Raw genomic sequence first — 57,671 nt, forward strand, 5'->3', positions numbered from 1 at the left:
GTCCGGGGACAGCGGCGAGGAGGCCCGGCGGTCCGCCGACATCGCCTGGTTCACCCCGCAGGGCGAAGTCATGGGCCCGCACGACTGGCACGAGGAGGACTCCCACTCGCTGGCGGTGCTGCTCAACGGCGGCGCCATCTCCGAGACCGGTACCCGCGGCGAGCCCGTCACCGACGACTCGTTCCTGCTGCTGTTCAACGCGCGGAACATCCCTGTGGACTTCACCGTCCCGGACGGCCCCGAAGGGTGGGACTCCGGGGGACAGTGGCAGCTCGTCCTGGACACGGCCGACGAACTGCCGCCGTCGGCCCAGGAGATCCGCAAGGCCGGGACGGGCGACCGGATCACGCTGGCGGACCGCAGCCTCGTCGTGCTGCGGTGCGTCAGGCCCGGGGCGGCGGCTCCAGGGAGGGCGGCTGCGCCACGGCGAGCCTGAAGCCGGTCTGCCCGAACCTCACCACGTCACCGGGGCGCACCCTCACCGAACCCGTCACCCTGCTGCCGTTGACCCACGTGCCGTTGCTGGAGCCCAGGTCGCGCAGCTTCCAGCCGTCGTCGGTCGCCCGCAGCTGCGCGTGCGTGCGGGAGACGGTGAAGTGGTTGAGCCGCAGCATCGAACCCGGCGCGCGGCCTATCGAATACGCCGCCGAGCCGGGCCCCGGCAGCAGCAGCTCCGGCAGGCGTTCGGACTGCCACGCATGCCGCAGCGCACGGTGGAAGGAGTGGAAACGGGCGATGCCTTCGGCGAACCACCGCTTGCGCGCCCGCCGCGTCGGCAGGTCGTGCAGCACCTCCTGCAACTCACCGTGCCACTGCGCCTTGAGGATCACGTCCATGCGCCGTTCGAACGTGTTCTGCGAGATGCGTCCGTCCGCCGCACCCTCACGCAGCACCTCGAGAGCCCGCTCCCTGTCCGCGTCGGAAAGCCGCGGGGGGTAGGCACCGAACTCCAGTGAGGTCATGCACTGCATTCTGAGTACACGCAAACCCCCTGTCCAGGCCTGCCGTTGAGCAGTAGCCGAACCAATACATCCGCTTCCTGGCAGCCGTCCGGAAGCGCGCCGGCGGAAACCCGGTGGACGGGCGCGGGGACGGCCCGCTACGTTGCGCTCACCCCGCCGGCCCACTGCCGGCGGGCCTGACGGCACAGGCACGGCACAGGAGAGGAGGCGAGAGGCGATGTGCGGCACATCCACACCCGCGCGCTCCTCCCCCTGGGCCTTGCGGCCCGGGTGGTACCCCCACCCCCTGGATCCGGGCCCTGCCCGGGCGGGGGTCCTCCCGCCCTCCGCGGTGCCTCGCCCATGAGGAGGCACCGGCACAGGTAGGTGGTGTGCCCCGGGGAGCGCAACGCTCCTTCCGGAAGGACCACTTGACCATGACCGGCATGACCGGAGACCTCGTCGTCCGCACCCTCGCGAAGTCCGAGGCGCGTGACGTCTTCACCTCCCTGCACGACCCCGGCCTTGTGGGCAAGCCCCTGCTCGGCCGTCCGTACACCACCGTCGGCGAGGGCGGCGAGTACCGCCCCGAGTGGACGTGGGTCGCCGAGCGCGACGGGCGCGTCGTCGCCCGGGCGGCCTGCTGGGCAGGGCCGGGCGCCCAACAGCCCGCGCTGATCGACTGGTTCGACTTCGAACCCGCTGAGGACGAGGCGGCAGTGCGACTGCTGCGCGCCCTCTCCCCGAAGGTCGAGTTCGAACTCGTGCTGCCGCCGGGCTGGCGGACCGACCCCGCCGTACTGGCGGCGGCCGAGGCACGCATCGGCAATGCAACGGCGGCAGGCTGGAGCCCGCTCGTCGAACGCTTCCGCTACGACTGGACTCCGCCAGGGGTGCAGGGCCCCGAGGGGCTGCCCGAGCCCTCCGGCCGTCTCAACTTCCGTCCCGAGCCGGACGACGAGGTGATCCTCGACGCGCTGCGCCAGGTGCAGCACGGCACACTCGACGCGCACGCCCGGCACGCCCTCGCCGCCGAGGACACGGCCGCCGCCGGCATCGAACGGGCCGCCCGCGAGGACCTGGAACACCTTCGGTGGATGGCGTCGTACGGCGGGCGCGAGTGGTGGCGACTCGCGTACACGCCGGACGGCGAGCTGGCCGGTCTGCACGTGCCGGGGCTCATCCCGAGCGGCTACGCGGTCGGGTTCATCGGCGTGGTGCCCGGGCAGCGCGGCAACGGCTACGCCTACGACCTGCTCGTCGCGTGCACGCGCCTGCTCGCCGCCGAGGGCGCCCGTTCGATCGCCGCCGCCACGGATATGGGCAACGCGCCGATGGCCGCCGCGTTCGCGAAGGCGGGATACCGCGTCATCCAGCACCGCTTCTGCATGACGCCGCCGCACGGCCCGGAGGACGCATAGAAAAGGGCCGGGTGCCCGGGCTCCCGCTGCGGGAGCCCGGGCACCCGGCCCGGGTCGTCCGGACCGGCGCTGCGGCCCGGACGGTCGTGCTCAGACGATCACGCGATGTCGAACCGGTCGAGGTTCATGACCTTGTCCCACGCCGCGACGAAGTCGCGCACGAGCTTGTCCTCGGCGTCGTCGCACGCGTAGACCTCGGCGAGAGCGCGCAGTTCGGAGTTCGAACCGAAGAGCAGGTCGACGCGGCTGCCCGTCCACCTGACCTTGCCCGTGGCGGTGTCGCGGCCCTCGAAGGTCTCGGAGGTCTCCGAAGGCTGGGACGTCGGCTCCCACTTCGTGCCCATGTCGAGCAGGTTCACGAAGAAGTCGTTGGTCAGCGCGCCCGGGTTGTCGGTGAGCACGCCGTGCGACGACTTGTCGAAGTTCGTGTCCAGCACGCGGAGACCGCCGATGAGCACCGTCATCTCGGGCGCGCTCAGCGTGAGCAGGTTCGCCCGGTCGATGAGCAGGTACTCCGCCGGAAGCCGGTTGCCCTTCCCGAGGTAGTTGCGGAAGCCGTCCGCGGTCGGCTCCAGCGCCTCGAAGGACTCCACGTCGGTCTGCTCGGCCGACGCGTCCGTGCGTCCGGGTGTGAAGGGGACCTCGACCTGGTGGCCGGCGTTCCGGGCCGCCTTCTCGACTCCCGCGCAGCCTCCGAGGACGATCAGGTCGGCCAGCGAGATCTTCTTGTTCCTGGTCTGGGCGGAGTTGAAGCTCTCCTGGATCTCCTCCAGCTTGCGCAGGACCGCGGAGAGCTGGTCGGGGTTGTTGACCTCCCAGCGGTTCTGCGGCTCCAGGCGGATGCGCGCGCCGTTGGCGCCGCCCCGCTTGTCGCTGCCGCGGAACGACGCGGCCGACGCCCACGCGGTGGAGACCAGCTCGGAGACCGTCAGACCCGAGTCGAGGATCTGGGTCTTGAGGGCGGCGATGTCGTCCGCCCCGACGAGCTCGTGGTCCACGGCGGGAACCGGGTCCTGCCAGATCAGCCGCTCGCTCGGAACCTCGGGACCGAGGTAGCGCTCGATCGGGCCCATGTCGCGGTGGGTCAGCTTGAACCAGGCCCGCGCGAAGGCGTCCGCGAACTCCTCGGGGTGCTCGAGGAAGCGGCGCGAGATCGGCTCGTAGACCGGGTCCATGCGCAGCGAGAGGTCCGTCGTCAGCATCGTCGGGGCGTGGCTCTTCGAGGAGTCGTGGGCGTCGGGGACGGTACCCGCGCCGGCGCCGCCCTTCGGCTGCCACTGGTGCGCACCGGCGGGGCTCTGCGTCAGCTCCCACTCGTAGCCGAAGAGGATCTCGAAGAAGCTGTTGTCCCACGTGATCGGGGTGTTCGTCCAGGTGCCCTCGAGTCCGCTGGTGATCGCGTCACCGCCGACGCCGGTGCCGTGGTTGCCCTTCCAGCCCAGGCCCTGCAACTCCAGCGGGGCGCCCTCGGGTTCGGGGCCCAGGTGGGAGTCGGGAGCCGCTCCGTGAGTCTTGCCGAAGGTGTGGCCACCGGCGATCAGCGCGACGGTCTCCTCGTCGTTCATCGCCATGCGGCGGAAGGTCTCGCGGATGTCGCGGGCGGCGGCGATCGGGTCCGGATTGCCGTTGGGGCCCTCCGGGTTGACGTAGATGAGGCCCATCTGGACGGCACCGAGGGGGTTCTCCAGCTCCCGGTCGCCGCTGTAGCGCTCGTCGCCGAGCCAGGTGGTCTCGGGGCCCCAGTAGACGTCCTCCTCGGGCTCCCAGACGTCCTCTCGGCCACCGGCGAAGCCGAAGGTCTCGAAGCCCATCGTCTCCAGGGCGACGTTGCCCGTGAGGACCATCAGGTCGGCCCAGGACAGCTTGTTGCCGTACTTCTTCTTCACCGGCCACAGCAGCCGGCGGGCCTTGTCGAGGTTCCCGTTGTCCGGCCAGCTGTTGAGGGGCGCGAAGCGCTGCTGGCCCGCGCCGGCGCCGCCGCGGCCGTCGCTGATGCGGTAGGTGCCCGCGCTGTGCCAGGCCATACGGATCATGAACGGCCCGTAGTGGCCGAAGTCGGCCGGCCACCAGTCCTTCGAGTCCGTGAGCACCTGCTCGATGTCGCGCTTCACGTCCGCGAGGTCAAGGGACTTGAAGGCTTCGGCGTAGTCGAAGTCCTTGCCCATGGGGTTGGCCTCGGCGGGGTTCTTGGCGAGGACCTTCAGGTTGAGGCGGTTCGGCCACCAGCCGCGGTTCCCGCCGCCCTGGGTCGGGTGGGGGGCGCGGCCGTGCGCGACCGGGCAGCCTCCACTCTCCGTGTTCGCCTCGTCGACGACTGCTTCATGGTTCTCAGACACGGAATTCCTTCCACATGGATCAGGATGATCAGGAACTTGGTACGGCGGAACAGCCGGGGCACAGGCCCCAGTAGATGACCTCGGCCTCGTCGATCGCGAAGCCGTGGTCGTCGGATGCGGTCAGGCAGGGCGCCTCACCCGTGGCGCAGTCGACGTCGGCGACGGTGCCGCACGACCGGCACACCACGTGGTGGTGGTTGTCCCCGACCCGCGCCTCGTAGCGCGCCAAGGAGCCCGGCGGCTGGATGCGCCGCACCAGACCCGCGGCGGTCAGCGCGCGCAGCACGTCGTATACGGCCTGATGGGAGACCGCGCCGAGATTCTCACGCACGACACCGGTGATCGATTCGGTCTCGGCGTGCGGATGCTCGTGCACTGCGCGCAGCACTGCCACACGGGGCCGCGTGACTCGCAGTGCGGCCTCGCGCAGCATGCGCTCGACGTCCGAGGTTGTAGGCACGGTCCGAAGCCTGCCGCAAAAACTGGAATCAATCAAGAAAGACATCTGCATCGGCTGCCCGCCCGAAGGGAGAGCCGCCCGGCACAGGCGCAGACGAGCTGTCCCGACACGCCCCGCCCCGACTCACCCTGGGCCGCCCTGGCCCGCCCGGGGCCCGCCACCCCTAACTTTCCAGCGCCAGCCGGACACCGAGCACCAGCAGCACACCGCCCGAGATCTGCTCCAGCCTGCGCCGTACTCCCGCCCGCGAGAGCACACGCCGCATCCGCCCGACGAACCACACGTACATGCCGTAGTAGCCCACCTCGAAGACCGCCCAGACCGCGGCCAGCGTCACCATCAGCGGCAGCTGGGGCGCACCATCCGGGACAAACTGGGGCAGGAAGGACATCGCGAAGACGGCCGCCTTCGGGTTCGCGAGATTCAGCAGCAGCCCTGCGCGGTAGCAGCGCCAGCCGCCCTCCTGTGCCGGCCCGGAGGCCGCGGCCACCTCGAAGCCGCCGCCCCGGCGCGCCGCGCGGATCGCCTGCACACCGAAGACGATCAGGACGGCCGCTCCCCCGAACCGCAGTACGCCGTAGGCCAGTTCGGACGCCGCGAGCAGCGCGGTAAGCCCGAACGCGGCGACGAGGCCCCAGACGAAGACCCCCGTCTCGTTCCCGAGCACCGTCATGAACCCCGAGCGGCGGCTGCGCAGCGAGTTGCGGATGATCAGCACGGTGCTGGGGCCGGGCGACATGGCGATCAGGAGACATGCGCCCAGAAACGGCAGAAGAGTCGTATGCACGCGAGTCATCCTGGCCGCACGTCCGGGTGTTGGCGAACGGATTTACGCCGGCACTGCCGAGGTCCGCGGGGTCAGACGTGCGCGTCGCGCCCGGGCTTCCCCGGCAGGAACGAGGCGATGAGCAAACCGGTCAGGGCGGCACCCGCCGCGATGAGGAACGACACACGGAACCCCTCCTGGCTGGGCACTGCGGTGCCGCCGGCCGGGATGCTCATGCGTGCCAGCACCACGCCCACGACGGCGCTCGAGGTGGACGTGCCGATCGAACGCATCAGCGTGTTCAGCCCGTTCGCCGCCCCCGACTCCGACTGCGGGACGACGCCGATGATCAGCGCGGGCATCGCCGAGTAGGCGATGCCGATGCCCACACCGATCAGGACGGCGGTCAGCACGACCTGCCACACGGCACCCATCAGTGCCGTACCGGCCAGATAGGCGACGGCGAGCACCACCAGGCCCGTCATCAGCGAGACCTTCGGGCCGCGCGTCTCGGAGATGCGCGCCGAGAGCGAGGAGACGAGCATCATGGCGAGGCCCATCGGCGCCACGCACACGCCCGCCACGACCATCGTCTGCCCGAGGCCGTACCCCGTCGAGCGCGGCAGCTGGAGCAGCTGCGGCAGCACAAGCGTCGCGGCGTAGAAGGCCAGGCCGACAGTGATGGAGGCGAGGTTGGTCAGCAGCACCTGGCGGCGGGCCGTGCTGCGCAGGTCGACCAGCGGCTCGCGCACACGCAGCTCCATCAGCCCCCACAGGACGAAGACCACCGGCGCGGCGGCGAAGAGGCCCAGCGTGGTCCCGCTGCTCCAGCCCCAGTCGCCGCCCTTGGATATCGCGAGCAGCAGCACGACGAGCCCGGCGGTCAGACCCAGCGCTCCGGGGACGTCGAACCGGCCTCCCGTGCGCTGCTCGGATTCCGGAACGACGGCGGCCACCAACAGCATGGCCAGCACGCCGAGACCGGCCGAGCCGAAGAACAGCACGTGCCAGTCGGCGTGCTGGGCGATGTACGCGGCCGCGGGCATGGCGAGCGCTCCGCCGACGCCGAGCGAGGAACTCATGAACGCCATGGCCGAACCGAGCCTGTCGGCCGGCAGTTCGTCCCGCATGATGCTGATGCCGAGCGGGATGGCGCCCATTGCGAACCCCTGCACGGCGCGTCCCGCGATCATCGGTACGAGCGACGAGGTCAGCGCGCACATCAGCGAACCGGCCACCATGGCCATGAGGCTGGCGAGGATGAGCCGGCGCTTGCCGTACAGGTCGCCGAGCCGCCCCATGATGGGCGTCGCGACGGCGCCGGAGAGCAGCGTCGCCGTGACGACCCACGCGGCGTCGGACGAGGTGGCGCCCAGCAGCTGCGGCAGCCGGGCCACGACGGGGACGAGCAGCGTCTGCATGACCGCGACCGAGATACCGGCGAAGGCCAGTACCGGCACGACTCCCCTGCCGGCGCCCTCAGTTGCCTCTCCGAGCGGGCCGCTGGCCGCTGTCCCCGCGCCGGTGCCGGCCCCGCCGCCGGCGCCGTCCGTCCGGGGGCTCCGCGGACGCGGTTCGGCGGAGGGGGACGAGGCGGCGCTGCGGGCATGGGTCATGCGGACTCCGTTGCGTGACGGACGGCTGTTCGGATCGTTTGTAACGTACAAGCGAACCGCCGCACTCCGCCCGGCTATTCCACCCCGGGCCACGGGAGGAGCGAGCAGGCCGGCAAGGCGGTGTTTCCCGGCGGCCAGCGGGGGAAGTGCACGCATGACGGTGTGGTCCGTCCACCGTCCACCGTCCACCGTCCAGAGCCTGCGGCCGTCTCCCCGTCCGCCCGGACCGCCGGAGCGCCTCGCGGGGCACGGCAGCGGCTCCCGTCTTCTCCGCTTCAGCAGGCGAGGACGTACGTACGTATTCCCCGTCCGGAAGGCCCCCTGTGAAGAACGACACCACCGAAACGTCCGCGCACCCAGGCGCCGAACAGGGCCGGAAGTCCAAGGGGGACGGCCGTCGTGGTCGTCGGGGTCGTGATCGGGATCGTCGTGGGCGTCGTGGTGGGCGTGAGGATGCCGAGCCGCAGATCGCCGAGGATGATGTGCTGATTCCGGTGGCCGGGATTCTGGACATTCTCGACAACTATGCGTTCGTGCGGACGTCGGGGTATCTGCCGGGTCCGAATGATGTGTATGTGTCGCTGGCGCAGGTCCGTAAGAACGGGCTGCGCAAGGGGGATCACGTCACGGGTGCGGTGCGGCAGCCGCGTGAGGGGGAGCGGCGGGAGAAGTTCAACGCTCTGGTGCGGCTGGATTCGGTCAACGGTGCGTCGCCGGAGGGTGGCAGGTCGCGGGCGGAGTTCAACAAGCTGACGCCGTTGTATCCGCAGGAGCGGCTGCGGCTGGAGACGGAGCCGAATCAGCTCACCTCGCGGATCATCGATCTGGTCTCGCCGATCGGCAAGGGGCAGCGCGGTTTGATCGTGGCGCCGCCGAAGGCGGGCAAGACGATGGTGCTGCAGTCGATCGCGAATTCGATCACGGTGAACAATCCGGAGTGCCATCTGATGGTGGTGCTGGTCGATGAGCGGCCGGAAGAGGTCACCGACATGCAGCGGTCGGTGAAGGGTGAGGTGATCTCCTCGACCTTCGACCGTCCCGCGGAGGATCACACCACGATCGCGGAGCTGGCGATCGAGCGGGCCAAGCGGCTGGTGGAGCTGGGTCACGATGTGGTGGTGCTGCTGGACAACATCACGCGTCTGGGCCGGGCCTACAACCTCTCCGCTCCCGCCTCGGGCCGGATCCTGTCCGGTGGTGTGGATTCCACGGCGCTGTATCCGCCGAAGAAGTTCTTCGGTGCGGCGCGCAACATCGAGGACGGCGGGTCGCTGACGATCCTGGCCGCCGCTTTGGTGGAGACCGGTTCGCGCATGGACGAGGTGATCTTCGAGGAGTTCAAGGGCACCGGCAACATGGAGCTGAAGCTGGACCGGAAGCTCTCGGAGAAGCGGATCTTCCCCGCCGTGGACGTGGACGCCTCCGGCACCCGCAAGGAGGAGATCCTCATGGCGGGCGACGAGCTCCAGATCATCTGGAAGCTGCGCCGGGTACTGCACGCCCTGGACCAGCAGCAGGCCATCGAACTCCTCCTGGACAAGATGAAGCAGACCAAGTCCAACACCGAGTTCCTGCTCCAGATCCAGAAGACCACCCCCACCCCCGGCAACGGCGGCAACGGCGGCAACGGCGGCAACGGCGGCAACGGCACAGCCTGACCTGCCGCTCCTGGACCGGCGGCGACCAGGGGTCCACCTCGGTCACCGGCGGCGAGGCGAGGCTGCCCGCACGCGACGGTCGCCGCACCGCTGTTCGTCCACGGGTGCAACGAGGACGGAATGGAGGACCAGATCGGCGCCCTGGACTGGTCCTCAACGCCCTGGTGCTGTTCAACGCCGTCCCGTTCGGCGCGGTCCCCGCGGTCGGGCGGCGGCTCGGGGACTGGACGGGCCGAGTGGTGGTCGACATGACCAACCAGTTCGCCCGGTCCGACCCCTACCGCGGCTTCGCCGACGTCTCGCCGCTGACCGGCAGCGGTGCGGACCAGATGCAGAGCCCGGTGCCGTGCGGGCCCCGCCGTATCGGCGACGGACAGCACGGCCGGCGGAGTTCAGCGGCGGGCGTCACCAGGTGCGAGGAGGCCGGTCACCTCCGCGATGACCTCCGGCGGGGGCTCGAAGAGGCGGCGGAGGTTCCCGGCCTTCCATGTGCCGGGACCTGGCCATGAGCGTCAGCTCGGAGGCACCCTCTCCGAGGGGCGCGCCGGGCACCGGCCCGCGGCCGGCGCCCGGCGAACAGCCCGCCTCAGGACTCCGAGGGCACCAGGCGTACGGAGATGCTGTTGATGCAGTAACGCTGATCCGTCGGGGTCGGGTAGCCCTCGCCCTCGAAGACATGGCCGAGGTGCGACCCGCAGCGGGCACACCTGACCTCCGTGCGGAGCATGCCCATCGAGTGGTCCTCGATCAGCTCGACGGCCTCGGCCTGCGCCGGGTCGTAGAAGCTGGGCCAGCCGCAGTGCGACTCGAACTTCGTGTCGGAGCGGAAGAGTTCCGCTCCGCAGGCCCGGCAGTTGTAGACGCCGGTCGTCTTGGTGTCGGTGTATTCACCCGTGAAGGCGGGCTCGGTGCCGGCCTGGCGCAGCACCCGGTACTCCTCAGGGCTGAGCTCGGCCCGCCACTGATCTTCCGGCTTCTCGATCTCGTACGTCACGGCCGGTAGGCCTCCTTCGTCTGTTCCCGGGCTTCACGTGGTCAGTGCGGCAGCCGGGCGAGGATCTCGGGACCCAGCTCCGTCACGTCACCGGCTCCCATAGTGAGAACGAGATCACCGGGCTCCGCCATTCCCGCCACCAGCTCGGCGCCCGCCGTGCCGGTCGCCGCGTGCCGCACATCGGCGTCCGCGGCGCGTGCCGCATCGATGATCAACTCGCTGGTGACGCCCGGAATGGGGTCCTCGCGGGCCGGATAGATGTCGAGGACGACGGAGGCGTCGGCCAGGGCCAGCGACTCCCCCATCTCGGTGGCGAGCTCCTGCGTGCGGCTGAAGAGGTGCGGCTGGAAGAGCACGATGATGCGTCCGTCGCCCGCGCCGCCGCGGATGGCCTCCAGGTCGGCGGTCATCTCCGTCGGGTGGTGGGCGTAGGAGTCGATGACCTGGACGCTGTTCGCCTCGCCCTTGAGCTGGAGGCGGCGCCGCACGCCGGTGTACGTGCCCAGAGCCTTCGCCAGCTCGTCCGCCGGTACGCCCAACTCGGAGCCCGCGACGAGCGCGGCGACGGCGTTCAGCGCGTAGTGCCTGCCGGGCACGAAGACCGCGAAGGTCACCTCCTGCCCGTCGAGCCGCACGGTGGTCTCGCTGGTCAGGCCGTGCGGGGTGATGTCGAGGACGTGCACGTCCGCGTCCTCCGCCTCGCCGTAGGTGCGGACCCGCACGTGCCCGCGCTCGCGCACCCGGCGCGTCAGCTCGCGGGCGCCCTCGTGGTCGGCGGAGACGACGAGCACACCGCCGGGGCGGATGCGGTCGGCGAAGGTCACGAAGGACTCGTAGATCTCCTCCATGGAGGAGTAGTTGGCGTGGTGGTCGAGCTCCACGTTGAGCACGATGGCCACCTCGGGCGCGTACTTGTGGAAGCTGCGGTCCGACTCGTCGGCCTCGGCGACGAAGATCTCACCGCGTCCGTTGTGCGCGTTGGAGCCCGGCTCGTTCAGGTCGCCGCCGATCGCGTACGACGGGTCGAGGCCGAGGGCGCCCAGGGCGACGGCGAGCATCGAGGTGGTGGTGGTCTTGCCGTGGGTGCCGGCGACGGCCAGGGGCCGGCAGGCGTCCATCAGCGCGGCGAGCGCGTCCGAGCGGTGCACGACGGGAACGCCGCGCGACGCCGCCGCGGCCAGCTCTGGATTGTCGGGGCGGATGGCGCTGGAGACGACGACGCTGGTGGCGTCCTGTGCGAGATGCGCGGCGTCGTGGCCGATGTGCACGGTCGCACCGAGTCCGCGCAGCGCTGCCGCCGTCACCGACTCCCTGGCGTCGCTGCCCTGCACCCGCGCTCCGCGCTGGGTGAGGATCTTCGCGATGCCTGACATCCCCGCACCGCCGATGCCGATGAAGTGCGGACGTGCGAGGTCCGCCGGGACGGTCGGGCTGGGCAGGTCGGCTGCCATGCGGGCGCCTCCATGACTCGTACTCTCGCGAACGGGCGCGCTGCGCGGCTCCGGGGAAGCCCCGGAGCGTCCACGACGCGCCCGCCCAGCCTATTCGCTGCGGGGCGGCGGCCCCGCCTCAGGCTCCGCGTCATCCCTGTCCGGCATTCCGGGGGGGGCCACTCGGCAGGACTCCGGCAGACATGCGGCAGAGGGACGGGCCGAGAGGCGGCAGACAACCGACAGGTCTCTGCCGGGGCCGCCGGGAAGGTCAGGGGGTGTGGGCGAACAGCTTCAGCACCGGGACACCCACCTTGTGCCGGGCCCGTGTCGCCCAGTCGCGGTGGAAGAACTCCTCGACCAGGTGCGGGGCCGTCAGCACGATGACCTCGTCCGCCTTGTGCCGCTCCACCGTCCCGGTCAGCACGTCGAGCGGATGCTTCTCGATGATCTGGCCCTCGGCCTCCGCACCCGCCTCGCGCAGCAAGGTCAGTGAGTGCTCGAGGGCGGTGACGGCCGGACTGTGGGTGTCGCGGTCCTCCGGTTCGCTGCCCTCGCGGACGGCCTGGTCGAACTCTCCGAGTGCGACGTCGTCCAGGGCCCGCAGCAGGCGGTCCTGGTCACCTCGCGGCTGCATCAGTACGACGAAGGAGACGTCCTCGTCACCGTGCAGCGTCGTGACGAGTTCCACATCGTCGGACACCAGCGGCTTCTCGATCATCAGTACGGTCGTGAACACTGCGGCGCCCTTCTTCCCACGTGGAGCCCTGGGCTCCATGACGATCATCCGGCCAACGGCTGCCCGCCCAGACGGCACTCACGCACACCGGCCCCCGGCGAATGTATCCGGAGCGCTCTGCTCCGCCGCCGGGCCTGGCCGCTGGTACCGCGTGAACAGGAACCCGTCCTCTTCCAGTACCCCGGCGAGCCGGAAGTCCACCGGCACCTGCATCCCGGGGCCGTTCACGATCCGTACGGCCCCTCCCGAGGTGACGCGCGGCGCGACCGTCAGGCACAGCTCGTCCAGGACCTCGCCGGAGACCAGCTCCCCCAGCAGCCGCGGACCCCCCTCGGTCAGCAGCCGCCGCAGGCCCCGCTCCGCAAGGGCGGCGACCAGCCGGGCGGGTTCGGCGGCGGTCCCCTCGCCCGCGAAGACGACCTCGGCGCCCGCGTGCCGTGCGGCATCGATCCGGTCCGAGGGCGCCGCCGCACCCGTCACCAGCAGTGTGGGCACCACGGGACGCGAGAAGAGCGGCCCGGAGAAGTCCAGGTCGAGGCCCGCGCTGACGACGGCGATCGCCGGAGCCGGGCCCTGCCCGGCGGCGGCCCGGCGGCGGGCGAAGACATCCCGCTCGCGCGCGGGACCGTAGCCCTCCTGGCGCACGGTCTGCGCTCCCACCACGACCGCGTCCGCGAGGCCCCGCAGCACGCCGAAGATCCGCATGTCGGCCGAGGAGGAGAGGGGCTGCGAGCGCCCCTCGTGATGGGCGGCACCGTCCAGCGAGGAGACCATGTTGGCGCGCAGCCACACTCCCCTCCCCGAGGCCGCCGGCTCCGGGTAGGCGTAGGCGTCGGCCAGGTCGTCGATGCTCCACTCGCCGCCCTCGGGGGCGGCAGGGGCTTCGGGACGCTCGTCGGCGGGGAGTGGGAACAGACGTCGCATGGGATGGCAGTGTGGCACGACCCCGCCGGCCGGCCGTTTGGCGTCCGGGGCCCGCGGAACCGCGATTCCACGCCCGGCCGGCGGCCCCTTTAGCATGAACGGCGTGTCCAGCTCCCTCGACTCGCACGGTTCCGCCCGCGGTTCCGGCCCCGCCGCCGGCGCGGCCCACTCTGCCGGTGTCTCCGGCGAGGGGAGCGCACCGCTCTCCCTGACCGCGCGCGAGCCGCAGGCACCCGCCGAGCGTCTCGTCGCCGAGATGGTGCCGCCGCCGCGCTTCGACTCCGTCCGCTTCTCGACGTACGTGCCGGACCCGGAGCGGCCCAGCCAGCCCGAGGCGGTACGGGCTCTGGAGTCGTTTGCCGGGAGCATCGGCGAGGCTCCGGGCTCCCGGAGCGCGGGCAGCGGCCTGACCCGGTGGTTCCGGCGCGGCGGCGGTGCCGCCGCCCGCCCCGGCGCCCCCCGGGGCGTCTACCTCGACGGCGGCTACGGCGTCGGCAAGACGCACCTGCTCGCCTCGCTCTGGCACGCCACCGAAGCTCCCGCCGAGCGCAAGGCGTTCGGCACGTTCGTCGAGCTGACCAACCTCGTCGGAGCCCTCGGCTTCCAGCAGACCGTACGCACCCTCGGGGAGCACCGGCTGCTGTGCATCGACGAGTTCGAGCTGGACGACCCTGGAGACACCGTCCTCGTCTCCAGCCTCCTGAGCCGACTCGTCGAACAGGGTGTGGCGCTGGCCGCCACCTCCAACACGCTGCCCGGCAGGCTCGGAGAGGGCCGCTTCGCCGCGGCGGACTTCCTGCGCGAGATCCAGGGGCTCTCGGCGCACTTCCGTACGCTGCGCATCGACGGCGAGGACTACCGGCACCGGGGCCTTCCCGCCGCTCCCCCGCCGCTCGAGGAGGACGAGGTCACGCGGGTCGCGAACCTCACCCCCCGAGCCTCGCTCGACCACTTCCCCGGCCTCCTCTCGCACTTGGCCGCGGTCCACCCGAGCCGCTACGGGGCGCTCGTCGACGGTCTCGGCGCCGTGTGCCTGACCGGGGTCGGGCCGGTTCCCGACCAGTCCACGGCGCTGCGGCTGGTGGTGCTCGCGGACCGCCTGTACGACCGCGAACTGCCGGTGGTGGCCTCGGGCGCGCCCTTCGACGAACTGTTCGGGAAGGAGATGCTCGAGGGCGGCTACCGGAAGAAGTACTTCCGCGCGATCTCCCGCCTCACTTCCCTCGCGCGTGACGGCGCACGGCTCGCCGCCGGCTGAGGGCACATCCCGCACCAGGCGGGCTCCCCCGCTCTCACTCCGTCACCGCACGCGCGTAGACGACAGTTGTCGTGGCTAGTGCCCGTACATCCGTCCGCGTGATAAACACACGAGGTATCTGCCCGCCGACTGGGAGTTCCGTATGACGACACGACGTCAAGTGCTGGCAAGATCGGGCGCCTTGGGAGCAGGCATCGCCTTCTCGGGTGCCCTCTCGGAGTTGTTCACGGGAACCGCCGCCGCCCAGGGCACCGGGGGTCGTTCCGGCTACGGGCCGCTCGTGCCCGACCCGGAGGGCGTGCTCGATCTGCCCAAGGGCTTCAAGTACAAGATCCTTTCCCGCGAGGCCGACGAACTGCGCTCCGGCGAGGGCAAGGTCCCCAGCAACTTCGACGGGATGGCCGCCTTCGCCGCCGCGAACGGGCACGGCGACCGCCACGGCTCGACCTGGCTCGTCCGCAACCACGAGAACAGGATGGACGCCGAGCACGGCGTGCCCACCGTCGACGGCCTCACCTACGACCCGGAGGCGCTGGGCGGCTGCACGGTCCTCGAAGTCGACCGTCGCAACGAGGTCCTTCAGGAGCGCGTCGGCATCGCCGGTACCTCCACCAACTGCGCGGGAGGCCCCAGCCCCTGGGACACCTGGCTGACCTGCGAGGAGACCGAGTTCAAGGCGGGCGAGGAGGGCTACGCCAAGGACCACGGCTTCATCTTCGAGGTCGGCTTCCGGCACGACCGGCCCACCTCCACCGAGCCGCTGGCCGCGATGGGCCGCTTCCAGCACGAGGCCATCGCCTTCGATCCGCGCAACGGCGTCGTCTACGAGACGGAGGACGCCTTCGAGAAGCCGTTCGGCCTCTTCTACCGGTTCCTGCCGGAGAAGCCGCTGGGCGGATACGGCTCCCTCCACGCGGGCGGCACACTCCAGGCCATGCGCGTGCCGGGCGTGCCCGACCTGTCGGTCGTGCAGGAACCGGGCACGAGCTTCGAGGGCGTCGAATGGGTCGACGTCCCCGACCCGCTCGCCAAGGAGACGGCGATCCGCTTCCAGGACTTCGGCAAGGACGGCATCACGCATGCCCAGAAGCTGGAGGGCTGCTACTGGGGCGGCAAGTCCGTCTACTTCGTCTCCAGCTTCGCCAAGACCGCCGACGGCTCGAAGGCCGACCACTACGGACAGGTCTGGCGCTACGACCCGAAGCACAAGAAGCTCACACTCGTGGTGATCTTCGGGCCCGACTCGGATCTGGACATGCCGGGCGAGGAGCCGGACAACATCTGCCTGGCGCCGAGCGGCGGCCTCATGGTGTGCGAGGACGGGGAAGGCGCGCAGCACGTCTACGGGCTGACCAAGCACGGCTCGGTCTACCCGATGGCCAGGAACCGGCAGAACACCGGCACGGACGACGAGCCCGCGTGGGGCGAGTTCGCGGGTGTCGCCTTCTCGCCGGACAGCCGCACGATGTACGTCAACTGCTACGACCCCGGCACCACGTTCGCGGTGACGGGCCCCTGGAAGCACTGAGGAGCCACGCCTCAGGCCTCAGGCCTCAGAACCCACCGGGAGGGTCCGGTGTCCTTGCGGGGACACCGGGCCCTCCCGGCCTCTCACGGGTGACCGGTCACGGCAGCCGGTCCGGGGAACAGAGCCTGGCCGTTGCCGCCTGCGGCTCCGCCGACGACGGACGCCGCGGTCGCTTCCGGCGACGATGTCGGCCCGCACGGCCGCTTCCGCCTCCCCGCACGGAGGCCGACTCCGTCCGCTCCCGGGCCGGTTGAGGGTCTGCGGCGGCTGGCAGACTGGCCGGGTGAACGACGCACAGGAGTACGCGCTGCCGCTGGTCGTCCGGGTGGAGCGGGACGCGCCGCCGGAGCGCACCGACGCGCTGGAGACGGCGGCGCGCGCGGTGCTCACCTTCCTGTCCGACGAGCGGGTGGCGGAGGACGGCGAGTGGGGCGAGCGTGTGCGGGCGTGGGAGGACAGTGCGATCCGCAAGGTGGTGCGGCGGGCACGCGGCGCGGACTGGCGGCGTGCGGAGGCGCTGCCCGGCGTGACGGTGACGGGGCGGACGGCGGCGGTGAGGGTCTGTCCGCCGGTGCCCGTCGGCGACTGGCCGAGGGACCTGGCGCGGTTGCAGGTCTCCGGCACCGAACTCACCGATCCGGAGCCGCCCGCGGCGCCGCCTCCCGGGGTGCCGGTGATGTGGCTGGCGCCGGATCTGGAGATGTCGGCGGGCAAGGCCATGGCGCAGGCCGGACACGGCGCGCAATCGGCATGGTGGGAGCTTTCCGCCGCCGCGCGCAGGGACTGGCGCGAGGCGGAATTCGCCCTCGCCGTGCGCAGGGCCGCCGGTCCGGGGCAGTGGGCCCGCCTGGTCCGCGGCGGACTCCCGCTCGTACGGGACGCCGGCTTCACCGAGGTCGCGGCGGGTTCGGTCACCGTGGTGGCCGGCCATCCCGCGCTGCGGACCTGACGCAGCGCCGCGGCCCGGAACCCGTGCACACGTGCACACGTGCACACACGCGCCGAACCTCAATTCCCGCTCCGAACACGGCACACGGTGGATTCGGCGGACCGTTCCGTGGCAGGAGCGAGGAAGACAGGGGAGGTGCACATGGGATCGGCGCACACGGGCGGAGCAGACCGGTCGACGGCCGGCACAGCAGTACGGCTGGGCATGGGCATCGGCTGGCGGCCCGAGATCGCGGACGGGATCGAGGCGCTGCCCGGCATCGACTGGGTCGAGGCCGTCGTGGAGAACCTCTGCCCGGACCATCTTCCGGACGCCCTCCGGCGGCTGGGGGACCGCGGCACGACAGTCGTACCCCACGGGGTCTCTCTCGGGCTCGGCGGCGCCGAACCGCCCGACCCGGCACGGCTGTCGGCGCTCGCCGAGATCGCCGAGGCCCTCGGGTCGCCACTCGTCACCGAGCACATCGCGTTCGTACGGGCAGGCGGCCCGGGGACCGGCCGGCCGCAGATGGAGGCGGGCCACCTGCTGCCGGTGCCGCGCACCCGGGACGCCCTGGACGTGCTGTGCGAGAACGTACGGACCGCGCAGGAGGCCCTGCCCGTTCCGCTCGCGCTGGAGAACATCGCCGCGCTCGTCGAATGGCCGGGCGAGGAACTCACTGAGGGCGCTTTCCTCGCCGAGCTCGTGGAGCGTACCGGTGTGGGCCTGCTGATCGACGTCGCCAACCTGCACACCAACCACGTCAACCGCGGCGAGGAGCCGGCCGCCGCGCTGGACGAACTCCCCCTGGACGCACTGGCGTACGTGCATGTGGCGGGCGGCTTCGAACGGCACGGCGTCTGGCACGACAGCCACGCGCATCCCGTTCCGCAGCCCGTGCTGGATGTTCTCGCCCAGCTCTGCGCACGCACGGACCCACCGGGCGTGCTGCTGGAGCGGGACGAGAACTTTCCGCCCGTGAGCGAACTCGCGGGCGAGCTCGACGGCATCCGCAGCGTGGTCGAACGAAGCGTGCACCCACATGCGCCCAAGGGAGTTGAGCGCCCCAGGGCGGCTGAGGAGACCGCCGGCACCGCCGCCGCGCGCGAACGGCTCGCACGGGCGCAGGCGGGGCTGCTGGCCGCCCTCGTCGCGGGCGCGCCGCCGCCGGAGGGCTTCGACCGCGATCGGCTGGCCGTGCAGAGCCGCGCACTCGTCGCGAAGCGCACCGGCGTCGTCGCGAAGGTCGCGCCCCAACTGCCGGAGATCATGGGCGAGTCGGCCTTCCGCACGGCCTTCGCCTCGTACGCGCGGACCAGGCCCCTCACGGAAGGACACCGGCGCGACGCACTGGACTTCGCGGCCCACGCGCTGGACGAGGACCTCGCCGGCGACCGACGCGCCCGCAGGAGGCTGCGGACGTGGTGGCTGGAGCGCTCCGGCCCGGAACCGCTGCCCGGGGGACGGCTCGCCCGCGCGCTGCACCTGATGCGCACCCGCTGACGAGGACGGGCCCGTCCGGCTCCCCGCCTCCTTCGCACGCGGCGCCGACGACGTCTTGGCCGGGAACTCTCCCGCGTGCGGGCGGACTTCGCACGGCGTTCGCCCGCGGTCGCTGCTTCGGGCGCACCGCCGCCGACACCTGCCGCCGGTCCTTTACTTCGTCAACTCCCGTGCCGACCATGCGTGTTGTCACGCAACGCATACACACGATCACTTTCAGCGCAGAACCCCCGTCGGCTGCCGCCCCGCTCCGGTCGCCGCACAACAGGAACGAGGCACCCCGTGCGCCCAGTCGCGATCCATGCCGCGCTCGGGGCTCTGGTCCTCACGGCCGCCGCCGTCCTGCCGGGCGGCACCGCCCCGGGCGGCCTGCCCCTGCCCCTGCCGCTCCGCGACGTACGGGAGGCGGTCGGCGCGGCCGAGGCGGCCGAGGCGGCGTGGGCCGCCGGCGTCGGCTGGGGCAAGTGCCCCGCCACGGAGGGGCTTCCGTCATCCGCCGAGTGCGGCAGCGTCACCGTCCCCGTCGACTACGCCGACCCGCACGGGGAGAAGATCCGGCTGGCGGTCAGCCGCGGACGTGCGACCGGGCCCGCGTCTCTGAGACGCGGGCCTCTGCTGCACAACCCCGGCGGGCCCGGCGCCGACGGCTTGGACTTCCCGCTCTACGCCACGGTCCCCGGAGGCGTGTGGAAGAAGCTCAACCGCTCCTACGACCTGGTCGGTTACGCACCGCGCGGTGTCGGCCGCTCCGGGCCGCTGCTGTGCAGGGACCCTCACAGGGTGCACGAGGCGGAAAGCGGCCCGTCACGCTCGCCGCGAGTGCCGTCCGAGCAGTTCAAGCGGAGGATGCGCCGTCAGGCAGCCGCGTTCGCCGCGGAATGCGCACACCGGCACGGGTCGCGGCTCGCCCACTTCACCACCGCCGACAACGCCCGGGACCTCGACGTCCTGCGTGCCGCCCTGCACCGCCGGAAGACCGACTTCGTCGGAACCTCGTACGGCAGCTACCTCGGCGCCGTGTACGCCACGCTCTTCCCGGACCGCGTGGGCCGTCTCGTGCTCGACAGCGTCGTCGATCCGCGCCCGGAGCGGATCTGGTACCGCAACGCCCTCGAACAGAACGAGGCGTTCCAGCGCCGCTGGCGCGACTTCACCTCCTGGGTGGCCGGACACGACTCCGTCTACGGACTGGGCCGCACGACACACACCGTGCAGCGGAACTTCGACCGGGCGCGCGACGCCCTCGACCGAGGGCAACCGGTCGGCTGGACCGGCAGCCGCGTCGGCTCGCGGCAGCTGCTGCGGGGCTACCTCGAAGCCGGCTACAGCGACGACAGCTGGCCCCGGCTGGCCGGGGCGCTCGCGGACTTCCGCGAGGGCGACCCGCGTGCGCTGGCCGGGGTGGCCGCTCCCGGTCCGCGTGCCGCGGAGCAGCGGATGAACAGCGACTCCGTCTACCGCGCCGTTCAGTGCTCCGAAGGGCACTGGCCACGCGAGTGGTCACGCTGGGACCGCGACAGCACCGCGCTCGCGCGGGAAGCGCCCTTCCAGACGTGGGAGAACCTTCGGGCGAACCTGCCGTGCGCCCACTGGGAGGTCAGGCCCGCACGGCCCGTCGATGTGCGCACCGCGCCGGGCGACGTGCCGCCTGTGCTGCTGCTCGCGTCGACACGCGACGCCGCAACCCCCTATGCGGGCGCCGTGGAGACCTGGAAGCGGCTGTCCGGCTCCTCCCTCGTCACCGTGCGGGGCGCCGGCTCGCACGGCGTCGCAGGCGGCGGCGCATGCGACGACCGGCATCTCGCCGCCTACCTGCTGGAGGGCAGGACACCCGGCCGACGGGCCGACTGCCCCGCACCTCCCGCACCACGCCCCGGCCGATGACGTCCTGACGCGACCGCCCTGACCGCCCCCTGACGCGACCGGCCCGACCCCGCTGACGCCCTGGTGCCGCTGCCCCGTGCTAGACCAGCCCGGCCAGCAGCTCCGCCACGGGCTTGCGGCGCCCCGTGAAGAACGGCACCTCTTCCCGTACGTGCATCCGCGCCTCCGAACCCCGCAGGTGACGCATCAGGTCGACGATGCGGTGCAGCTCGTCGGCCTCGAAGGCGAGGATCCACTCGTAGTCGCCGAGGGAGAACGCAGGCACCGTGTTGGCCCGTACGTCCGGGAACCCGCGGGCCATCTTCCCGTGGTCGGCGAGCATGCGGCGGCGGTCTTCGTCCGGCAGCAGATACCAGTCGTAGGAACGCACGAACGGATACACGCTCACGTACGCCCGCGGCTCCTCCTCCGCCACGAAGGCGGGAAGGTGCGACTTGTTGAACTCGGCCGGGCGGTGCAGGGCCATGTTCGACCACACCGGTTCCAGGGCCCGTCCCAGCCGGGTGCGGCGGAAGCGGTTGTAGGCGTCCTGAAGGGCGTCGGAGGACTCCGCGTGCCACCAGACCATCAGGTCCGCGTCGGCGCGCAGCCCCGAGATGTCATAGGTGCCGCGCACCACGACGTCCTTCTCGGCGAGCTGCCCGAACAGGTCCTCCACCTCGTCCGCGTGGCCCGAGCGGTCCTCGGGCAGGGCGTCGCGCAGCCGGAAGACCGACCACAGGGTGTATCGGACGACCTCGTTGAGGTCCTTGGCCTTCTTGCCCGCGTTGGGCGTCTTCCCCGGCTTCTCCGGCTCAGGTACAGCTGTCATGCGCCCATTCTCGCGCGCTGCCCGCCACCGCCGGCGCCAGGGTCTCCCGGGCAGCACGCTCCCCGCTCGCGATGCACGCCGGGATGCCCACACCTTCGTAGGCGGCTCCGCACAGCGCGAGGCCCGGCACCCGCTCCACGGCCTCACGGATTCGGGCGACCCGCGCGGTGTGGCCGACCGGGTACTGCGGCAGGGCACCGTTCCAGCGGCTGACGACACGGTCGACCGGGGCGGCGGACAGACCGGTCGCGGCGGCCAGATCACGCAGGGACAGCTCCACCAGCTCGGAGTCCTCGCGCTCCAGGACCTCCTCCTCCCCGTACCGTCCGACGGAGGTCCGCAGCACGAACAGCTCCGGGTCCTGCGCGGCGACCCAGTCCCACTTGTTGCTGGAGAACGTGGACGCCTTGATGGTGCGGCCGTCGACAGGCGGTACGAGGAAGCCGCTGCCGCCCGGCACGTGCTCCATGTCCGCGCGCCGGAAGGCCATGGTGACCAGCGCCATCGACGCGTACTCCACCGCGCTCAGCCCCTCCGCGGCGGCCGGCGCCTCGTCCGCGAGCAGCCGCGCGGCCTGCTGGGCGGGCACGGCCAGGACGAGCGCGTCGGCTCCGAGCGTCTCGCCGCTCCCGGTGACCACGGTCCACCGTGCGGGGGCCGTGGTGCCGGGCGGTGACGGTTCGCCGGCGGCGTGCGCGCGCACGGTCCGTACGGGAGTGCCCGTGCGGATCACCGCACCCGCGGCGCGGCAGGCGTCGGCCACCGCGCCGGGCAGCCGCCCCACCCCTCCCTCGATCCCCATGAAGACGGGCGAGCCGCAGGGCGCGGCCGGCGCCCGCTGCTGCAGCCCGCGCACGCCGGCCAGCAGCGACGTCCCGGCTCGTGCGGCCTCGTAGAGCTGGGGCACGGCGGCGCGCATGGAGATGCGGTACGCGTCGCCCGCGTACACGCCGCCAAGCAGCGGTTCGACGAGGCGGTCCACGACTTCGGGCCCCAGCCGCTCCGCCACGTACTCGCCGATGGCGACGTCCTCGCCGACCTCGGTGGGCGGGAGCGAGACGTCCGCGCCGACGCGCGCGACGCCCTCGTCCGAGAGCAGACCGCGCAGCGCTTCCGGCTCGCCCGGCACGCCCATCACATGCCCCTTGGGCATCGGGCACATCTCGCCGCGCGACCAGATGGCGGCGCTCGCGGCGGTCGGCGGCCCGAGCGCCTCCGCCAGGCCCGCCTCCCGCGCGAGATCCACGCCTTCGGGGCGGCGCGCCAGCATCGACTCCGCGCCGAGATCGACGGCGGCGGAACCCGCGACGGAGCCCGTGAGCAGCTTCCCGCCCACCCGCGCGGACCCCTCCAGTACGGTCACCGACGCGCCGCCCGAGGAGAGCCGCAGGGCCGCGGCGAGCCCCGAGATGCCCCCGCCGATCACAATCACACGCATGTGTCCCATCGTCCCAGGGCGGGTACCGCCCAGCGTATTCAGGGCCATGGCGGGAAGCCCGGCAACAAGGGAGCCCCGCCCACGACGGAAGGACTCTGGACATGGCCGCTGCCCGCCGCATGGTCGTCGTCGGAGGTGACGCGGCAGGCATGACGGCCGCGTCGCAGGCCCGCAGGCTCCGGGGGCCGGACGAGCTGGAGATCGTCGCCTTCGAGCGCGGCGACTTCACCTCCTACTCCGCGTGCGGCATCCCGTACTGGATCGGCGGCGACGTCGGGGAACGGGACGCTCTGATCGCACGCACGCCGCGGGAGCACCGCGAGCGCGGCATCGATATGCGGACGCGCACCGAGGTCACCGCGATCGACGCGGACGGCGGGCGGGTGCGGGCCCGTGAGCTCCCGCGGGACGCGCCCCCCGGGCCGGAGTTCTGGACCGGCTTCGACGAGCTCGTCGTCGCGACCGGCGCAAGGCCCAGGCGCCCGCGGCTGCCGGGCATCGACGCCGAGGGCGTGCACGGCGTCCAGTCGCTGGAGGACGGGCAGGCCGTGCTGGACGACCTGGACGCATCGGAAGGGCGCAGGCGCACGGGACCAGGGGACGGCGGCCCCCGGAAGGCCGTCGTGGTCGGCGCCGGCTACATCGGCGTCGAGATGGCCGAGGCCCTTCTCATGCGGGGTTTCGAGGTGACGGTCCTGGAAGGTGCCCCGCAGCCGATGACGACCCTCGACCCCGACATGGGCGAGCTGGTGCGCGACGCGATGTGCGGCATGGGCATGGAGGTGGCGACGGGCGCTCCGGTCACCGCCGTCGAGACGGACGGGAGCGGCCGGGCCCGCGCCGTCACCACCGAGGAGGCCACGTACCCCGCCGACGTCGTGGTGCTCGGCCTCGGCGTCGCGCCGGAGACCTCTCTCGCGCGGGAGGCCGGGCTGCCGCTCGGCGAATCGGGTGGCCTGCTGACGGACCTGGCCATGCGCGTGCGGGGAAGGCAGAACATCTGGGCGGGCGGCGACTGCGTCGAGGTCCTCGACCTGATCTCCGGACGGACGCGGCACATCGCTCTCGGCACGCACGCCAACAAGCACGGGCAGGTCATCGGCGCCAACATCGGCGGAGGCTACGCGACCTTCCCCGGCGTCGTCGGCACCGCCGTCAGCAAGGTCTGCGATCTGGAGATCGCCCGTACGGGACTGCTGGAGCAGCAGGCCCGGGACGTGGGCCTGCAGTTCGTGACGGTGACTGCCGAAGCCACGAGCCGTGCCGGATACTTCCCGGGCAGCCGTCCGATGAGGGTGAAGATGCTCGCGGAACGCGGCACGGGACGGCTGCTGGGCACGCAGATCGTGGGACGTGAGGGCGCGGGCAAACGGGTCGACATCGCGGCGGTCGCGCTCACCGCCGGGATGTCCGTGGAGCAGATGACGTATCTCGACCTGGGCTACGCGCCGCCCTTCTCCCCGGTCTGGGACCCGGTGCTGGTGGCGGCACGCAAGGCGACGGCGGCGGTCTCACGCTGACGGACGGGCGGGCGTGGGGCGCGCCGACCGGGACGCGCCGACCGGGCCCCACCCGTGGGGCCGGCCCGGAGAACTCGGCTCAGCCTTCCGTCTTCCCGTCCGCCGATCTCCCGTCCGCCGACTTCTCGTGCACGTACTCCACGAGCCGGGTCAGCGCCTCCGGGTCCGTGTCGGGCAGAACTCCGTGCCCCAGGTTGAAGATGTGGCCCTCCAGGCCGCTCGCCGAGTCCAGTACGCGCTGCGCCTGAGCCTCCACGGCCCCGCGCGGCGCGAACAGCACCGCCGGGTCCAGATTCCCCTGCACCGCCTTGCCGGGCCCGATCCGCCGGGCCGCCTCGTCCAGCGGCACCCGCCAGTCCGCCCCGACGACGTCCGCTCCCGCCTCGGCCATGGCTTTGAGCAGTTCGCCCGTGCCGACGCCGAAGTGGATGCGGGGCACGCCGTAGTGCGCCACCGCCTGGAAGACCTTCGCCGAGGCGGGCATGACCGAGCGGCGGTAGTCGGCCTCGGATAGGGCGCCCGCCCAGGAGTCGAAGAGCTGCACGGCCGACGCACCGGCCTCGATCTGCACCTTCAGGAACGTGCCGGTGATGACGGCGAGCCGGTCCAGCAGGGCGGCCCACAGCTCCGGGTCGCCGTACATCAGCGCCTTGGTGCGCTCGTGGTTGCGCGAGGGCCCGCCCTCGACGAGGTAGCTGGCCAGAGTGAACGGCGCCCCGGCGAATCCGATGAGGGGGGTGCCGCCGAGTTCGCGGCCGAGCAGCCGCACGGCGTCCGTCACGTATGCGACATCGTCCGGCTCGAGGGGCCGCAGCCGCTCCAGGTCCGCGCGCGTGCGCACGGGCTGCTGCACGACGGGCCCGACACCCGGCTTGATGTCGAGGTCCACGCCGATGGCCTTGAGGGGCACGACGATGTCGCTGAAGTAGATTGCGGCGTCGACCCCGTGGCGTCGCACCGGCTGGAGCGTGATCTCCGTGACCAGCTCCGGACGCATGCAGGAGTCGAGCATGCCGATGCCCTCACGCACCTTGCGGTACTCCGGCAGCGAGCGTCCGGCCTGCCGCATGAACCACACCGGGGTGTGCGGCACGGGCTCCCTCCGGCACGCCCTGAGGAATGCGGAGTCGTGCGGGTCGGTCGGCTTGCCCGGCTGGGGTTCTTCGGCGCTCACGCAGGGCAGTCTCCCACGCCACGGAGGGGCCCCTGACCGGCGAGGTGGCTCAGGAGCGCGCGGCTCCTCGTACGTCCCGCTCCGGCGGACGGCGCGCCCCTGCCGCGAGCCGTCAGTTGTCGGCCAATCTCGCGGCCCGGCCGGCGGCCGTCCGCTCCCTGACCGCGCCGCGGACCCGCGGACATCCTCAACACCCACCATTCTTCGGCCACTTGCGAGTGTCCCTACCGGTCTGCGCCTGCCGCTCGCCCTACTCTTGCGCCCCATGGCAGCGGCGAGACCAACGACGACGGAGGGTTCCGGCGACTCGGGCAACGGAGGCGACGGCGCCCCCTTGCCCTTCCAGCGGGCGATGGAGGCCCTGAATTCCGCACACACCAGACCCGAGGTGCAGCTCTCCCCGCTGCCCGCGCCCAAGCGCCTGGCTCCCTACTCCTGCGCGCTGTCCGCCGCCGTCATGGACCCGGAGGACGAGTCGGCCGAGCTCGCGGACGGCCGCTTCGTGCTGCTCCATGATCCGGCAGGGCAGGAGTCCTGGCAGGGCACGTTCCGCGTCGTCACCCTGGCCCGCACCGAGCTGGAGCCGGAGATGGCCGGCGATCCGCTGCTGCCCGACGTCACCTGGTCGTGGCTGACGGGCGCGCTGGAGGCCCAGTCGGCGGCGTACTCGGACTCGAGCGGCACGGTGACCAGGTCCGGTTCCTCCTACTTCGGCGGCCTGGACGAGCGCCCGCCGCAGACGGAACTGGAGATCCGGGCCAGCTGGACACCCCGCCCCGACGAGGCGGCGGCACCCGACGCCCTGCCCGACATGGCCGTCCACCTGACTGCCTGGTCGGAGCTTCTGTGCCAGTGCGCGGGACTGCCGCCGGAGGCCGGCGAGGGAAGCTCCGTCGTCTCCCTGCCTAAGCGGCGGGGCCCTCAGCCTCTCTGACGGGCGCCTGCCCCTGCGTCCGCGGCGGGCAGCGCGGGTTACGGCGCGGCCGTTCCCCGGCGCGCGAGGGCGCGTGGGGCGGGGTCGAGCGACTGTCCTATTCAGGAAATATCGGTCATCAATTGGTGATCTTCCCCTAAAGCAGGGCCCCCCACCTGCCGAAGGAGTCTATGACCCTTCCACACGGAACCCCCCGGCCCACCCCACTCGGTCACCGGAATCGTTCCGTCCGCAGCCAGCCCTCGGAGGCCCGGTGTCTGTTCTTCTTGAGCACCCCACAAGCCTGGTCGCCTACCGCCCGAACAAGCCGACGGCCATGGTCGTCGTGGCCGACCCCCGCGTCCGTTCCACCGTGACCCGACATCTCTGGGCTCTCGGCGTACGTGACGTGATCGAGGCGTCGTCGATCGCGGAGGCACGTCCCCGAGTCAGCAACCCACGCGACATCTGCGTGGCCGACGTCCACCTCCCCGACGGTTCGGGCCTCAGCCTGCTGTCCGAGACCCGAGCAGCGGGCTGGCCGAACGGCCTGGCCCTCTCGGCGGCCGACGACATCGGCGCCGTACGCAACGCCCTCGCGGGCGGCGTCAAGGGCTACGTCGTCACCGGCACCCGCAACAACCTCGGTGCCATGCCGACCCGGCACGGCGCGGCCCCCATCGGCGCGGCCGCCGCGCGCATGCACCGCCGTCCCGGTGGCGGCCCCGGCGGCCCGGGTCACCCCGGTGGCCAGCGTGAGCTGTCCGGACGCGAGGTGGAGGTCCTGCGGCTGGTTGCGGAGGGCCAGTCCAACAAGGCCATCGGCGTCTCCATGGGCCTCTCGGCCCTCACGGTGAAATCCCATCTGGCCCGCATCGCCCGCAAGTTGGGCACCGGGGACCGTGCCGGCATGGTCGCCGTGGCGCTCCGTACCGGCATCATCCACTGATCACGCGCTCCTCCGCGGAGCTTCCCCTCCCCCACACCTCGAGGCGCCCGCCGGCGGCACGGTCCGCAGGCGGGCGCCTCGTGTGTGCGCCGCGGAACCCGCCGCGCGGCACCGCCGCCTCAGCCCGGCGGGGATTCCGGTGCCACGGGCAACGATCTGCCCGGACATTCGGACAACGACGGGCCTTCCGCAGCTACCCTTGACCGGTGACCGACGCCCGAGAGACCGCATCAGCAAACCCCGCTATGGCCCGGACCGAGGGCCAAGACCCTGGTCAGGCGCCGGTCCCCCTGCTCGAGCCCCGCGAGGGCGTTCCACCCGTGACTGCCGACGAGGCCGGTCTGGCCGAGATCGTCGCCGCTTTCGCCAAGGGCACCGGTCCGGTCGCCGTGGACGCCGAGCGTGCTTCCGGATACCGCTACGGGCAGCGGGCCTATCTCGTACAGCTGCGGCGCGAGGGCGCCGGAAGCGCACTGGTCGATCCCGTGGGATGCCCGGACCTGTCGGCACTGGGCTCGGTGCTGGCCGACTCCGAGTGGGTGCTGCACGCCGCCACGCAGGACCTGCCCTGCCTGCGCGAGATAGGCATGGTGCCCCGGAGACTGTTCGACACCGAGCTCGCGGGACGCCTCGCCGGGTACGCGCGGGTCGGCCTGGGCGCGATGGTGGAGAACCTGCTCGGCTACTCGCTGGAGAAGGGCCACTCCGCCGTCGACTGGTCCACCCGTCCGCTCCCCGAGCCCTGGCTGCACTACGCGGCGCTGGACGTCGAGTTGCTGATCGACCTGCGGGACGCCCTTGAGGAGGAGCTGGAACGGCAGGGCAAACTGGCCTGGGCGCGGGAGGAGTTCGAGACCATCGCCTCCGCGCCCCCAGCTCCGCCGCGCAAGGACCCGTGGCGCCGCACCTCCGGCATGCACAAGGTGCGGCGGCGGCGTCAGATGGCCGTCGTACGGGAGATGTGGACGGCACGGGACAAGATCGCGCAGAAGCGGGACGTCTCGCCGGGCAAGGTCCTCTCCGACTCTGCGATCGTCGAGGCGGCGCTGGCGCTCCCCTCGGACGCGCGGGCCCTCGCCGCCCTGCCGGGCTTCGGGCACCGGATGGGCCGTAAGCAGCTGGACCAGTGGCAGGCGGCCGTCGACAGGGCGAAGGCGCTGCCGGAGTCGGCTCTTCCGCAGCAGAGCCAGACTCCCAACGGTCCGCCTCCGCCGCGTTCCTGGGCCGACAAGGACCCGGCGGCCGCCGCACGGCTCGCGGCGGCGCGGGCGGCGGTGACGGCACGAGCGGAGGAACTGGGCATGCCGCAGGAGAACCTGCTGACGCCCGACTCGGTCAGGCGGCTGTGCTGGCAGCCGCCGAGCGCGAGCACGGAGGCCGAGGTGGTCTCGGCGCTGCGTGCGCTCGGGGCCAGGGAGTGGCAGATCGAGCAGACGGCGTCGCTGCTGACCGAGGCACTGGCCACCGCCGCGCCGTCCGAGTAGCGGCCTTGGCTGTCCCCGGGCGAGCGGGAGCGGCGCCGGTCCCGGGCCCGGTCCATGGGTGAGCTGTTGCCGTATCTCGTGACCGCGGGTGTTCTCGCGGCCGTCGTCGGCTTCTTCACGTGGCTGGCGGCGGTCGTGCGCCGTCGTGGCGTCGCCGGCACCGCCGTGCGTGGCGCACTTGCCGCGCACGACGAGGCGTTCCATGTGACCGCACACGATTCCGCGTACGAGATCCGGGCACAGGCGGAACGAAAAGTGCCCGTGGCCCGGCCCGGTGGCGGTACGGGCGGTACGGGCCGGCGGCCGTTCGTACCGCGTCCGCGTGCGCGGCGGAGGTGGCGATTGCGGAAGGGCGGCCCGCGCCGCCGCTGACCGGATCCGCCGTCCGTGTCGCGAGTGTGGTCCGCGGGTCGCGGGGCACGCCGGTGACGGGCCCCGGTGTGACGTGTGCCCCTCACGGCGAACCGGTCTTGCCCCTCAGTTACCCACGGGTAGCATGAGCCGTGGGAAGCGCGCCGTACGGCGTAACTGCACCGCACCTGGAGGAGAGCCAAAGTGCCTCGTACCGCTAGGGACGTCGTCTTCGTCGACGGCGTCCGCACACCGTTCGGCAAGGCGGGCCCCAAGGGCATCTATCACGAGACCAGGGCAGACGACCTGGTCGTGAAGTGCATCCGCGAACTGCTGCGCCGTAACCCGGAGCTGCCCCCCGAGCGCATCGACGAGGTGGCCGTCGCCGCCACCACCCAGATCGGCGACCAGGGGCTGACCCTCGGCCGCACCGCGGGGATTCTGGCCGGACTGCCCAACACCGTCCCCGGATACTCCATCGACCGCATGTGCGCCGGCGCGATGACGGCGGTGACGAGCACCGCCGGTTCCATCTCCTTCGGCGCGTACGACGTCGTGGTCGCGGGCGGTGTCGAGCACATGGGCCGTCACCCCATGGGCGAGGGCGTCGACCCCAACCCGCGCTTCGTGTCGGAGAAGCTGGTCGACCAGTCCGCCCTGTTCATGGGTATGACGGCCGAGAACCTGCACGACCGCTTCCCCCACCTGAGCAAGCAGCGCGCCGACGAGTACGCGGTGCGCAGCCAGGAGAAGGCCGCCAAGGCCTACGCCAACGGCAAGATCCAGCAGGACCTCGTGCCGATCTCGATCCGCCGCACGAACGGTGAGGGCGGGGAGACCGGCTGGGGCCTGGCCACGCAGGACGAGCCGATGCGTCCGGGCACCACGCTGGAGAGCCTCGCCGGGCTGAAGACTCCCTTCCGTGCGCACGGCCGCGTCACGCCGGGCAACGCCGCCGGTCTCAACGACGGTGCGACGGCCTCACTGATCGCCGCCGAGGACTTCGCGCGGGAGATGGACCTCCCGGTGAAGATGCGGCTGGTCAGCTACGCGTTCGCCGGTGTCGAGCCGGAGGTCATGGGCGTCGGGCCCGTGCCGTCCACGCAGAAGGCGCTGGCGAAGGCCGGGCTGTCGATCGACGACATCGGCCTCTTCGAGGTCAACGAGGCCTTCGCGGTGCAGGTGCTGGCGCTGCTGGACCACTACGGCATCGCCGACGACGACCCGAGGGTCAACCAGTACGGCGGCGCCATCGCCTACGGGCACCCGCTGGCCTCCTCCGGCGTCCGCCTGATGACGCAGCTGGCCCGCCAGTTCGAGGAGCAGCCGCACGTGCGCTACGGGCTGACGACGATGTGCGTCGGCTTCGGCATGGGCGGAACCGTGATCTGGGAGAACCCCCACCACGAGAAGGCAGGGAACAAGTGAGCACCAAGACCGCCGAGTTGCTGAAGGGCGCAGCCGAACTGTTCCCGGACGAGGTCGTCACGCAGGCGCACGTGCGCCACCTCGACCTGCCGGACGGGGCGGGCCGGTTCGCTCTCATCACGCTGGACAACGGCTTCGACCACACCAAGCCGACGACGTTCGGGCCGGCTTCGCTGGCCAACCTCGACGCGGCGCTCGACCAGGTGGAGAAGGAGGCGAAGGCGGGCGAGATCGTCGGCGTGGGCCTCACCGGCAAGCCGTTCATCTTCGCCGTCGGCGCCGACCTCAAGGGCGTCGAGCTGCTCAAGGAGCACGAGGACGCGCTCGCCATCGGTCAGGGCGGTCACGCGGTCTTCCGGCGGCTGGCCGACCTCGGAGTGCCGACCTTCGCGTACTACAACGGCGCGGCCATGGGCGGCGGCGTCGAGGTGGGGCTGCACTGCAACTACCGCACCGTCTCGCAGGCCGCGCCCGCGTTCGGGCTGCCGGAGGTCTTCCTCGGGCTGGTGCCCGGCTGGGGCGGCTGCGCGCTGCTGCCGAACCTCATCGGCGCCGACCGCGCGGTCTCCGTCATCATCGAGAACTCCCTCAACCAGAACAAGCAGCTCAAGGGCCCGCAGGTCTACGAACTCGGCATCGCCGACGCCCTGTTCGAGGGCGCGGACTTCCTCGAGCAGTCGCTGCGCTGGACGGCGGCCGTCCTCAAGGGCGAGATCGAGGTCGTACGCCCCGAGATCGACCGTGACGAGGCGTGGGACCAGGCCGTTGCACGCGGCAAGCAGATCGCCGACGAGAAGGTGCACGGCGCCGCCCCCGCCGCGTACCGCGCGCTCGACATCATCGCCGCGGCCAAGAGCGGCGATCTGCGTGCGGGCTTCGAGGCCGAGGACAAGGCGCTGGCCGACCTGATCATGGGCGGCGAACTCCGCAGCGGCATCTACGCGTTCAACCTCGTGCAGAAGCGTGCCAAGCGGCCGGCGGGAGCTCCGGACAAGTCGCTGGCCCGTCCCGTCACCAAGGTGGGCATCGTCGGCGCCGGGCTCATGGCCTCTCAGCTGGCGATGCTCTTCGCACGCCGCCTGGAGGTGCCGGTCGTACTGACCGACATCGACCAGGAGCGGGTCGACAAGGGCGTGGCCTACGTCCACGAGGAGATCGACAAGCTGCTGCTGAAGGGCCGCGTCAACCAGGACAAGGCCAACCGGCTGAAGGCGCTGGTGACCGGTTCGCTGGACAAGGCGACCGCCTTCGCGGACGCGGACTTCGTCATCGAGGCCGTCTTCGAGGAGATGGGCCTCAAGCAGAAGATCTTCGCCGAGGTGGAGGCGGTCGTGCCGGAGCACGCCCTCCTCGCCACCAACACCTCGTCGCTGTCGGTCACGGAGATGGCCTCGAAGCTCAAGCACCCCGAACGTGTGGTCGGCTTCCACTTCTTCAACCCGGTGGCGGTGCTGCCGCTGCTGGAGATCGTACGGGCGGAGAAGACGGACGACGCCTCGCTGGCGACGGCCTTCTCCGTGGCCAAGTCGCTGAAGAAGACGGCCGTTCTGGTCAAGGACGCACCCGCCTTCGTCGTCAACCGGGTGCTGACCCGGTTCCTCGGCGAGGTGCTGCGCTCCATCGACGAGGGCACTCCGGTCGACGTCGCGGACCGAGCGCTGGCGCCGCTGGGTCTGCCCATGTCACCGATCGTGCTGCTGGAGCTGGTCGGTCCGGCCGTCGCCCACCACGTCTCGGGCACGCTGCACGCCGCGTTCCCCGACCGCTTCGGCGTCTCGGAGAACCTCGGACGCATCGTCGAGGCGGGCAAGCGCAACCTCTACGTCCCGGGCTCCGCGAAGCCGGAACTGGACCCGGAGGTCGAGGCGCTCTTCCAGACGGGCGACGTGGCGCTCACCGAGGAGCAGGTGCGGGAGCGGGCGCTGGACGCCATCGCGCAGGAGGTCCGCCTCATGCTCGACGAGGGCGTCGTCGCCGAGGCGCAGGACATCGACCTGTGCCTGATCACCGGTGCGGGCTGGCCTTTCCACCTCGGCGGCATCACGCCGTACCTGGACCGTGAGGGCGTCAGCGAACGGGCCACCGGACGCCGGTTCCTGGAGCCGGGCGTCGCCAGCGTTCCCGCGTAGCAGGCAGGGAGACGGACACGGAAACGGCGGCGTCCGTCCGCGCACACCGGCAACGGGTGCGCGGGCGGGCGCCGTTCGCCGTCGCGGGTCGCCTCGCCCGCGACGGCGAAGGAGACGGCGAGGCCGCGAGGGGACTGGGGCTCTGGACGGGCTTCAGACCAGCCACTTCCCCCCGGAGCCTGGACCCGCGTCCGCGCTCAACCGGCCGCGGCGGCCGAACGGACGTACACGACCGCGCCGTCGACCGTTCCCACGCGTTCGTAGTGACGGGCCACGTACACCCGCAGCGTCGGCGTGCGCGGCAGCGCATACGGCTTCCCGCGGGAGTCGTCGACGATCAACTCCGGGGGCGTGCTTCGCAGTTCGCGCCGGAGGTGCGGCCAGGCCCCCTCCATCGCGTACCGCTCCCCCACGCGCGCCCCGGTGCGTCCGCCGCTGAAGTTGGTGAGGAAACCCGCGGTGAGATAGCGGGAGGCGGGGGTACGTGCGGAGAGCCAGTAGCCTTCGGGGTGCATGCCCCACAGAAGGACGCGGTCGGCCGGGGCGGTACGGGCGCGGACCTCGGCGGCCAGGCGCTGCTGATGGGCGAGTTCGCCGCGCGGGAAGAGCAGCAGCGCCCAGGCGAGGAACCCGGCGGCGATCAGCGCGTTGCAGGCGATGACGGCCACGGCGCCGCGCGCGGTGAGGTGTTGCAGCGCTGATGCCGCCAACAGAGCTACGGCAGGCGTGAGTTGCAGGAAGTAGTGGCCGAAGAACTGGAAGCCTGCGGTCGCCGCGGCCGCCGAGGCCGCCAGCCACACCCACACGTCCGACGTGCGGGACGGCATGCGTCCCCAGCGTGCCGCGCACAGCACCGCGAGCAGCATCGGCAGGCAACCCCCCGCCAGGAGGCCGCAGTTGGCGAGAGCCCGCACCAGCGCGTAGCCCAGCGAGCCGTCCGCCGAGAGGTAGCTCCGTGAGCCGGTGGCCATCCAGAAGACGAACCGCCCTGGCCCGTACAGGAGCGCGGCGGCCAGTACGGGAAGCGCCGTGGCCGCGGAGAGGCGCACCAGGGGCCACCAGCCGGCTCGCGCCGACCACAGCAGCCACAGCACGGGCACCAGCACGGCGCCGCCGGTCTGCTTGGTGAGCACCGCACCCGCGACCGCCAGGCCGGCCCACGCCCAACGGCCCCGGTCCGCACACCACATGGCGAGGACCGTCCACGGCAGCATGAAGACCTCGAACGTGGCCGCCTGTGTGTCCTCGGGAACAAGGGCGACGGACGTGAGGACGTAGCAGACGCCTGCCAGGCGTCCCGCACGCTCGCCCCAGCGGCGGCGCGCGAGGGAGGCGAGCAGCACCGCACCGGCCAGCACGGCCAGCACGGCCGCGACTTTCAGCGGCCACAGGGAGCGGTCCCCGAAGAGCGCGAACGCGCCGCGGTACAGCCAGGGCAGCAGCGGCGGCTTGCGGTCCACGACCGTCTCGTACAGCGTCCCGCCGGCCGCCAACTGCCGTGCCTGGGTGGCGAGATAGCCCTCGTCCGGGTTCCACAGCGGACGGGCGAAGGACGGCAGCCTGGAGACCGCCGTCAGCAGCACCAGCAGCGGCAGCAGACGCGCCCAGAATCGCGGCCGCCCCCTGTCGTCGACGGCAGTGACGACGTCATGGCCGGTGGGAGCGGGAGCACCGCCCCCGGGTCCGGGCACGGCGGTCGTACGGGAGGGCGGCATGCACCAAAGCTAGCGGGACGCACGGGACGGCACCCGGCAGGGCCGGACCGGAACCCTGAGGCATTCGGTCCGGCCCTGCCGGGTGCGGTCGTGCGCGCGTCAGTCGCGCGCGGCTTCGGCCGTCTCCGTCTCGTACCGCCCGTCCAGCTTCGCGACGAGGCCCGTCACCTGACGGGCGATGTCCGGTGCGGTGAGCCCGATCTCGGCCATCACGTCGGCGCGCGAGCCGTGGTCGAGGAAGCGCTCGGGGATGCCGAAGTCACGCAGCGGGACGTCGACGTTCGCGTCCCGCAGTGCCTGCGCCACGGCCGAACCGACGCCGCCCGCACGGCCGTTGTCCTCGACGGTGACCACGACGCGGTGCTGCTCCGCGAAGGGCGGCAGCTCCTCGTCGACGGGCTTGACCCAGCGCGGGTCGACGACGGTCGTCGAGATGCCCTGCTTGTCGAGGAGGTCGGCGACCTCCAGGCACATCGGCGCGAGTGCGCCCACCGACACCAGCAGCACGTCGGGCCGCTGGACGTCCGCGGGCCTGCGCAGCACGTCCATCCCGCCGACACGGCCGACGGCCGGAACGGGCGGGCCCACCTTGCCCTTGGAGTAGCGCACCACCGTCGGTGCGTCGTCCACCTCGACGGCCTCGCGCAGCTGGGCGCGCACCTGGTCGGCGTCGCGCGGCGCCGCCAGCCTCAGACCGGGAACGCACTGGAGCACCGACATGTCCCACATGCCGTTGTGCGAGGCGCCGTCGGAGCCGGTGACGCCCGCGCGGTCCAGTACGAACGTCACGCCGCACTTGTGGAGCGCGACGTCCATCAGCAACTGGTCGAAGGCCCGGTTGAGGAAGGTGGCGTAGACGGCGAAGACGGGGTGCACCCCGCCGGTGGCGAGGCCCGCAGCGGAGACGGCGGCGTGCTGCTCGGCGATGCCGACGTCGTAGACGCGGTCGGGGAACTCCTCGGCGAAGCGCTGCAGTCCGACGGGGCGCATCATCGCGGCGGTGATGGCGACGATGTCCTCGCGCTCACGCCCGAGCTTGACCATCTCCTCGCCGAAGACCGAAGTCCAGTCGGCACCCGAGGACTTCACCGGCAGGCCGGTGTCGGGGTGGATGATGCCGACCTGGTGGAACTGGTCCGCCTCGTCCTCCAGAGCGGGCTGGTAGCCGCGGCCCTTCTCCGTCAGGCAGTGCACCAGCACCGGCCCGCCGAAGCGCTTGGCGCGCTGGAGGGCGGATTCGACGGCAGCCAGGTCGTGCCCGTCGATCGGGCCGACGTACTTCAGGCCGAGGTCCTCGAACATGCCCTGCGGGGCGATGAAGTCCTTCAGGCCCTTCTTGGCGCCGTGCAGCGTCTCGTACAGCGGCTTGCCGACGACGGGCGTGCGGTTGAGGACCTCCTTGCCGCGGGCGAGGAAGCGCTCGTAGCCGTCCGTCGTGCGCAGCGTGGCGAGGTGGTTGGCGAGGCCGCCGATGGTCGGTGCGTAGCTGCGCTCGTTGTCGTTGACGACGATGACGAGGGGGCGGTCCTTGGCGGCCGCGATGTTGTTCAGCGCCTCCCAGGCCATGCCCCCGGTCAGGGCGCCGTCACCGATGACGGCGACGACGTGGTCGTCCTTGTGGCGCAGCTCGTTGGCCTTCGCGAGGCCGTCCGCCCATCCGAGGACGGTGGAGGCGTGGCTGTTCTCGATGACGTCGTGCTCGGACTCGGCACGCGAGGGGTAGCCGGAGAGGCCCCCCTTGCTCTTGAGCTTGGTGAAGTTCTGACGGCCGGTCAGCAGCTTGTGGACGTAGCACTGGTGGCCGGTGTCGAAGAGGATCTTGTCCTTCGGGGAGTCGAACACCCGGTGCAGGGCGATGGTCAGCTCCACCACGCCCAGGTTCGGCCCGAGGTGCCCGCCGGTCTTGGAGACCGAGTCGACCAGGTACGACCGGACCTCACCGGCCAGCTGCTCCAACTGCTCCGGTGAAAGCTGGTCGAGGTCGCGCGGTCCCTCGACGCGGGTCAGCAGGTCCCACCTGCCGCGGCGTTGTGCCCTGGGGAACTCCACCGCCCCCGACCCGGGATGACGCGCTGAGCGCGGCCCCTTCTCCACGGTGCCTCCTTGCTTTCGAGCGTGATCGAGCTGTGCCGATCCGTCGAGTCTAATGTTCCTACCGCAGACGGGGTCTCCTGGCCGTGCGAGATCGATCACCCGTCTGGACGTGGCACACGTGGTCTCCGGGCCCGTTTGCGGGGCGGAAAGCAAGTCCGGCACACCGCCCGAGAGGCCTCCTTTCCGGGGAACGGCGGCGTCCTTCCGGGCGCCCGCACCCCGGGAAGGCGGCCGGTCCGGCGGTGCTGCCACCCCCGGGTGACGGTCGGCCGGGCCCGGGCTCATCGGGGCGGGCGAGGCGCCCGCTCGGTCCATGCGCGGGCGTCACGCGGTGCCGGAAACCCCCCGACGCAGGCCGGAGTTGTCCCCCTTCAGGGCGTTTCGGGGTGAATCGGAAGCCCGGACAGCCCCTGGCTCATGAAGCCGGACAGCCCCGGCCCATGCAGAGGGAGCCCGAGCCGGGCCGGAGGCCGGTGGCCCCGTCGAGGTGAAGGAGACCCGCCGGAATCGGGCGGGATCGGCCGGACCGCGTTCCGCAGCGGCACCGCCGCACGCCAGGGGCCTCTGCGGAAGACGTCCGCGGAGGCCCCGCCGCCCCGGGCCCATGAGGGGCGGCACCGGGAGCGCGCTCCCGGGTGGAAGTGGCGGGGCAGGTTCCGCGGAACCCTGCCCCGCCACTTCGAGAGCGGCCACGAAGGCGGCCGCCGGACGAGTTCCAGGTCCTAGCTAGGTTCGTCCCGCCGTCTTCTGCGTCCGCCGGGAGACGGAGTCGATGACGACCGCGGCGAGAAGCACCGCACCGGTGATCATGTACTGGATCTCGCTGGCCATGCCCAGCAGGTTCAGGCCCTGCTGGATGGACTGGATGACCAGGATGCCCAGCAGGGCGGACCAGATCTTGCCGCGTCCGCCGAAGAGGCTGGTGCCGCCGATGACGGCCGCCGCGATGACGTTCATCAGCGTGTTGCCAGCGCCGAGGCTCTTCGTGGCGCCGCCGGAGAGGCTGGCGATGAACAGCCCGCCGAAGGCGGCCAGCATGCCCGCGATGCCGAAGACGGTGATGCGGACCCGCTCGACGTTGATGCCGGCCCGTCGCGCCGCCTCCGCGTTGCCGCCGACGGCGAAGATCTGCCGCCCGTACGTCGTGCGGCGCACCGCGAAGTCGGCGATGACGAGCACCGCCAGGAACAGCACCAGCGCCAGCGGCAGTCCGCGCGACTGGTTGAGCACGTACGCGGCGACGAAGGCGACCACCGCCATCACCGCGGTGCGCACCACGATCTCGCTGACCGGACGGGACGGCAGCCGGGCCGACCGGCGCCGCTTCGCGTCCACCAACAGGGCTGCGGCGTAGGCGATCACGGCGACGATGGCCAGTCCGTAGGCGGCGGCGATGTCCTCGAAGTAGTAGCCGGTCAGGTCCTCGACGACGCTGCTGTCGGGGGTGTTGATGCTGCCTTCCTGGCCCATGAGCCAGATCTGCAGACCGCTCCATCCCAGGAATCCGGCCAGCGTCACCACGAACGCGGGGACGCCGACCTTGGCGAAGAAGAAGCCGTGCAGCGCACCGATGGCCAGGCCTGAGGCGATGGCGATCAGCACCGCAAGCCAGTCGTTGACGTCGTGCGTGACGCTCAGCACCGCCCACACGGCCGCCCCGACACCCGCGACGGAACCGACCGAGAGGTCGATCTCTCCCAGCAGCAGGACGAAGACGATGCCGGTGGCCATGATTCCCGTGCCGGCGATGTAGACGCTGATGTCGCTGACGCTGCCCGCGGAGAGGAAGTTCTCGTTCAGCGACTGGAAGATGACGGCGATGATGATCAGGCCGAGGATGACGGGGATCGAGCCGAGCTCACCGCCGCGGACCTTGCGCTTGAACTCCGTCAGGTAGCCCGCGAAGCCCTGCTCGCGCACGAGCAGGCGGGGGTCGACCACGCGGTCCCCGCCGCCGGCCCCGGCGTCGCCGTTCGCGGGTGCCGCTTCCTTCGCGTCCGCGGCGTCGGTGCCGCGCTCCTTGTCGACGGTGTCGCTCACTGCGCCGCCTCCTTCTCGGTACGGGCCTGGCGGCGGGTGACGGCGTTGTCGGAGGCGCCGGTGATCGCGGCGATGACCTCTTCGTGGGAGGTGGTCTCCACGTCGAACACCCCGTTGTTGCGGCCGAGGCGCAGCACCGCGACACGGTCGGCGACGGCCTGCACGTCGGCCATGTTGTGGCTGATGAGGATGACGGCGAGGCCACGTTCACGCAGCCGCTCGACCAGGTCGAGGACCTGGGCGGTCTGTTCGACGCCGAGTGCCGCGGTCGGCTCGTCGAGGATCACGACCTTCGGCTCGCCGATGAGGGCGCGGGCGATGGCGACGACCTGCCGCTGCCCGCCGGAGAGCGAGGCGACGGGGATGCGGACGCTGGGGATGCGGATGGAGAGCGTGTCCAGCAGCTCCATCGCCCGCTTCTCCATCGCGATCTCGTCGAGGATCGCGGCGTGGCGCGCCTCGTTGCCGAGGAAGAGGTTGGCGACGACGTCGAGGTTGTCGCACAGCGCCAGGTCCTGGTAGACGGTGGCGATGCCGAGGTCCTGGGCGTCGTGGGGCCGGCTGATCGTGACCGGCCTGCCCTCCCATTCGATGCCGCCCTCGTCGATGGGGTGAACACCCGCGATGGTTTTGACGAGGGTCGATTTGCCGGCGCCGTTGTCGCCGACGAGGGCGACCACCTCGCCGGCCTGTATTTCCAGATCAACGTCGGTGAGTGCCTGGACGGCACCGAACCGCTTGGAGATCCCGCGCAGCGCCAGCACGGTTTCCTTCGCCACTGGGCAAACTCCGATCTTCCGTCAGGAGCCGCCCCCGCTCACGGCGGGGGCGGCGGCCTGCGCTTCGTTCAGGGAGACGCTTCGTTTCAGGAGGGGCCGCCCGGACGGGCGGCCCCTGGGGTCACTTCAGACCGGCCGACTCGCAAGCCTTGGCGAACTGCGGGGTGCAGATCTGACCGACCTCGTAGACCTTGTCCTTGAGGATCGTGTCCTTGATGTTGTCCTTGGTCACGATCTTGGCGTCGTACAGCTGGGCGGGAACGCCCTTCTTGCTCTTGCTGTCGACCTTCTTCGGCGTGAACTCGTCGATCTTCTTGCCCTTGAGCAGGGCCACCGCGATCTCCGCCGTGGTCTCCGCCTGCGGCTTGATCGCCTTGTAGATCGTCAGCGTCTGGTCACCCTTGATGATCCGCTGCAGACCCGCGAGTTCGGCGTCCTGGCCACCGAGCGGCACGTCCGTGACGCCCGCCTTCTTCATGGCGGTTGAGACACCGCCGGCCATGCCGTCGTTGGCGGCGTAGACGCCGTCGAAGCCGTCCTTGCCGAGCTTGGTGATGGCGGCGCCCATCTTCTTGTTTGCCTCGTCCGGCGACCAGTCCGGGATGTCCTGCTCGTAGACGACCTTCTTGACCTTGCTGTCGAGGACGCTGTGCGCGCCCTTCTTGAACAGCGGCGCGTTCGGGTCCGTCGGCGAGCCGTTGATCATGACGACGTTGGCGTCCTTGGCCTTGTCGCCCAGCGCCTCGACCAGCCCCTGGCCCTGCAGTTCGCCGATCCGCTCGTTGTCGTAGGAGATGTAGGCGGAGATGTCGCCCTCGGCGAGGCGGTCGTACGCGACGACCTTGACGTCCTTCTTCGCGGCGCGGTCCACCCACGACTTGGTGGCCTGCGCGTCGACGGCGTCCAGGATGATCGTCTTGACGCCCTGCGCGATGAGCGCGTCGAACTGCTTCTTCTGGAGCTCGGAGTCCTGGTTGGCGTTGTTGTACTTGACCTTGCATTCCTTGCAGAGGGACTTGATCTTGTCCGTCATGTAAGGACGGTCGAACGTCTCGTAGCGAGTCGTCTTGTTCTCCGGCAGCAGCAGGCCGATGGTCTTGTTGTCGCCATCGCTGCCGCCGTCACCGCCGCCGGCCTTGCCACAGGCCGCGAGGGACACGGCCATCGATATGGCTGCCGTACCGATGACGACGCGACGCAGCTTTGCGTTCATGGGGTTCCAACCTCCCTGACGAGGCCGCGTCGTTGCGGCCGAGGTGCTCGGAAGTCAACTCTCAGGCCAGCCAGGCGTCAAGAAGTAAATCATTAACGAGACGGCAACGATGCCATCCGTTATCTCCATGAACTCAGAACGCCCACGGCGTGTGCCCACACGATTCCGGAGCGCAGGCGGATGCCGTTCGTCTTCGTCGCCCCGCCCGCCTCCGGGTTCGTCAGACGGGCGCCGCGAGCGCGTCCACGGGCGCTCTGCGTTCACCGTCGACGGCTCCCGCGGGCCTCCTCCCCGGCACGGGGGCGGAGGGTTCCAGCAGCGTCGCGTCCCCCATCTCGCTGAGCACCAGGGCCAGCGCGCCCAGCACCTCCGCGCGACCGCCCAGCGTGCCGGGCACCACCGTCAACTGGCGTGCGGCGCTGGGGATCGCGTACCGCGCCACGGAGTCGCGCACGGGCCCGAGCACGACGTCGCCCGCCTCCGCGAGATCGCCGCCGATGACGACACGGCTGGGGTTGAGCAGATTGCAGAGGTTGGCGACACCGCTGCCGATGTGGCGCCCGAGGTCACCGACGACCCTGCGGCACCCCGGGTCCCCCTCGCGCGCCAGCTGGACCACCCGCGCCATCGTCAGGTCGGTGCCGTGGCTGGAGTGCAGCAGTGGCAGTACGTAGCGGGCCGCCGTGAAGGTTTCAAGGCAGCCGCGGTTTCCGCAGCGGCAGACCGGGCCCGACTCGTCCAGGGTGATGTGCCCGATCTCGCCCGCCGTGCCGCCCGGGCCGCGGTAGATCTGCCCGTTGATGACGAGGCCGGCACCGACGCCGCTGGCGACCTTGATGTACGCGAGGTCCGTCGCGCCGCGGCCGTTGCCCCACACCTGCTCGCCCAGGGCGCCGAGGTTGGCGTCGTTGTCGACGTGGACCGGAACTCCCAGCCGCGACGCCAGCTCCTCGCGCGGGTGGGTGCCGCTCCAGCCGGGAAGGATGGACGTCGACCCCAGCTCACCGGTCTCCACGTCGATGGGCCCCGGAACGCCGAGGCCCACTCCGATCAGCTTCTCGCGGCTGATCCCGGTGGCGGCGACGAGCCGGTGGACGAGCTGCTCGGCCCGGTCGAAGCCCTCCTCCGCCGAGGCGTCCACGTCGATCGGCTCGGCCTCCTCGGCCAGCACCTGGTGCGCCAGGTTCCCCACGGCGACGCGCAGATGGGAGTGCCCGAAGTCGACCCCGACGACGGCGCCCGCGTCGCCGCTCAGCGAGACCGCACGCGCCCTGCGCCCGCCCGCCGAGGTGGGCGTGACCTGGACGGTCCCGCCCTCCTTGAGCTCCCGGACGATGTTGGAGACGGTCGCCGCGGACAGCCCTGTGGTGCGCGCGATGTCCGCCTGCGTGAGCGAGCCCGCCATGCGTACCGCCCGCACGACCCGCTCGAGGTTCGCCCGGTGCAGCGACGACTGCGACCCCGGAGTCTCCACCACTGATCCACTCCCGCCTCGACGGCCGGCGCGACCATCGGACCGTCCGCCGCACCGACTCTTCGAAACGGCTTGTCTCCAATACCTGAACTCCAAGCAGAGCCCGAGCGGTTCTCTCCCGTCAAGACCTTGAACGGGGTGTGCGCTCACATGTGAGACTTTCTACGGAGGGTGAGCGGGGTGTCCGAAGTACGGCCCCTACTTCAGCGCACCCGCGGTCAGCCCCGCCACGACCTGCCGCTGGAAGATGATGTACGCCGCCAGCACCGGCAGCATCGCCATCACCAGGCCGGCGAACAGACCCGACCAGTCCCCCTTGTACCCCTGGCTGGCGGCCAGTTCGACGAGTCCCTGGGTGAGCACCCGCTGGTCCGGGTCGGTGTTGAGCACGGTGGGCAGCATGTACTGGTTCCACTGCCCGAGGAAGTTGAAGATGCCCACGCTGATCAGACCGGGCTTCGCCATGGGCAGCATCACCTGGAAGAAGGTCCGGGTGTGCGAGGCCCCGTCGATGAGCGCCGCCTCCGCCACCGACGTCGGCAGCGAGCGGAAGAACGAGGTCAGGAAGAACGTCGTGAACGGCAGTGAGTACGCGATGTAGGCAAGGATCAGGCCGTGACGGGTGTTCAGCAGCCCCGTGTTGCTCATCACGTAGAACAGCGGCACCAGGGCGAGGATGATCGGGAAGCTCATCCCGCCGATGAACAGGAAGTAGAAGAAGCGGTTCCCGGGAAAGTCGAACCGGGCCAGTACGTACGCGACCATGCTGCCGAGGAGCATGGTGCCGGCCAGTGAACCGCCCACCACGAGAATGGTGTTGAAGAAGTACTCGCTCATGTGCGCCTGGCTCCAGGCGCGCGACCAGTTGTCGAAGTTGAGCGTGGACGGCGGTGACCACGGCGAGGTGAAGATGCTCTTGTCGTCCTTGAAGGAGGTCATCACCGCCCACAGCAGCGGCATCACCACCATCACGGCCCACAGGACGAGCATTCCGTGCGAGAAGACGTTGAGGGTCTTCCCCTCGGAGCCCCTGGCGCTCTCCTTGTCGGCGGTGCCGCGCAGCGGGTCCCCCGTGAGAACGCTGCTCACCGTCTCGGTCTCACGGTCCTCGGGCAGGGTTCCGGTGCTCTTCATCAGTACTCCAGCCTTTCGCGGCGACCGAGTTTCAGTACGACGGCCGCGAAGGCCAGAGTGACCACGAGCAGCGCTACGCCGATCGTGGTGGCGTAGGCGGCCTGCCCGTCACGGAATGCCTTCAGGTACACGTACAGCGGCAGCACGGTGGTGGAGTAGGCGGGACCGCCCGGACCGGTGGTCATGATCTGCACCACCGCGAACGCCTCGGCGCCCAGCGCCAGGATGCCCATGTAGATCCAGCCGGACTGCACGGTGTCCCACAGCAGGGGCAGGGTGATCCGGAAGAACGTGGTGATCCGGTCGGCGCCGTCCAGCAGCGCGGCCTCGTAGTAGTCACGCGGTATGGACGTCATGGCGGCCGAGAAGAGCACGACGAAGAAGCCGACCGTGCTCCACACCATCACGGCCATCACGGCCCACAGCGCGGTTTCCGGGTCGCCCAGCCACGCCGTCTTCAGCGCGGAGAGACCCACCGCGTCCAGCGCCGCGTTGAGCGAGCCGCTGCGCGGGTTGTAGGCGAAGCGGAACAGCAGGGCGACGATGGCGATCGACAGCACCTGCGGGAAGAAATAGACGATCTTGTAGAAGCCGGATCCCCGCACGCCGGAGACCGCGGAGTTCTTCCGCCGCCGCCCCCCGACGTTGATCATGAAGGCGAAGAACAGCGCAAGGCTGATCGTCACCAGCGGCAGCAGCAGCAGGAACAACAAGCTGTGCTGCAGCGACTTCCAGAAGACCTCATCGCTGAACAGCTTGATGTAGTTGTCGAAGCCGACCATCTTGAAGTCCGGACTCAGTCCGGTCCAGTCGGTGAACGAATAGTAGATCGACTGGGCAAACGGCCAGATGACAAAGACCGCGTAGATCGTGAGGGGAACGATCAAGAACCCCACGATGAACCGGTACTTGCCGTGCTCCATTACTCACCGACTCCGATCCTGCTGTGACCTGCCGCCGCTGGTGGCGAATGTTCAGTTGTGCTTGTAGTGCGTGATGGAGTCGTCTTCGCGCGCTTCGTCGGTGTACTTCTGGGCCTTCTTCATCGTCTCGGCCGGGGTCATGCGGCCGGCCATCATCTCGCCCAGACAGGCGACGCCGATCTTCTCCTTCTGCAGGGCGACGTACCAGTCCTGGATTCGGGGATTGACGATGTTCTTGCCCGCCTTGTCCAGGGCGTCGACGGCCGACTGCAGGCCCGGGGGCAGCGACAGGCCCTCCGTGCCGCCGTTGAAGGACGTCAGCGAGGACACCTGCTTGGTGAAGTTCTTCGAGGACGCCTCACCGAGCATGATCCGCAGCTGCTCCATGCCACCCGCGGGGTTCTTGGCCTTGGCGGGCACGATGAACGGCTCGCCGCCGGAGGCCCACAGCGTGCCGAAGGGCAGCTTGTCGCCGCTGTCCAGGCCGGAGGGTGCTGCCACCCGCATCTCGAAGTCCTTCGGAGTGGTCTTCTTCGCCTCGTTCTCCACCCAGGAGCCGTTCGGGATGAACAGCGCCTTGCCCTCGTTCCACGCGGTCTGCGACTCGATGTGGTCCAGGCCCGGGGTGCCGTCGAGGATGTAGCCCTTCTTGAACAGCTCGTAGTACGCCTCGAGGGCCGCCTTGACCGCCGGCTGCTTCCAGGCGCCGGGCTCCAGGTTGTCGATCGCCTCGAGCACCTCGGGGCCGCCGATCTTGGCCATGAAGGGGTAGAGGCTGAAGGGCAGGTAGTACGGGTGCTTGCCCGCGTACGTCCATCCCGCCATGCCCTTCTTCTTCGCCTTGGCGCAGACGGCGAGCATGTCGTCCCAGGTCTCCGGGTATTCGGCGTCGAGCTTGTCGAGCGCCTTCTGGGAGTACCAGACGCCGTAGACGGTGTAGGCGTAGTACATGATCCACACCGGGCTGCCGTCGAACTGGCCCATCTCGACCACACCGGGGCGCAGGGTGTCGCGCACCTTCTTGTCCGGGTCGTCGATGGAGGGTGCGTCCAGCAGGTCCGTGAGGTCGGTGAGCTGTTTCTTGCCCACCAGGACGCCCATGTCCATCTGCTCGGCGCCCGAGTTGTCGATCAGGTCCGGAGGGGTGCCGCCGTTGAACCGGGGCTGCAGCACCGACTGGATCTTCTGGGTCGACTTCAGCTTGGTCTTGGCCTTGGGGAAGTTCTTCTCGTATACGGCCTGTGCGTCCTCGGCGTACTTGGTGCCGAAGCCGCCGTCGAAGATGTAGATCTCCAGAGGGGCGCTCTTGTTCACGCCGAGCGGGTTGTCCTTGGTCTTCTTGCCCTTCTCGACCTTGTTGTCCTCACCGCTGCCACTGGCGCACGAGGTGAGTGCTCCGACGGCGGGGACGGTTATCAGGCCGGCTGCGGCTGCCTGCTTGATCAGGTTACGGCGGTTGACGTGGTTGGGTCCCATGCTCAAGTCCTCGCCTTCTCCAGGACTCAGGCGGTGTTCCGGGGTCTCCCGAGGACTCGCCCACCGGCGAAAAGCCCGACACCGCGGGTCAGTTGAAGCTGAGTTGGTCGTTTTCGCTACCGCCGGGAGCGCCGCGTGCACGGGGCCCTCGTGAGGTGCCGACAGGTATAGTCCACTTGCCGTCAACAGGGCAAGATCAAAACAACCCGAAAGGTGAGTCTTTCCCGAGTTGAGACCTGGCGGATTCCCGGCGGCACCGGGAAATGCCGACGGCATGAGACCACAAAGCGGCGGGCGCCGGGAGCTGACTCCCGGCACCCGCCTGTGCCCTCGGTGCCCGCCCGCGCCAGGGGCGGGCCGGGCCGGTACTACGCGTTCAGCAGCGAGCGCAGGACGTACTGCATGATCCCGCCGTTGCGGTAGTAGTCGGCCTCGCCAGGGGTGTCGATGCGTACGGTCGCGTCGAAGGAGACACCCGACTCCGTGCTGACCCCGACCGTCGCGGGAATGCCGCCGTCGTTGAGCGCGGTGATCCCGGAGAAGCTGAAGGTCTCCTCGCCGGTCAGTCCCAGCGACTCGGCGGTCTGCCCCTCGGGGAACTGGAGCGGCAGCACACCCATGCCGATCAGGTTCGAGCGGTGGATCCGCTCGTAGGACTCGGCGATGACGACCTTGACACCCAGCAGCGCCGTACCCTTCGCCGCCCAGTCGCGGGACGAGCCGGAGCCGTACTCCTTGCCCGCGAGGACGACCAGCGGGATGCCCTGCTCCTGGTAGTTCTGCGAGGCGTCGTAGATGAAGGAGACGGGCGCGTCCGGCTGCGTGAAGTCGCGGGTGTAGCCACCTTCTGGCAGAGAAGAGTAGCCAGCGCCCTCGGCGATCTGGTTGCGCAGCCGGATGTTGGCGAACGTCCCGCGGATCATCACCTCGTGGTTGCCGCGGCGCGAGCCGTAGCTGTTGAAGTCGCGGCGCTCGACGCCGTGTTCGGTGAGGTACTTGCCGGCGGGGGTGTCGGCCTTGATCGCACCGGCCGGCGAGATGTGGTCGGTTGTCACCGAGTCGCCCAGCTTGGCCAGCACGCGCGCGCCCGAGATGTCCTCGACGGGGGCGGGTTCGGTGCCCATGCCGTCGAAGTACGGGGGCTTGCGCACGTACGTGGACTCCGGGTCCCACTCGAAGGTGTTGCCGGTGGGCACCGGAAGCGCCTGCCACTGCTCGTCGCCGGCGAAGACGTCCGCGTAGTCCTTGGTGAACATCTCCTGGCCGATGCAGGAGGCCACGACCTCCTCGACCTCCTGCTCGGAGGGCCACAGGTCGGCCAGGTGAACGGGGTTGCCGTCCTGGTCGGTGCCGAGCGGCTCGGTGGTGATGTCGACCTTCATCGAACCGGCGATGGCGTAGGCGACGACCAGCGGCGGGGACGCGAGGTAGTTCATCTTCACGTCCGGGTTGATCCGGCCCTCGAAGTTCCGGTTGCCGGAGAGGACGGACACGACGGCGAGGTCGTTGTCGTTGACGGCCTGCGAGATCTCCTCCGGCAGCGGCCCGGAGTTGCCGATGCAGGTCGTGCAGCCGTAGCCGACGAGGTTGAAGCCGAGCTTGTCCAGGTACGGGGTGAGGCCCGCACGGTCGTAGTAGTCCATGACGACCTGGGAGCCCGGGGCCAGGGTGGTCTTGACCCACGGCTTGCGCGTGAGGCCCTTCTCCACCGCCTTCTTGGCCACCAGGGCGGCGCCCACCATGACGTACGGGTTGGAGGTGTTGGTGCAGGAGGTGATCGCGGCGACCGCGACGGCGCCGTGGTCGATCTCGTACGAAGCCCCGTCCGGGCCCGTGACCTGGACGCGCTTCGTCGGGCCGCTGTCGGTCCCGGAACCGAGGGACGCGTGCTGCGGTGCGCCGACACCGTTCTCGCTGGTGCCGTAGGCCGGGGCGTCGCTCGCCGGGAAGGACTCGGCGCTCGCCTCGTCCACGGGGGAGCCGCCGGTCTGCGCCTTCTGCGGCTTGCCGTTGTCCTCCTCCTTGACGTAGGCGGGCAGGTCGGCGAGGAACTGCCGCTTGGCATCGGAGAGGGAGATGCGGTCCTGCGGGCGCTTCGGCCCGGCGATCGACGGCACGACGGAGGCCAGGTCCAGCTCCAGGTACTCGCTGTACTCCGGCTCGTGGGCAGGGTCGTGCCACATGCCCTGCTCCTTGGCGTACGCCTCGACGAGCCGGAGCTGCTCCTGCGAACGGCCGGTGAGCGTCAGGTAGTTGATGGTCTCCTCGTCGATCGGGAAGATCGCGGCGGTGGAGCCGAACTCCGGCGACATGTTGCCGATGGTCGCGCGGTTCGCGAGCGGCACCGCGCCGACGCCCTCGCCGTAGAACTCGACGAACTTGCCGACCACGCCGTGCCGGCGCAGCATCTCGGTGATCGTGAGAACGAGGTCGGTGGCGGTGGTGCCCGTCGGCAGCGAGCCGGTGAGCTTGAAGCCGACGACGCGGGGGATCAGCATCGAGACCGGCTGGCCGAGCATCGCGGCCTCCGCCTCGATGCCGCCGACGCCCCAGCCGAGCACGCCGAGGCCGTTGACCATGGTCGTGTGCGAGTCGGTGCCCACGAGGGTGTCCGGGTAGGCCTGCCCGCCACGCACCATGACCGTACGGGCGAGGTGCTCGATGTTGACCTGGTGGACGATGCCGGTGCCGGGCGGCACGACCTTGAACTCGTCGAAGGCGGTCTGGCCCCAGCGCAGGAACTGGTAGCGCTCGCGGTTGCGCCCGTACTCCAGCTCGACGTTCTGCGCGAAGGCGTTGGCGGTGCCGAACTTGTCGGCGATCACGGAGTGGTCGATGACCAGCTCGGCGGGGGCCAGGGGGTTGATGCGGTCCGCGTCGCCGCCGAGCTCCTTGACGGCCTCACGCATGGTCGCCAGGTCCACCACGCAGGGCACACCCGTGAAGTCCTGCATGATCACGCGAGCCGGCGTGAACTGGATCTCCCGGCTGGGCTGGGCGTTCGGATCCCACCCGCCCAGGGCGCGGATGTGGTCGGCGGTGATGTTGGCGCCGTCCTCGGTGCGCAGGAGGTTCTCCAGCAGGACCTTCAGGCTGTACGGGAGGCGCGCGGAGCCCTCCACCTTGTCCAGCTTGAAGATCTCGTACGACTCGTCGCCCACCTGCAGCGTGCTGCGGGCGTCGAAGCTGTTCGCCGACACGACAGTCTCCTTCAGTGCGTTGGCATCCGTCCCCTGGCCCTGCGGCAGGAGACCCCCAGCGGGCGAAGCTTGTCGGCTGGCTGCGGGCGAGCCTGCAAGCCTTGCTCGGCTGCGGTCGATTGTGGTGCGCGCGCTCGTGCTGTGCGCACTCAGGCAAGTTATCTCGATGTCGAGATAACTCTAGTACACGTGCGCCCCCGGGTCATGAGGGGTGCCCGAACCGATCGGCGCCACGCCCGGGGTCGCACGGGATTCAGCGGTCCGCGAGCCGCACCTCACCCCCGCCGGCCCCGGGACTGCACTCCGCACCGGGGCGGTCTCACGCCGTATCGCACCGCACGTCAACCGCACAGGCACATCCTCGGTGCGAAGTCATCTCACATGTGAGATATTCTCGACGCATGACTGATGACTACCTCGCCCGCATCGGGCAACTCATTCGCGACGCCCGTCAGCACCGGGGCTGGACTCAAGTGAAGCTCGCCGAGGCCCTGGGCACGAGCCAGAGCGCCGTGAACCGGATCGAGCGGGGCAACCAAAACATCAGTCTTGAGATGATCGCGCGCATCTCCGAGGCGTTGGACAGTGAGATCGTCTCGCTCGGCTACTCCGGCCCGATGCACCTTCGCGTCGTGGGCGGGCGGCGCCTGTCCGGCAGCATCGACGTCAAGACGAGCAAGAACGCGTGCGTCGCGCTGCTGTGCGCCTCGCTGCTCAACTCCGGGCGCACGGTGCTGCGCAGGGTCGCCAGGATCGAAGAGGTCTTCCGCATCCTCGAGGTGCTCTCCTCCATCGGCGTCCGCGCCCGGTGGATCAACGACGGCGCCGACCTGGAGATCGTGCCCCCCGCCGAGCTGGACCTGGAGGCCATCGACGCGGACGCGGCGCGCCGCACCCGCAGCATCATCATGTTCCTCGGTCCACTTCTGCACCGCATGGAACAGTTCCGCATCCCGTACGCGGGCGGCTGCGACCTCGGCACGCGCACCGTGCAGCCACACATGATCGCCCTGCGTCGCTTCGGCCTGGAGATCACGGCGACCGAGGGCCTGTACCACGCGGTGGTGGAGCGCTCCGTCACGCCCGGGGGGCCCATCGTGCTGACCGAGCGCGGCGACACCGTCACCGAGAACGCTCTGCTGGCCGCGGCCCGGCACGACGGCGTCACGATGATCCGCAACGCCTCCTCCAACTACATGGTCCAGGACCTGTGCTTCTTCCTGGAGCAGCTCGGCGTCAAGGTCGAGGGCATCGGCACGACGACGCTGACCGTGCACGGTGTCGCGGAGATCGACGTCGACGTCGACTACTCCCCCTCCGAGGACCCGGTCGAGGCGATGAGCCTGCTGGCCGCCGCGGTCGTCACCGGCTCCGAACTGACCGTCTGCCGGGTGCCGGTGGAGTTCCTGGAGATCGAGCTCGCGGTGCTGGACGAGATGGGCCTCGACACCGACCGCAGCCTGGAGTACGCGGCCGACAACGGCCGTACACGGCTGGTCGACCTGACGGTGCGCCCCTCCAAGCTGGAGGCGCCCGCGGACAAGATCCACCCGATGCCCTTCCCGGGCATCAACATCGACAACGTCCCGTTCTTCGCCGCGATCGCCGCCGTCGCGGAGGGGCAGACGCTCATCCACGACTGGGTCTACGACAACCGCGCCATCTACCTCACCGACCTGAACCGGCTCGGCGGGCGCCTGCAGCTCCTCGACCCGCACCGGGTCCTGGTCGAAGGCCCCACGCGCTGGAGGGCCGCGGAGATGATGTGCCCGCCCGCACTGCGGCCCGCGGTCGTGGTGCTGCTCGGGATGCTGGCGGCGGAGGGGACCTCCGTGCTGCGCAACGTCTATGTCATCAACCGCGGCTACGAGGACCTCGCCGAGCGGCTCAACGAAGTCGGCGCGCAGATCGAGACGTTCCGCGACATCTGAGCGTCAGCCGCCTCCCTCCGGTTCTCCGGCCCCACGGGCCCCTCCGGCTCCTGCGGCCAGGCAGGCCATGCACGCCACGCAGCGGCACACGCCCGTGCCGCCGCGCCCGGGAAGCCCGGGCGCGGCCGGTCCCGGTCAGCCTGCGGGCGGCCGGGCGTCGCCCCTCACACCCCGTCCGGGCGCGTCCTCCTCGGCGAGGAGTGAATCGTCGTGCGTACGGGCGCCCGGGAGCCGGTGCCGGGCAGCGATCAAGGCCGCGTCGACGTCCTTGGTGCCGGTGGCGATGCAGAGGGTGTACTCCACGTCGTCGAGGCGCTGCCGGGCTTCGGGAGTGCCTTCTTCTGCGTTGACGGCGTGGAGAGTCTCGTACTGCCGGAGCAGCTTGTTCAGGACGGCGGTGTGTGCCATCAGCATGGCCGGCCTCCTCCGATTGCTGTTTCGGGTCACGCTGCACGGCAGACAGCGGCGCGCTGCTCGTTCGCCGGCGCAGTCCTCGGCTGACCGCCCCCTTCCCCGGGCGACGGTGCTTTCGCTGAACGCGAGTACCCCGTCGGCCGGTTCGATGCGGGCGGCAGCGGCAGACAGCCGCGTCGTCACCGGATCTCCACACCGGGTTGGCCTCCGCGTTCCCCTGCCCGGACCGAACCGGGTCCGGGCCGGACCGCACGCTGCGGCCGGCGCCGTCTTCCCGGGGCTGGAGCAGAGCCCGTATGACGAAGTGAGCGCCGCCGTGCAGCCCCGGACCGAATCGGGGTACACGGCGCATATGCATCAAATACGGCATAAAGGTTTCCTGAGGCTGCTCCTCGTTCTCGTGGCCGCCCTTCTGCCGGTGCTCGCCATCGCTCCGGGCGCGCAGGCGTCCAGCAAGGCGGACAGCGTCGGCGAGGTGGCCGCAGCACTGAGAGAGGGCCCCGTCTACGTCGACCCGCGCGCCTCGGACCGGCTGTCCGGCGCCGACGCCAAGGACCTCACGCGGAAGATCAAGGACGCCGACAAGCCGGTCTTCGTCGCCGTACTGCCGAAGGCCCGCGAATTCCCCCCGTCGAACCTGCTGCGGGACCTGCGCGCACAGGTCGGCGACAGGGGCGTCTACGGCGTCACGCTCGGTGACGAATTCGCCGCGGGGGCCGACCGCTCCGTCATGTCACGCCCCGCGGTCGACGATCTGCGCCGCTCCGCCGAAGGCCCCGGCGGCGACACGAAGGCGAAGCTGGACCGGTTCGTCGACGGCGCCACGAAGGAGGCGGACGGCAGCGCACCGGCCTCGTGGGACAGCAGCACGTCACGGGGGACGGGCGGCGGCTTCGCCCTGGTGGCGCTCCTGGCGCTGCTCCTCCTGGGCACAGGGGGCGCCCTCCTCGTACGCAACCGGGCACGCAAGCAGCAGGCCGAGCGGGAGCGCGCGCAGCTGGAGCAGCTGCGTCCCGTGGTGGACGAGGACATCACGGCCTTCGGCGAGGAACTCGACCGTGTCGGCTTCGATCCGCAGGCCCCGGACTCGGACGACGCCATGCGCAGTGACTACACCCACGCCATGGACAAGTACGACGAGGCGAAGCGGAAGATGGAGGCCGCGCGCGGGCCGGGAGAGGTCCGCGGGGTCACCGAGGCCGTGGAGGACGGGCGCTTCGCGCTGGCCACCGTCGAAGCCAGACGGAACGGCGAGCCGCTGCCGGAACGCCGGATGCCGTGCTTCTTCGACCCGCGCCACGGCCCGTCCGTCGAGGACGTGCGCTGGGCACCGCCGGGCGGCACCGAGCGGACGGTGCCGGTGTGCGCGGCGGACGCGGCGAGGCTGAGGGACGGTACCGAACCGATGGCCCGCAACGTCGACACGCCTCAGGGACGGCGGCCCTACTGGGAGGCCGGGCCCGCCTACGGGCCCTGGGCGGGCGGCTACTTCGGCGGCGGCATCCTGCCCGGTCTGCTCGTCGGTACGCTCCTCGGCAATGCGCTCGGACCCTGGAGTTACGGCGACGGCTTCGGCGAGGGCGGATTCGACGGCGGCGGGGGCGAGGGCGACGGGTTCGGCGACGGGGGCGGGTTCGACGGCGGCGGCTTCGGCGGGGGCGACTTCGGCGGAGGGGGCTTCTGATCAACGGACCGTCACCGCCACGCCGTTGAGACATCGCACGCGGCGCTGCGCGCGGCGCCACCGTTGCGGGCCTGCCGGGCTGCGAGCCGGCCGGACTGCCGAGCTGCCGGGGCGGGCGCCAGTCCCCCGGCCCGCAGCCCTGCCGGCTCTCCCGGCCCGCCCTCGCCCGGCCTGCCCGTGTCCGTCCCGCCCGTGTCCTGACCGTCCGCGCCCCCGCGCAGGCGGTGATGCCGGGCCTTACTTCGTTTGGCACAGGCAACCGCCGCTGCTGTTGCCGGTTGCCCGCCGTCCGCTTTGACTCGAATGTGCGGACGCCGTACGGAGGTGGCACTGATGCTCTCGTCCCGAAGCCTGTTCCGGGAGATTCTGGAGAACGACCGTTCCTTCCAGCTCTTCTGCTCCATCGCCGCCAGCGGGGAGGCACAGGGAGGCTGGGAGAACGCCCGGATCGCGGCCCTCGCGCCGGAGAGCCTGCGCGGTCTCGCCCCGAAGATCACCAAGCACGGCGCGGACGAGGACAAGCACGGCCGCATCTTCAAGGCCCTGCTGAAGAAGCGCGGCCTCGAGCCCGTCCCCGTGCCGGCGGAGACCGACTACACGATGCTGCTGGAGCGGAGCGGCATCGGCCTGATGCACGAGAAGCTGCGGCGCGACGAGCAGCTCACCGAGCACGACATCATCGTCTACCTCTCGCACAGCAGGGTCACCGAGCAGCGCGCCTCCGACCAGATGGCGATGCTGCTCGACAGTTGCGGCGACGACCCCGAGACCGGCCGTGCCATCAGGATGATCAGCAACGACGAGGACAACCATCTGGCCTACTGCCACGAGGAGTTGCTGCGGCTGGCCGCGAAGGGCCACGAAGGGACGATCCGCCGCAGTCTGCGGCAGTGCGCCCGCGCCGAGATCGTCGTCCACCGCGAGGTCTCCCTCGCCGTGATGTCCCACATGGGGCGGCTGCTGGACTGGCCCGCCGTCAAGACCGCGTCGCTCGCCGCCGGCATCCACGGCATGTACCAGTTCGAACGGTTCGGCGGCTGGCGGCGGATGGCCAACCTGACCATGCCGGAGAGGCTGGACGCGCTCGGCGAGCACTCGCCGAGCACCGCCCCCGTGCTGTGATGCTCCGGGCCGTGCGGCGGACGTGCCTCAGATCCGGCCCCCAGCCGTGTCGGACGACATCCGCTGCGCGATGTAGATCGGGATGACGGAGAGCAGCACGAGGACCGCCGCGACCACGTTCACCACCGGTGCCTGCTGCGGGCGTGCCATGTTGGAGAAGATCCAGATGGGCAGCGTCTGGGTGTTCGGGCCCGCGGTGAAGGTCGTCACGATGATCTCGTCGAAGGAGAGCGCGAAGGCGAGCATGCCGCCCGCGACCAGGGCCGAACGCACAAGCGGGAAAGTGACGTCGGCGAAGGCGCGGAAGGTGTTCGCGCCCAGGTCCATGGCGGCTTCCTCGTAGCTGCCGGACGTCCGCCGCAGCCGGGCGATCATGTTGTTGTAGACGACCACGACGCAGAACGTGGCATGGCCGACGATGACGGTGAAGAGGCCGAGCCCGATGCCGAGGGGCTCGAGGACCGTGCGGAACGCGGTGTTGAGCGCGACACCGGTGACGATGCCCGGCAGCGCGATCGGCAGCACGACGACGAAGGAGAGCACCTCGCGGCCGAAGAACCTGAAGCGCTGGATGGCGAACGCGATGAGCGTGCCGAGGACGAGCGCGGCGACCGTCGCGCCCGCTCCTGCCTTGAGCGAGGTGACCAGGGCGTGCCGTGCGCCCGCGCTGCCCCACGCGTCCGCCCACCAGTGGAAGGTGATGCCGGGCGGCGGCCAGCTCGAACTGCGGTCCGGATTGAGCGAGTTGATCAGGACGAGGAAGAGCGGGACGTAGATGACCGCGAAGCCGAGCACCGCGGCGACGCCCAGCGTGATCCGTGCGGGCCGGGAGAGTTTCATCGTCGTATGCCTTCGCGTCGTCGGGTGGCCGCCGGCGGCTGCGCCGGACGGTGCGGTCAGAGGCTGCTCAGGGCGCCGGTGCGGCGCACCGCGAGCAGGTAGAACACGATGATCACCACGGGGACGGTGCCGAGCGCCGCGGCCAGCGGCAGGTCCAGGGTGATGTTGGAGTAGATGAGGTTGCCGATCAGCTGGGTCTTGCCGCCCACGATCTGCACGGCGATGTAGTCGCCGAGGCTGAGGGAGAAGGTGAAGACGGACCCGGCGGCGATCGACGGCAGCAGGAGCGGCATCACCACGGAGCGGAAGGTGCGGCCCGTGCGCGCGCCCAGGTCGGAGGAGGCGTCGAGAAGGTTGCCGGGAATCTGCTCCAGCCCGGTGTGGATCGGCAGGATCATGTACGGCAGCCACAGGTACGTCAGCACCAGGATGGTGGCGACGAGGCCGAACCCCGGGCCGTCGAGGCCGAAGGGTGAGAGCAGCCAGTCCAGCAGGCCGCCCTCGGCGAGGATGAGCCGCCACGCGTACGCCTTGACCAGGTAACTGGCCCACAGCGGCGTGAGGATGGCGACGACGAGCAGCGGCCTCCAGCGGGGTGAGGCGATGCGTGCGGTGAAGAAGGCGACGGGGAAGGCGATCACCACGCAGATCACGGTGACCGCGAGGGCGACGCCCACGCTGCGCAGGGCGACCTGCTGGTAGACGTCCGTGGTGAGCAGGGTCGTGAAGTTGTCCATGGACCAGACCTTCACCACGTTCGAGGTGAAGGTGTCCGTGGTCCAGAACGCGGACATGAACAGCGCGGTGAGCGAGCCGAGGTAGGCGAGGATCAGCCACGTCAGCGGCGCGGTCAGCAGCAGGGACAGTTGCAGCCGGGGACGGCGGTGAAGGGTCCCGGCTAGCCGCCGGGCGGTGTGCCCGGCGGCCGGCTCGGTTTTGCTCATCGGTGTCGGTCCTAGTCCTTGATCTCGGTCCAGGCCTGGACCCACTTGGCGTACGGCACGCACTTGGCGTCCTTGCGGCCGTCGAGGCACTGCTGGGTGGGCGTGGTCCAGAAGTGGACCTTCTTCCAGTAGTCCTCGTCCTCGGCGTGGAAGGTGCGGCAGTGGTTCTTGTCCGCCGTCAGCTTGCACGCCTTCTCGTTGGACGGCGCCTCACCGAAGTACTCGGCGACCTGGGCGTTCGCCTCCGGCGAGATGATGTGGTCCAGCCACTTGTAGGCGCAGTTGGGGTGCTTGGCCTTCGAGGAGACCATCCAGGTGTCGGACCAGCCGGTCGAACCCTCCTTGGGCAGCACGGCCTTGACCGGCGCCTTCTCGTCCTGCGCGGTGTTGACGATGACCTGCCACGAGGTGCCGACCACGGAGTCGCCGCTCTTGAAGGCGGAGATCTCCTTGAGGTAGTCGCTCCAGTACTCGCCGATGTTGGCGTTCTGCTTCTTCAGCAGGTCCACCGAGGCGTCGAACTGCTTCTGGTCCAGGGAGTAGGGGTTCTTGATGCCGAGGGAGGGCTTGTGCTTCATCAGGTACAGAGCGGCGTCCGCGATGTAGATCGGGGAGTCGTAGGCGGTGACCTTGCCCTTGTGCTCACCGGCCTTGTCGAAGACGGCGGACCAGGAGTCGGGGGCGGGCTTGACCTTCTCCGTGTTGTACATCAGGAGGTTGGCGCCGCGGCCGTGCGGGATGCCGTAGGACTTCCCCTCGACGGAGTTGAAGTCCTGGTTCTTCAGGCCCTTGAAGACGTCCTTGTAGTTGGGCACCAGCTTGGTGTTGACGGGTTCGGCGTCGCCGGAGGCGATCAGGCGCAGTGAGGCGTCGCCCGAGGCCGAGACGGCGTCGTACTGACCCGTCTTCATGAGGCTGACCATCTCGTCGGACGAGGCGGCCGTCTTGGTGTTGACCTTGCAGCCGGTCTTCTTCTCGAAGGGGGTGACCCAGTCGACCTTCGGGTCGTTGCTGCCGTCCTCGGCGTAGCCGGCCCACGCGATGAGGTTCACCGAGTTCTCCGTCTTGCCGATCTTCTTCTGCGGCTTGAGGTCCGGCGGGTCGACTGCACCCGAAGAGGACGAGGAGGATCCGGAGGAGCCGCAGGCGGTGGCCAGGAGCAACGCACCTGCCGCGGCGAGGGTTTTGAGGGTTGGGGACTTGCGCACAGAGATCTCCACAGTAGGAGGGGCGGCGAATCGTAGGTGCGGAGGTGGGGGTCGGTAGGGATGGGGGGAGAGGCGCAGGCGTCGCTCAGGGCGCCTGTTCCACCTGGAAGTTGTGCCGGTGGTGCCACTGGAGCCTCACCCGTGAGCCGCGGTACGCGGCGACGTCCTCGGAGGAGGCCTCCAGGTTCTGCTGGACGGCGGTCAGCCGTCCTCCGGCGTCGAGGTCGACCAGGAAACGCGTGGTGTCTCCCAGATAGACGACCTCGGCGACGGAGCCTTTGGCGGCGGTGTGTTCCGGTTCGTCCGCACCGGTCGCCGACTCCTTGAGCACCCGGATCTTCTCCGGGCGCACGCTGAACGTGCCGGGCTTGCCCACGACCTGCTCGGCGGTCTCGCCGGTCAGCAGGTTGGAGGTGCCGACGAAGCCCGCGACGAAGGGAGTCGCGGGGCGTTCGTAGATCTCGGCGGGCGTTCCGGTCTGCTCGATGCGGCCGTCCTGGAAGACGGCTATCCGGTCGCTCATCGTCAGCGCCTCGTCCTGGTCGTGGGTGACGAAGACGAAGGTGATGCCGACCTCGCGCTGGATCTCCTTGAGTTCGATCTGCATCTGCTCTCGCAGCTTGAGATCGAGGGCGCCCAGCGGCTCGTCGAGCAGCAGCACGCGCGGACGGCCCACGAGTGCGCGGGCGAGGGCGACGCGCTGCCGCTGCCCCCCTGAGAGCTGGGAGGGGCGGCGATCGCCGAACCCTGCGAGGCGGACGCTCTCGAGGCCGTCGGCGGCCCGGCGCAGCCGCTCGGCCTTGGGCACCTTCTGCACCTTGAGGCCGTAGGCGACGTTCTGCTCGACGGACATGTGCGGGAAGAGGGCGTAGTCCTGGAAGACGGTGTGCACGTCAC

Annotated in this window: 44 protein-coding genes and 2 pseudogenes (2 of these 46 cut by a window edge); 19 read left to right on the top strand and 27 right to left on the bottom strand. The window is 70.7% G+C overall.

Going from position 1 to position 57,671, the window contains the following annotated elements; translation table 11 throughout:
* On the top strand, window positions 1-436 hold the final stretch of the coding sequence (gene glgX / locus EV375_RS27700) for a glycogen debranching protein GlgX (protein ID WP_130302653.1). 1,811 nt of this gene lie to the left of the window's left edge; only the last 436 of its 2,247 coding nucleotides appear in the window; its start codon lies beyond the left edge, outside the window; its stop codon occupies window positions 434-436.
* Here glgX and EV375_RS27705 read toward each other — a convergent pair.
* A complete protein-coding gene (locus EV375_RS27705) occupies window positions 384-962 on the bottom strand; it encodes an FHA domain-containing protein (protein ID WP_130302654.1) in 579 nt (192 codons plus the stop codon). The genes glgX and EV375_RS27705 overlap by 53 nt on opposite strands.
* Before the next feature lie 425 nt (window positions 963-1,387).
* Between EV375_RS27705 and EV375_RS27710 the strand changes: the two genes are divergently transcribed.
* A complete protein-coding gene (locus EV375_RS27710; RefSeq protein WP_130302929.1) occupies window positions 1,388-2,362 on the top strand; it encodes a GNAT family N-acetyltransferase in 975 nt (324 codons plus the stop codon).
* Between the two features lie 98 nt (window positions 2,363-2,460).
* On the opposite strand, the gene katG is transcribed toward EV375_RS27710, so the two are convergent.
* From katG to EV375_RS27730, 4 genes and pseudogenes are all read right to left on the bottom strand, one after another.
* Window positions 2,461-4,698, bottom strand: a complete 2,238-nt coding sequence (katG, locus tag EV375_RS27715; RefSeq protein WP_130302655.1) for a catalase/peroxidase HPI — start codon at window positions 4,696-4,698, stop codon at window positions 2,461-2,463.
* A gap of 28 nt (window positions 4,699-4,726) precedes the next feature.
* Window positions 4,727-5,131, bottom strand: coding sequence for a Fur family transcriptional regulator (locus EV375_RS27720; RefSeq protein WP_486588878.1), 405 nt, complete (start codon window positions 5,129-5,131; stop codon window positions 4,727-4,729).
* Between the two features lie 190 nt (window positions 5,132-5,321).
* Window positions 5,322-5,945, bottom strand: a complete 624-nt coding sequence (locus EV375_RS27725; RefSeq protein WP_130302657.1) for a LysE family translocator — start codon at window positions 5,943-5,945, stop codon at window positions 5,322-5,324.
* Between the two features lie 95 nt (window positions 5,946-6,040).
* Window positions 6,041-7,533: pseudogene (locus tag EV375_RS27730) on the bottom strand (MFS transporter); the annotation flags it as partial.
* A 393-nt stretch (window positions 7,534-7,926) separates the two neighbouring features.
* Between EV375_RS27730 and rho the strand changes: the two are divergent.
* Window positions 7,927-9,198, top strand: a pseudogene (gene rho, locus EV375_RS27735) (transcription termination factor Rho); the annotation flags it as partial.
* Window positions 9,199-9,362: 164 nt separating this feature from the next.
* Window positions 9,363-9,707 (top strand): NAD(P)-binding domain-containing protein, encoded by a 345-nt coding sequence (locus tag EV375_RS29295; RefSeq protein ID WP_165434861.1) that lies wholly within the window; start codon window positions 9,363-9,365, stop codon window positions 9,705-9,707.
* 77 nt (window positions 9,708-9,784) lie between these two features.
* On the opposite strand, the gene msrB is transcribed toward EV375_RS29295, so the two are convergent.
* The 4 genes from msrB to EV375_RS27755 form a co-directional block, all read right to left on the bottom strand.
* Window positions 9,785-10,192, bottom strand: a complete 408-nt coding sequence (gene msrB, locus EV375_RS27740) for a peptide-methionine (R)-S-oxide reductase MsrB (RefSeq protein ID WP_130302659.1) — start codon at window positions 10,190-10,192, stop codon at window positions 9,785-9,787.
* 41 nt (window positions 10,193-10,233) lie between these two features.
* On the bottom strand, window positions 10,234-11,643 hold the full coding sequence (gene murC, locus EV375_RS27745; protein ID WP_130302660.1) for a UDP-N-acetylmuramate--L-alanine ligase: 1,410 nt from the start codon (window positions 11,641-11,643) through the stop codon (window positions 10,234-10,236).
* 250 nt (window positions 11,644-11,893) lie between these two features.
* Window positions 11,894-12,361: an indole-3-glycerol phosphate synthase gene (locus tag EV375_RS27750; protein ID WP_130302661.1), complete on the bottom strand. Its 468-nt coding sequence runs from the start codon at window positions 12,359-12,361 to the stop codon at window positions 11,894-11,896.
* Window positions 12,362-12,439: 78 nt separating this feature from the next.
* The gene (locus EV375_RS27755) at window positions 12,440-13,285 is read right to left on the bottom strand and encodes a pyrimidine reductase family protein (RefSeq protein ID WP_130302662.1); all 846 of its coding nucleotides are present in this window, start codon (window positions 13,283-13,285) and stop codon (window positions 12,440-12,442) included.
* A gap of 94 nt (window positions 13,286-13,379) precedes the next feature.
* On the opposite strand from EV375_RS27755, the gene zapE reads away from it, so the two are divergent.
* The 5 genes from zapE to EV375_RS27780 all read left to right on the top strand — a co-directional run bounded on the left by zapE (window position 13,380) and on the right by EV375_RS27780 (window position 20,386).
* A complete protein-coding gene (gene zapE, locus EV375_RS27760; RefSeq protein ID WP_130302663.1) occupies window positions 13,380-14,543 on the top strand; it encodes a cell division protein ZapE in 1,164 nt (387 codons plus the stop codon).
* Window positions 14,544-14,685: 142 nt separating this feature from the next.
* Entirely contained in the window at window positions 14,686-16,071 is a 1,386-nt protein-coding gene (locus EV375_RS27765; protein ID WP_130302664.1) for an alkaline phosphatase PhoX, read from the top strand.
* 283 nt (window positions 16,072-16,354) lie between these two features.
* Window positions 16,355-17,020, top strand: coding sequence for a peptidyl-tRNA hydrolase (locus EV375_RS27770; RefSeq protein ID WP_486588838.1), 666 nt, complete (start codon window positions 16,355-16,357; stop codon window positions 17,018-17,020).
* A gap of 141 nt (window positions 17,021-17,161) precedes the next feature.
* Window positions 17,162-18,502: an MbnB/TglH/ChrH family RiPP precursor modification enzyme gene (locus EV375_RS27775; RefSeq protein WP_130302666.1), complete on the top strand. Its 1,341-nt coding sequence runs from the start codon at window positions 17,162-17,164 to the stop codon at window positions 18,500-18,502.
* 282 nt (window positions 18,503-18,784) lie between these two features.
* Window positions 18,785-20,386: an alpha/beta hydrolase gene (locus EV375_RS27780; protein ID WP_130302667.1), complete on the top strand. Its 1,602-nt coding sequence runs from the start codon at window positions 18,785-18,787 to the stop codon at window positions 20,384-20,386.
* A 79-nt stretch (window positions 20,387-20,465) separates the two neighbouring features.
* Here EV375_RS27780 and hemQ read toward each other — a convergent pair whose 3' ends face one another.
* Both hemQ and hemG read right to left on the bottom strand, forming a co-directional pair.
* Window positions 20,466-21,197, bottom strand: a complete 732-nt coding sequence (gene hemQ, locus EV375_RS27785) for a hydrogen peroxide-dependent heme synthase (protein ID WP_130302668.1) — start codon at window positions 21,195-21,197, stop codon at window positions 20,466-20,468.
* Window positions 21,181-22,635, bottom strand: coding sequence for a protoporphyrinogen oxidase (gene hemG / locus EV375_RS27790; RefSeq protein WP_130302669.1), 1,455 nt, complete (start codon window positions 22,633-22,635; stop codon window positions 21,181-21,183). Before hemG ends, hemQ begins: the two co-directional genes overlap by 17 nt.
* Window positions 22,636-22,736: 101 nt before the next feature.
* Between hemG and EV375_RS27795 the strand changes: the two genes are divergently transcribed.
* Window positions 22,737-24,155 carry an FAD-dependent oxidoreductase gene (locus EV375_RS27795; protein WP_130302670.1) on the top strand — a complete coding sequence of 473 codons (1,419 nt, stop codon included), beginning with the start codon at window positions 22,737-22,739 and terminating at the stop codon, window positions 24,153-24,155.
* A 79-nt stretch (window positions 24,156-24,234) separates the two neighbouring features.
* Here EV375_RS27795 and hemE read toward each other — a convergent pair whose 3' ends face one another.
* Window positions 24,235-25,329, bottom strand: coding sequence for a uroporphyrinogen decarboxylase (hemE, locus tag EV375_RS27800; RefSeq protein ID WP_130302671.1), 1,095 nt, complete (start codon window positions 25,327-25,329; stop codon window positions 24,235-24,237).
* A gap of 265 nt (window positions 25,330-25,594) precedes the next feature.
* Between hemE and EV375_RS27810 the strand changes: the two genes are divergently transcribed.
* The 6 genes from EV375_RS27810 to EV375_RS27835 all read left to right on the top strand — a co-directional run bounded on the left by EV375_RS27810 (window position 25,595) and on the right by EV375_RS27835 (window position 32,583).
* Complete coding sequence (locus EV375_RS27810) at window positions 25,595-26,263, top strand: DUF3000 domain-containing protein (protein ID WP_130302673.1); 669 nt, start codon at window positions 25,595-25,597, stop codon at window positions 26,261-26,263.
* A gap of 253 nt (window positions 26,264-26,516) precedes the next feature.
* A complete protein-coding gene (locus EV375_RS27815; protein WP_045865701.1) occupies window positions 26,517-27,191 on the top strand; it encodes a response regulator transcription factor in 675 nt (224 codons plus the stop codon).
* A gap of 206 nt (window positions 27,192-27,397) precedes the next feature.
* Window positions 27,398-28,675 carry a ribonuclease D gene (locus EV375_RS27820; protein ID WP_130302674.1) on the top strand — a complete coding sequence of 426 codons (1,278 nt, stop codon included), beginning with the start codon at window positions 27,398-27,400 and terminating at the stop codon, window positions 28,673-28,675.
* Between the two features lie 54 nt (window positions 28,676-28,729).
* The gene (locus EV375_RS27825; RefSeq protein ID WP_207228486.1) at window positions 28,730-29,047 is read left to right on the top strand and encodes a hypothetical protein; all 318 of its coding nucleotides are present in this window, start codon (window positions 28,730-28,732) and stop codon (window positions 29,045-29,047) included.
* A 183-nt stretch (window positions 29,048-29,230) separates the two neighbouring features.
* The gene (locus EV375_RS27830; protein WP_130302675.1) at window positions 29,231-30,454 is read left to right on the top strand and encodes an acetyl-CoA C-acyltransferase; all 1,224 of its coding nucleotides are present in this window, start codon (window positions 29,231-29,233) and stop codon (window positions 30,452-30,454) included.
* Window positions 30,451-32,583 (top strand): 3-hydroxyacyl-CoA dehydrogenase NAD-binding domain-containing protein, encoded by a 2,133-nt coding sequence (locus EV375_RS27835; protein ID WP_130302676.1) that lies wholly within the window; start codon window positions 30,451-30,453, stop codon window positions 32,581-32,583. The genes EV375_RS27830 and EV375_RS27835 overlap by 4 nt, the downstream gene beginning before the upstream one ends.
* 197 nt (window positions 32,584-32,780) lie before the next feature.
* On the opposite strand, the gene EV375_RS27840 is transcribed toward EV375_RS27835, so the two are convergent.
* The 10 genes from EV375_RS27840 to EV375_RS27885 all read right to left on the bottom strand — a co-directional run bounded on the left by EV375_RS27840 (window position 32,781) and on the right by EV375_RS27885 (window position 48,631).
* Window positions 32,781-34,298, bottom strand: coding sequence for a glycosyltransferase family 39 protein (locus tag EV375_RS27840; RefSeq protein WP_130302677.1), 1,518 nt, complete (start codon window positions 34,296-34,298; stop codon window positions 32,781-32,783).
* 99 nt (window positions 34,299-34,397) lie between these two features.
* Entirely contained in the window at window positions 34,398-36,308 is a 1,911-nt protein-coding gene (gene dxs / locus EV375_RS27845; protein WP_207228529.1) for a 1-deoxy-D-xylulose-5-phosphate synthase, read from the bottom strand.
* 810 nt (window positions 36,309-37,118) lie between these two features.
* Window positions 37,119-38,432, bottom strand: coding sequence for an ABC transporter permease subunit (locus EV375_RS27850; protein ID WP_130302678.1), 1,314 nt, complete (start codon window positions 38,430-38,432; stop codon window positions 37,119-37,121).
* Entirely contained in the window at window positions 38,429-39,196 is a 768-nt protein-coding gene (locus EV375_RS27855; protein WP_486588879.1) for an ATP-binding cassette domain-containing protein, read from the bottom strand. Before EV375_RS27855 ends, EV375_RS27850 begins: the two co-directional genes overlap by 4 nt.
* 136 nt (window positions 39,197-39,332) lie before the next feature.
* Window positions 39,333-40,424 carry a substrate-binding domain-containing protein gene (locus tag EV375_RS27860; protein ID WP_207228488.1) on the bottom strand — a complete coding sequence of 364 codons (1,092 nt, stop codon included), beginning with the start codon at window positions 40,422-40,424 and terminating at the stop codon, window positions 39,333-39,335.
* 220 nt (window positions 40,425-40,644) lie between these two features.
* Complete coding sequence (locus EV375_RS27865) at window positions 40,645-41,898, bottom strand: ROK family transcriptional regulator (RefSeq protein WP_130302932.1); 1,254 nt, start codon at window positions 41,896-41,898, stop codon at window positions 40,645-40,647.
* Window positions 41,899-42,096: 198 nt separating this feature from the next.
* Window positions 42,097-43,032 (bottom strand): carbohydrate ABC transporter permease, encoded by a 936-nt coding sequence (locus EV375_RS27870; protein ID WP_130302680.1) that lies wholly within the window; start codon window positions 43,030-43,032, stop codon window positions 42,097-42,099.
* Window positions 43,032-43,955: a carbohydrate ABC transporter permease gene (locus EV375_RS27875; RefSeq protein WP_130302681.1), complete on the bottom strand. Its 924-nt coding sequence runs from the start codon at window positions 43,953-43,955 to the stop codon at window positions 43,032-43,034. Before EV375_RS27875 ends, EV375_RS27870 begins: the two co-directional genes overlap by 1 nt.
* A 51-nt stretch (window positions 43,956-44,006) precedes the next feature.
* The gene (ngcE, locus tag EV375_RS27880) at window positions 44,007-45,431 is read right to left on the bottom strand and encodes an N-acetylglucosamine/diacetylchitobiose ABC transporter substrate-binding protein (RefSeq protein WP_130302682.1); all 1,425 of its coding nucleotides are present in this window, start codon (window positions 45,429-45,431) and stop codon (window positions 44,007-44,009) included.
* Between the two features lie 368 nt (window positions 45,432-45,799).
* Complete coding sequence (locus EV375_RS27885; RefSeq protein ID WP_130302683.1) at window positions 45,800-48,631, bottom strand: aconitate hydratase; 2,832 nt, start codon at window positions 48,629-48,631, stop codon at window positions 45,800-45,802.
* 401 nt (window positions 48,632-49,032) lie between these two features.
* Here EV375_RS27885 and EV375_RS27890 point away from each other — a divergent pair, with 401 nt between their 5' ends.
* Window positions 49,033-50,562 (top strand): UDP-N-acetylglucosamine 1-carboxyvinyltransferase, encoded by a 1,530-nt coding sequence (locus EV375_RS27890; RefSeq protein WP_130302684.1) that lies wholly within the window; start codon window positions 49,033-49,035, stop codon window positions 50,560-50,562.
* Between the two features lie 135 nt (window positions 50,563-50,697).
* Here the strand turns inward: EV375_RS27890 and EV375_RS27895 are convergent, their stop codons facing one another.
* Complete coding sequence (locus EV375_RS27895; protein ID WP_130302685.1) at window positions 50,698-50,976, bottom strand: DUF5133 domain-containing protein; 279 nt, start codon at window positions 50,974-50,976, stop codon at window positions 50,698-50,700.
* Between the two features lie 352 nt (window positions 50,977-51,328).
* On the opposite strand from EV375_RS27895, the gene EV375_RS27900 reads away from it, so the two are divergent.
* Window positions 51,329-52,660 (top strand): hypothetical protein, encoded by a 1,332-nt coding sequence (locus tag EV375_RS27900; RefSeq protein WP_130302686.1) that lies wholly within the window; start codon window positions 51,329-51,331, stop codon window positions 52,658-52,660.
* A gap of 333 nt (window positions 52,661-52,993) precedes the next feature.
* A complete protein-coding gene (locus EV375_RS27905) occupies window positions 52,994-53,782 on the top strand; it encodes a ferritin-like domain-containing protein (RefSeq protein WP_130302687.1) in 789 nt (262 codons plus the stop codon).
* 27 nt (window positions 53,783-53,809) lie between these two features.
* Here EV375_RS27905 and EV375_RS27910 read toward each other — a convergent pair whose 3' ends face one another.
* The 4 genes from EV375_RS27910 to EV375_RS27925 form a co-directional block, all read right to left on the bottom strand.
* The gene (locus EV375_RS27910; RefSeq protein WP_130302688.1) at window positions 53,810-54,622 is read right to left on the bottom strand and encodes an ABC transporter permease; all 813 of its coding nucleotides are present in this window, start codon (window positions 54,620-54,622) and stop codon (window positions 53,810-53,812) included.
* Window positions 54,623-54,678: 56 nt separating this feature from the next.
* Complete coding sequence (locus EV375_RS27915; RefSeq protein WP_130302689.1) at window positions 54,679-55,566, bottom strand: ABC transporter permease; 888 nt, start codon at window positions 55,564-55,566, stop codon at window positions 54,679-54,681.
* Window positions 55,567-55,577: 11 nt separating this feature from the next.
* The gene (locus tag EV375_RS27920; RefSeq protein ID WP_486588880.1) at window positions 55,578-56,780 is read right to left on the bottom strand and encodes an ABC transporter substrate-binding protein; all 1,203 of its coding nucleotides are present in this window, start codon (window positions 56,778-56,780) and stop codon (window positions 55,578-55,580) included.
* Between the two features lie 79 nt (window positions 56,781-56,859).
* On the bottom strand, window positions 56,860-57,671 hold the 3' portion of the coding sequence (locus EV375_RS27925; protein ID WP_130302691.1) for an ABC transporter ATP-binding protein. It continues 229 nt past the right edge of the window; the window shows 812 of its 1,041 coding nt (coding positions 230-1,041); the start codon falls outside the window, past its right edge — the gene reads right to left on this strand; the stop codon is at window positions 56,860-56,862.

The organism is Streptomyces sp. CNZ301, from assembly GCF_004217425.1.

Coding starts and splice junctions, on each gene's coding strand:
- EV375_RS27755 (WP_130302662.1), bottom strand. CDS start 13,285: ATGCGACGTCTGTTCCCACTCCCCGCCGACGAGCGTCCCGAAGCCCCT.
- EV375_RS27775 (WP_130302666.1), top strand. CDS start 17,162: ATGGGATCGGCGCACACGGGCGGAGCAGACCGGTCGACGGCCGGCACA.
- murC (WP_130302660.1), bottom strand. CDS start 11,643: ATGGCAGCCGACCTGCCCAGCCCGACCGTCCCGGCGGACCTCGCACGT.
- EV375_RS27900 (WP_130302686.1), top strand. CDS start 51,329: ATGCATCAAATACGGCATAAAGGTTTCCTGAGGCTGCTCCTCGTTCTC.
- EV375_RS27890 (WP_130302684.1), top strand. CDS start 49,033: ATGACTGATGACTACCTCGCCCGCATCGGGCAACTCATTCGCGACGCC.
- EV375_RS27795 (WP_130302670.1), top strand. CDS start 22,737: ATGGCCGCTGCCCGCCGCATGGTCGTCGTCGGAGGTGACGCGGCAGGC.
- hemG (WP_130302669.1), bottom strand. CDS start 22,635: ATGCGTGTGATTGTGATCGGCGGGGGCATCTCGGGGCTCGCCGCGGCC.
- EV375_RS27910 (WP_130302688.1), bottom strand. CDS start 54,622: ATGAAACTCTCCCGGCCCGCACGGATCACGCTGGGCGTCGCCGCGGTG.
- EV375_RS27870 (WP_130302680.1), bottom strand. CDS start 43,032: ATGAAGAGCACCGGAACCCTGCCCGAGGACCGTGAGACCGAGACGGTG.
- EV375_RS27765 (WP_130302664.1), top strand. CDS start 14,686: ATGACGACACGACGTCAAGTGCTGGCAAGATCGGGCGCCTTGGGAGCA.
- EV375_RS27710 (WP_130302929.1), top strand. CDS start 1,388: ATGACCGGAGACCTCGTCGTCCGCACCCTCGCGAAGTCCGAGGCGCGT.
- EV375_RS27840 (WP_130302677.1), bottom strand. CDS start 34,298: ATGCCGCCCTCCCGTACGACCGCCGTGCCCGGACCCGGGGGCGGTGCT.
- EV375_RS27705 (WP_130302654.1), bottom strand. CDS start 962: ATGACCTCACTGGAGTTCGGTGCCTACCCCCCGCGGCTTTCCGACGCG.
- EV375_RS27915 (WP_130302689.1), bottom strand. CDS start 55,566: ATGAGCAAAACCGAGCCGGCCGCCGGGCACACCGCCCGGCGGCTAGCC.
- EV375_RS27810 (WP_130302673.1), top strand. CDS start 25,595: ATGGCAGCGGCGAGACCAACGACGACGGAGGGTTCCGGCGACTCGGGC.
- EV375_RS27895 (WP_130302685.1), bottom strand. CDS start 50,976: ATGCTGATGGCACACACCGCCGTCCTGAACAAGCTGCTCCGGCAGTAC.
- EV375_RS27860 (WP_207228488.1), bottom strand. CDS start 40,424: ATGAACGCAAAGCTGCGTCGCGTCGTCATCGGTACGGCAGCCATATCG.
- EV375_RS27905 (WP_130302687.1), top strand. CDS start 52,994: ATGCTCTCGTCCCGAAGCCTGTTCCGGGAGATTCTGGAGAACGACCGT.
- hemQ (WP_130302668.1), bottom strand. CDS start 21,197: ATGACAGCTGTACCTGAGCCGGAGAAGCCGGGGAAGACGCCCAACGCG.
- EV375_RS27720 (WP_486588878.1), bottom strand. CDS start 5,131: ATGCTGCGCGAGGCCGCACTGCGAGTCACGCGGCCCCGTGTGGCAGTG.
- EV375_RS27825 (WP_207228486.1), top strand. CDS start 28,730: ATGGGTGAGCTGTTGCCGTATCTCGTGACCGCGGGTGTTCTCGCGGCC.
- EV375_RS27875 (WP_130302681.1), bottom strand. CDS start 43,955: ATGGAGCACGGCAAGTACCGGTTCATCGTGGGGTTCTTGATCGTTCCC.
- zapE (WP_130302663.1), top strand. CDS start 13,380: ATGAACGGCGTGTCCAGCTCCCTCGACTCGCACGGTTCCGCCCGCGGT.
- ngcE (WP_130302682.1), bottom strand. CDS start 45,431: ATGGGACCCAACCACGTCAACCGCCGTAACCTGATCAAGCAGGCAGCC.